The organism is Streptomyces sp. NPDC052042 (genome assembly GCF_044548345.1).
GTDB lineage: Bacteria > Actinomycetota > Actinomycetes > Streptomycetales > Streptomycetaceae > Streptomyces.
In genome coordinates this window covers 939,638-997,308 of the sequence record NZ_JBIUBU010000001.1, presented here as the reverse complement: position 1 = coordinate 997,308, position 57,671 = coordinate 939,638, and the positions used below count along the sequence as shown (strand labels likewise).

38 protein-coding genes, 1 tRNA gene and 2 pseudogenes (2 of these 41 running past the window's edge) are annotated in these 57,671 nt (G+C 71.6%); 21 read left to right on the top strand and 20 right to left on the bottom strand.

Translation table 11 applies throughout. From position 1 onward, the window contains the following. From ACIHCL_RS04200 to ACIHCL_RS04185, 4 genes are all read right to left on the bottom strand, one after another. Positions 1-126 carry the 5' end (the start) of an adenylate/guanylate cyclase domain-containing protein gene (locus tag ACIHCL_RS04200; RefSeq protein WP_399856713.1) on the bottom strand. The gene continues 3,444 nt to the left of window position 1, outside the view, so the window shows 126 of its 3,570 coding nt (coding positions 1-126); it begins with the start codon at positions 124-126; the stop codon falls past the left edge of the window. Positions 127-504: 378 nt separating this feature from the next. After that, complete coding sequence (locus ACIHCL_RS04195; protein WP_399856712.1) at positions 505-705, bottom strand: aroma-sacti cluster domain-containing protein; 201 nt, start codon at positions 703-705, stop codon at positions 505-507. Continuing rightward, positions 702-1,595 carry an iron-containing redox enzyme family protein gene (locus ACIHCL_RS04190; protein ID WP_399856710.1) on the bottom strand — a complete coding sequence of 298 codons (894 nt, stop codon included), beginning with the start codon at positions 1,593-1,595 and terminating at the stop codon, positions 702-704. The genes ACIHCL_RS04195 and ACIHCL_RS04190 overlap by 4 nt, the downstream gene beginning before the upstream one ends. Then, entirely contained in the window at positions 1,592-2,791 is a 1,200-nt protein-coding gene (locus ACIHCL_RS04185; protein ID WP_399856708.1) for a radical SAM protein, read from the bottom strand. The genes ACIHCL_RS04190 and ACIHCL_RS04185 overlap by 4 nt, the downstream gene beginning before the upstream one ends. Positions 2,792-3,284: 493 nt before the next feature. On the opposite strand from ACIHCL_RS04185, the gene ACIHCL_RS04180 reads away from it, so the two are divergent. From ACIHCL_RS04180 to lanKC, 3 genes are all read left to right on the top strand, one after another. Continuing rightward, positions 3,285-3,437, top strand: coding sequence for a hypothetical protein (locus ACIHCL_RS04180; protein WP_399856706.1), 153 nt, complete (start codon positions 3,285-3,287; stop codon positions 3,435-3,437). 286 nt (positions 3,438-3,723) lie between these two features. Further along, on the top strand, positions 3,724-5,082 hold the full coding sequence (locus ACIHCL_RS04175) for an MFS transporter (protein WP_399856704.1): 1,359 nt from the start codon (positions 3,724-3,726) through the stop codon (positions 5,080-5,082). A gap of 23 nt (positions 5,083-5,105) precedes the next feature. Further along, positions 5,106-8,003: a class III lanthionine synthetase LanKC gene (lanKC, locus tag ACIHCL_RS04170; RefSeq protein ID WP_399856702.1), complete on the top strand. Its 2,898-nt coding sequence runs from the start codon at positions 5,106-5,108 to the stop codon at positions 8,001-8,003. A 50-nt stretch (positions 8,004-8,053) separates the two neighbouring features. Here the strand turns inward: lanKC and ACIHCL_RS04165 are convergent, their stop codons facing one another. The 5 genes from ACIHCL_RS04165 to ACIHCL_RS04145 form a co-directional block, all read right to left on the bottom strand. Beyond that, positions 8,054-10,222 carry a BTAD domain-containing putative transcriptional regulator gene (locus ACIHCL_RS04165; protein ID WP_399856700.1) on the bottom strand — a complete coding sequence of 723 codons (2,169 nt, stop codon included), beginning with the start codon at positions 10,220-10,222 and terminating at the stop codon, positions 8,054-8,056. A gap of 573 nt (positions 10,223-10,795) precedes the next feature. After that, positions 10,796-13,738, bottom strand: coding sequence for an AAA family ATPase (locus ACIHCL_RS04160; protein WP_399856699.1), 2,943 nt, complete (start codon positions 13,736-13,738; stop codon positions 10,796-10,798). A 75-nt stretch (positions 13,739-13,813) separates the two neighbouring features. Continuing rightward, positions 13,814-14,008 (bottom strand): hypothetical protein, encoded by a 195-nt coding sequence (locus ACIHCL_RS04155; RefSeq protein ID WP_399856697.1) that lies wholly within the window; start codon positions 14,006-14,008, stop codon positions 13,814-13,816. A gap of 364 nt (positions 14,009-14,372) precedes the next feature. Further along, on the bottom strand, positions 14,373-17,432 hold the full coding sequence (locus ACIHCL_RS04150; protein ID WP_399856696.1) for a type 2 lanthipeptide synthetase LanM family protein: 3,060 nt from the start codon (positions 17,430-17,432) through the stop codon (positions 14,373-14,375). 446 nt (positions 17,433-17,878) lie between these two features. Further along, positions 17,879-19,153 carry a LacI family DNA-binding transcriptional regulator gene (locus tag ACIHCL_RS04145; RefSeq protein WP_399856694.1) on the bottom strand — a complete coding sequence of 425 codons (1,275 nt, stop codon included), beginning with the start codon at positions 19,151-19,153 and terminating at the stop codon, positions 17,879-17,881. A 230-nt stretch (positions 19,154-19,383) separates the two neighbouring features. On the opposite strand from ACIHCL_RS04145, the gene ACIHCL_RS04140 reads away from it, so the two are divergent. From ACIHCL_RS04140 to ACIHCL_RS04130, 3 genes are all read left to right on the top strand, one after another. Continuing rightward, positions 19,384-20,535, top strand: coding sequence for a Gfo/Idh/MocA family protein (locus ACIHCL_RS04140; protein ID WP_399856693.1), 1,152 nt, complete (start codon positions 19,384-19,386; stop codon positions 20,533-20,535). Positions 20,536-20,653: 118 nt separating this feature from the next. Next, positions 20,654-21,817, top strand: a complete 1,164-nt coding sequence (locus ACIHCL_RS04135) for a dihydrodipicolinate synthase family protein (protein WP_399856691.1) — start codon at positions 20,654-20,656, stop codon at positions 21,815-21,817. Continuing rightward, positions 21,814-22,641 (top strand): sugar phosphate isomerase/epimerase family protein, encoded by an 828-nt coding sequence (locus tag ACIHCL_RS04130; RefSeq protein ID WP_399856689.1) that lies wholly within the window; start codon positions 21,814-21,816, stop codon positions 22,639-22,641. The genes ACIHCL_RS04135 and ACIHCL_RS04130 overlap by 4 nt, the downstream gene beginning before the upstream one ends. A 733-nt stretch (positions 22,642-23,374) precedes the next feature. Here the strand turns inward: ACIHCL_RS04130 and ACIHCL_RS04125 are convergent. From ACIHCL_RS04125 to ACIHCL_RS04110, 4 genes are all read right to left on the bottom strand, one after another. Continuing rightward, positions 23,375-23,878 carry a hypothetical protein gene (locus tag ACIHCL_RS04125; RefSeq protein ID WP_399856688.1) on the bottom strand — a complete coding sequence of 168 codons (504 nt, stop codon included), beginning with the start codon at positions 23,876-23,878 and terminating at the stop codon, positions 23,375-23,377. 165 nt (positions 23,879-24,043) lie between these two features. Then, positions 24,044-25,867, bottom strand: a complete 1,824-nt coding sequence (locus ACIHCL_RS04120) for an alpha/beta hydrolase (RefSeq protein ID WP_399856686.1) — start codon at positions 25,865-25,867, stop codon at positions 24,044-24,046. Between the two features lie 9 nt (positions 25,868-25,876). Continuing rightward, positions 25,877-26,176: a hypothetical protein gene (locus ACIHCL_RS04115; protein WP_399856684.1), complete on the bottom strand. Its 300-nt coding sequence runs from the start codon at positions 26,174-26,176 to the stop codon at positions 25,877-25,879. 756 nt (positions 26,177-26,932) lie between these two features. After that, positions 26,933-27,472 (bottom strand): SRPBCC family protein, encoded by a 540-nt coding sequence (locus tag ACIHCL_RS04110; RefSeq protein ID WP_399856682.1) that lies wholly within the window; start codon positions 27,470-27,472, stop codon positions 26,933-26,935. A gap of 224 nt (positions 27,473-27,696) precedes the next feature. Here ACIHCL_RS04110 and ACIHCL_RS04105 point away from each other — a divergent pair, with 224 nt between their 5' ends. Both ACIHCL_RS04105 and ACIHCL_RS04100 read left to right on the top strand, forming a co-directional pair. Beyond that, positions 27,697-29,928, top strand: a complete 2,232-nt coding sequence (locus ACIHCL_RS04105; RefSeq protein WP_399856680.1) for an ATP-dependent RecD-like DNA helicase — start codon at positions 27,697-27,699, stop codon at positions 29,926-29,928. A gap of 197 nt (positions 29,929-30,125) precedes the next feature. Then, complete coding sequence (locus ACIHCL_RS04100) at positions 30,126-31,415, top strand: citrate synthase (protein ID WP_399856678.1); 1,290 nt, start codon at positions 30,126-30,128, stop codon at positions 31,413-31,415. A gap of 548 nt (positions 31,416-31,963) precedes the next feature. Here ACIHCL_RS04100 and ACIHCL_RS04095 read toward each other — a convergent pair. The 3 genes from ACIHCL_RS04095 to ACIHCL_RS04085 form a co-directional block, all read right to left on the bottom strand. Then, complete coding sequence (locus tag ACIHCL_RS04095) at positions 31,964-34,483, bottom strand: heavy metal translocating P-type ATPase (protein ID WP_399856676.1); 2,520 nt, start codon at positions 34,481-34,483, stop codon at positions 31,964-31,966. A gap of 223 nt (positions 34,484-34,706) precedes the next feature. After that, the gene (locus ACIHCL_RS04090; protein ID WP_399857138.1) at positions 34,707-35,009 is read right to left on the bottom strand and encodes a heavy-metal-associated domain-containing protein; all 303 of its coding nucleotides are present in this window, start codon (positions 35,007-35,009) and stop codon (positions 34,707-34,709) included. A gap of 363 nt (positions 35,010-35,372) precedes the next feature. Continuing rightward, a complete protein-coding gene (locus ACIHCL_RS04085) occupies positions 35,373-36,305 on the bottom strand; it encodes a sugar phosphate isomerase/epimerase family protein (RefSeq protein WP_399856674.1) in 933 nt (310 codons plus the stop codon). Between the two features lie 138 nt (positions 36,306-36,443). Between ACIHCL_RS04085 and iolC the strand changes: the two genes are divergently transcribed. The 4 genes and pseudogenes from iolC (at position 36,444) to ACIHCL_RS04065 (ending at position 42,329) form a co-directional block, all read left to right on the top strand. Then, a complete protein-coding gene (gene iolC, locus ACIHCL_RS04080; protein ID WP_399856672.1) occupies positions 36,444-37,478 on the top strand; it encodes a 5-dehydro-2-deoxygluconokinase in 1,035 nt (344 codons plus the stop codon). 106 nt (positions 37,479-37,584) lie between these two features. Further along, positions 37,585-38,595, top strand: a pseudogene (gene iolB, locus ACIHCL_RS04075) (5-deoxy-glucuronate isomerase); the annotation flags it as partial. Between the two features lie 248 nt (positions 38,596-38,843). Further along, positions 38,844-40,724 carry a 3D-(3,5/4)-trihydroxycyclohexane-1,2-dione acylhydrolase (decyclizing) gene (iolD, locus tag ACIHCL_RS04070; protein WP_399856670.1) on the top strand — a complete coding sequence of 627 codons (1,881 nt, stop codon included), beginning with the start codon at positions 38,844-38,846 and terminating at the stop codon, positions 40,722-40,724. Positions 40,725-40,829: 105 nt separating this feature from the next. Then, positions 40,830-42,329, top strand: a complete 1,500-nt coding sequence (locus ACIHCL_RS04065; protein WP_399856668.1) for a CoA-acylating methylmalonate-semialdehyde dehydrogenase — start codon at positions 40,830-40,832, stop codon at positions 42,327-42,329. Between the two features lie 214 nt (positions 42,330-42,543). Here ACIHCL_RS04065 and ACIHCL_RS04060 read toward each other — a convergent pair whose 3' ends face one another. Further along, the gene (locus tag ACIHCL_RS04060; protein WP_399856666.1) at positions 42,544-42,981 is read right to left on the bottom strand and encodes a hypothetical protein; all 438 of its coding nucleotides are present in this window, start codon (positions 42,979-42,981) and stop codon (positions 42,544-42,546) included. 440 nt (positions 42,982-43,421) lie between these two features. Between ACIHCL_RS04060 and ACIHCL_RS04055 the strand changes: the two genes are divergently transcribed. Both ACIHCL_RS04055 and ACIHCL_RS04050 read left to right on the top strand, forming a co-directional pair. Then, positions 43,422-43,919, top strand: coding sequence for a transglycosylase SLT domain-containing protein (locus tag ACIHCL_RS04055; RefSeq protein ID WP_399856664.1), 498 nt, complete (start codon positions 43,422-43,424; stop codon positions 43,917-43,919). Positions 43,920-44,038: 119 nt separating this feature from the next. Next, positions 44,039-44,251: a hypothetical protein gene (locus ACIHCL_RS04050; protein ID WP_399856662.1), complete on the top strand. Its 213-nt coding sequence runs from the start codon at positions 44,039-44,041 to the stop codon at positions 44,249-44,251. A 142-nt stretch (positions 44,252-44,393) separates the two neighbouring features. Here the strand turns inward: ACIHCL_RS04050 and ACIHCL_RS04045 are convergent, their stop codons facing one another. Beyond that, positions 44,394-44,921, bottom strand: coding sequence for a hypothetical protein (locus ACIHCL_RS04045; RefSeq protein WP_399856661.1), 528 nt, complete (start codon positions 44,919-44,921; stop codon positions 44,394-44,396). A 191-nt stretch (positions 44,922-45,112) separates the two neighbouring features. Between ACIHCL_RS04045 and ACIHCL_RS04040 the strand changes: the two genes are divergently transcribed. The 3 genes from ACIHCL_RS04040 (at position 45,113) to ACIHCL_RS04030 (ending at position 50,597) form a co-directional block, all read left to right on the top strand. After that, positions 45,113-47,872: an alpha/beta fold hydrolase gene (locus ACIHCL_RS04040; RefSeq protein ID WP_399856660.1), complete on the top strand. Its 2,760-nt coding sequence runs from the start codon at positions 45,113-45,115 to the stop codon at positions 47,870-47,872. Continuing rightward, positions 47,869-48,780, top strand: a complete 912-nt coding sequence (locus ACIHCL_RS04035) for an ABC transporter permease (RefSeq protein ID WP_399856658.1) — start codon at positions 47,869-47,871, stop codon at positions 48,778-48,780. The genes ACIHCL_RS04040 and ACIHCL_RS04035 overlap by 4 nt, the downstream gene beginning before the upstream one ends. Before the next feature lie 308 nt (positions 48,781-49,088). Continuing rightward, entirely contained in the window at positions 49,089-50,597 is a 1,509-nt protein-coding gene (locus ACIHCL_RS04030) for an FG-GAP repeat protein (RefSeq protein WP_399856657.1), read from the top strand. 56 nt (positions 50,598-50,653) lie between these two features. Here the strand turns inward: ACIHCL_RS04030 and ACIHCL_RS04025 are convergent, their stop codons facing one another. Then, complete coding sequence (locus ACIHCL_RS04025; RefSeq protein WP_399856656.1) at positions 50,654-51,013, bottom strand: zinc ribbon domain-containing protein YjdM; 360 nt, start codon at positions 51,011-51,013, stop codon at positions 50,654-50,656. A 345-nt stretch (positions 51,014-51,358) separates the two neighbouring features. Continuing rightward, a tRNA-Arg gene (locus ACIHCL_RS04020) sits at positions 51,359-51,431 on the bottom strand. A gap of 326 nt (positions 51,432-51,757) precedes the next feature. On the opposite strand from ACIHCL_RS04020, the gene ACIHCL_RS04015 reads away from it, so the two are divergent. The 4 genes and pseudogenes from ACIHCL_RS04015 to ACIHCL_RS04000 all read left to right on the top strand — a co-directional run. Then, positions 51,758-53,431, top strand: a complete 1,674-nt coding sequence (locus ACIHCL_RS04015; protein WP_399857137.1) for a dynamin family protein — start codon at positions 51,758-51,760, stop codon at positions 53,429-53,431. 398 nt (positions 53,432-53,829) lie between these two features. Next, entirely contained in the window at positions 53,830-55,920 is a 2,091-nt protein-coding gene (locus ACIHCL_RS04010; RefSeq protein WP_399856654.1) for a YfjP family GTPase, read from the top strand. Between the two features lie 141 nt (positions 55,921-56,061). Beyond that, a pseudogene (locus ACIHCL_RS04005) lies at positions 56,062-56,442 on the top strand (single-stranded DNA-binding protein); the annotation flags it as partial. Positions 56,443-57,213: 771 nt separating this feature from the next. Continuing rightward, positions 57,214-57,671, top strand: the 5' end (the start) of a protein-coding gene (locus tag ACIHCL_RS04000; RefSeq protein WP_399856652.1) for a Cys-Gln thioester bond-forming surface protein. It continues 910 nt past the right edge of the window; 458 of the gene's 1,368 nt are visible here — the first part of the coding sequence; its start codon is at positions 57,214-57,216; the stop codon falls past the right edge of the window.

Below are 57,671 nucleotides of genomic sequence, written 5' to 3'. Positions count from 1 at the left end.
CGCGGTGACCAGCTTGCGCTCGTCCTCCGGAGGCGCGGTCGCGGGGGGCGCCGCGCACGGGGTGCCGCAGGCCGGGCAGAACCGTGCGTCGGCGGGCAGTTCGTGCCGGCACGAAGTGCAGTTCATCGGCGCTACCTCTCTGCTCGTCCCTGCTCGTTTCCGCTTCTGTCCGCTCGGGTTCTCTTGCTTTCCGTCGCGCTTGGTTGCCCTGCTGAGCTCCGCTGAGCTCTGCTGTGTTCGCTTGTGTTCGCTTGTGTCGGCCCGATGAGGTGGCGCTCTCGGTTCTGCTCGTCGCACCCACCGGAACCGGTGGCCGGGCTCCGACGGCCGGCGCCGAGGGTGGCACCAGCCGCCGGGGGCGGCGCCCGTGCCGGGAGCCGGCGGCTGCGCCGCGAGAAGCGCTGGAATGGAGCGCCGCACGACAGGGCGGAGCGCCGGGCACCCGGACGAGGCTCTGGTGACGTCCCGTACCGGTGCCGGTCACGGCACTAGCCGTGACCGGCACTAGAACAGAGCGCCGCCCGCGATCTCGCCGTGCGCCTGGACCTCGGGTCCGACGGCGTCCAACCGGGACTTGATGTCGAGCAGCACGGTCAGTTCCTCCGGTGCGAGATCGTTCAGTACCTGGCGTTGTTCATCGGTGAGCAGATCGACCGCGAACCCGGCGCCGTACAGCGCGGCGAGCCGGTCCGGTGGTTCGGTCATGACGGGCCTCCCATCGAGACGGACCGTTCGGCTCCCCGCGCCGGACGATCCGGTACGGTGCGCCCGAGCCGGACGAACAACTGGGTGAGCGCGTCGGTGGTGTGCAGGGCGCTGACGGCGATGGCCGTCTCCTGCCCTCGTGACAGCGGCAGCCGGTCGAGCAGTGCGTGCAGCTCGGCGGAGTGGCCGTCGTCGAGGTGCGCGTGTTCGTGCACGGTACGGAAGGCCGGTGCGGGAAGTCCGGTCAGCCGGGCCAGCCGGGGTGCGAGACCGGCGGCCGGGGCGTGGCCCTCCAGGACGGCGATGTACCCGAGCAGCGCAATCGGGTGGTGGTGCTCGATCCAGTAGTACTGGGCGCCCGCCAGCGAGGCGACGAGAGGGTCGGGCATCCGGTCCACCGCGTCCCGGGGGTCGGCGCCCGCCGCTGCGAGATCCTCCAGCAGCCAGGCGTCGTGCTCGGCCTCTTCCCGGATGTGGCCGTCGAGATAGGGGACGAGGGAGGCGCTCAGCGGATCGCCGTACCGCCCCAGCAGCGCGGCCCGTTCGGCCGCACGCTCCATCAGCGGCACGGAGGCGCGGATCACCGCGTGCATCGTGCACAGGTAGGCCCGGTAGCGGGGCAGCAGTCCCTCGGTCCGCCAGAGCCCGGCCAGGGCCGTCCGCAACGCCGGTTCGGTGAAGGACAGTTTGACGCGCAGCCGTTCGGAGACCGGCAGCCGCTCAGCGGCCGGTGGCTGCCCGTACGTCGGTGGCCGCCCGGACTCCGCCAGCTGCTCGGCCCTCGGCGGTTGCTCGGGGTGCGGCGGTCGCTCGGGGGTCGGCTGCCCGCGTCCGCCGCGTGCCCTCGGCACACGCGCGGCGGACGGAGCGGCGCGTTCGGTGGCGCTCATGTCCGGGGTCCTTCCGCCACCGGGTACGGGGCTCGCTCGCCGCCGTCCGTGGTCGCCACGAGTCCGGCGTACGCGGCGCAGCCGTGGCGCCGTACCAGCGCCACCGGGCCCTGGTCGTACTGCCGCCGGGCCGCGGTCAGGTCGAGCAGCGCGCCCGCCGCACCCGAGGCCAGCGCACCGGCCGCCGCGACCACCTCCGGCCGGTCGCCCAGCGCCCGGCAGTCTCCGCAGTAGGAACCGGCCGGGGCTTCGGGCGACCACCGCCGCCGCAGATGGGCCGGGCCCACCGCGCGGACCAGCCGCAGCAGTGGAGAGTCGAGGGTCCGCGCCCGTACGGCGGCCCAGTCGTCCTCCGCCACATGACCGAGCCGCAGATGGGGCGGGGCGGGGCGGCGGTCCACGGTGTCCTGGTTGCAGCAGGCCAGGACCGTCCCGTCGAAGGCGACCACCGGCCAGGCGGCCATCGCGCACGGCAGCGCGCCTCCGCCGTCCGGCACGGATCGGGCGGGACGGACGTCAGCGGAGACGGGGAAGGCTGGAGAGTCGGGAGACGCGGGGGACGTGGGAGACGTGGGAGTGGTGCCTAGGGCGCGGGCGGGACGGGCCCAGGCCGCCGCTCGACCGAACGGGCGCACCTCGTTGACCAGGGACGGCACCGTGCCGCCGAACGTCCGGTCGATGTCCGCCGTCACCTCCGCGAGGTAGGCGTCGTCCTCCCCGGTCCCGGTGAGATGGAAACTGACCGCGACGCCCAGTTCGCGGATCTCGCGCACCGCCCGGAACACCGCGGCCCGGGGTACCTCCCGTTCGTGCGGCAGGTCGAGGCTGGCGGAGAAGTGGTCGAGCGTCCGGACCGCCCGCCGTATCGGGACCGGGAGCCCGCCCGAGCGGGCGAAGAACATCCCGCTGAGCAGAGCGGTCCGGGTGCCGACGGCGCGCGCCGAACGGGCGAGTGAGGCCACCAGGCCCGGCCGGAGCAGTGGTTCCCCGCCGGTCAGCATCATCACCTCGGGACGGTCGGCCGCGGTGAACGATGAGACGAACCGTTCCAGCGCCGTTCCTTCCGGTTCCTCCCGGACCTCCGGTGCGGAGCCGGTGGAACAGTGGGTGCAGCGCAGCGGGCAGCGTCGAGTGAGGGTGACCAGCACTCCACCGGCCGGGACCGGCCGCAGTCCGATGAGTTCGGCGAGTTCCATCCGGCCGTCTCCTTCGGGCGTAGGCGTAGGCGTAGGGCTTGGGCGTGGGACGTAGGCGTGACGTGGGCGCAGGGGCGTCGCGGGAGGTGCGGGGAGGTGCGGGTGCTGCGAGGCAGTGCGGGGAGTACGGGGAGTGCGTGAGTACGGGGACGCGGCACGCGGACGCCGTGCGCGTATTCAGCGTCCGGCCGGACGGTTCGGTACCGGTTCGAGGCCGGCCCGAAACCGGTTGGGAACCGGTATGCCCGCAGGCAGGACGGTATATGACGACGCGTCACCCAACCCGGGATTCCGTCTTCGTGCCTGCTCCGGCCTTCACCAACCCCCGGTGAACAGCCGCGATACCGCCCCCATACCGGCGCCGAGCCGTTTGCCAGGCCCGGCTTCCTAACTTTCTGGTCAGCGGCAGGCACCCGCCGGCCGCACCGGAAGGACCGGGTCACACCCGGACCGGCCGGAGTTGACCGCGATAGATGAGTGGACGGAGACCACCATGTCCGAGAACACCAAGCCCGTCGCCGACGAGACCCCCGAGGTCGAGGCTCACAGCTCCGTGCTGGACCTCCAGGAGACCGCCGTCAACCACGAGCGCGAGCTCGACGGCAACTGCATCAGCGTGCTGAGCGTCGTCGAGTCGCAGAAGTAAGCGCGGCAGCAAGAGCTGACGGCCGGACCGCGGCGCCAACGGGCGGGGAACGTTCCCCCCGGTGGCGCCCCGGTCGGCAGATATGGGGCGGCTCCGGATCACGGAGACCGCCCCGCCTCGTTTTCCCGTCACCGCCTCGCTTCCGCCGTCGAGTTCCCTCCGGCCGGAACCACCGGGGCGTTTCGCACCACGCCGATCGCATCGGCGCCCGCCGCCCGCTTCTTCCCCCGACCCGGCCGACGACCCGTCGGTCGCCCCTGTCCCCGAACACCGACCGGGAGCCGCCATGGCCGCCTCGCTCCGAACCAACCGGGACTTCCGACTGCTGTGGATGAGCGGCCTGTTCGCCGTCCTTGGCACCCAGATGACCGCGCTGGCCCTGCCGCTCCTCGTGCTGCGCGAGACCGGATCGGCCGTACAGGCCGGTGCGATCGGCACGGTGTCCGTGGCCGCGGTCCTGATCACCATGCTCCCCGGCGGGGTGATGGCCGACCGGATGGAGCGCCGCAGGCTGATGCGCCTGTGCGACCTGGGCAGCTTCTGCGTGGTCAGCGCCCTGGTCGTGGCTGTGTGGACCGGACACGTCCCCATGATCCTGGTGCTGCTGGTCGCGGGGGCGGGGGCGGTCGTCGGCAGCCTCTACGGGCCCGCCGCCTTCGGCCTGATGCGGAGTGTCGTACCCGCCGAGGACATGGGGACCGCGACCGCCCGGCTCCAGGCCCGTACCGCCACCGCGCGACTGGTGGGACCGCTCGTCGGGGGCGCCCTGTTCGGGGTGCACCCCGTCCTGCCGTTTCTCGCCGAAGCCGTCGGACTGCTGCTGTCCACGCTCTGCGTGGCCCTGGTGCGCACCCGCTCCCAGCCCAGGAAGAAGGCCGGATCCGCCTTCAGCCGGGCCGAGTTGACCGCAGGGCTCTCCTTCCTGTGGCGGCTTCCCTATCTGCGGACCGTGCTCCTCGTCTTCGGCCTCGGCATGAACTTCTCCTTCGGCGCCCTGACGTTCACCGCGCTGACCGTCTTCTCGGACGGCGGACGGTCCGGGCTCGGCGGCGGCACCGTCGTCACCCTCACCTCGGTCGGCGCCCTCTGCGGGGCGCTCCTCGCCCCCCGGCTGCGCCCCGAACGCCATACCTGGGCGCTGATCGTCGCCACCTGCTGGTTCTGCGTGGCGACCGCCCTCGCGCTGGCATGGATACGGATTCCCCTGCTCGCCGGGCTGCTCTGCGCCGCCTGCATGTGCCTGTCCACGGTCGCCAGTATCGGCTTCCTCTCCACCTTGTTGGTCGTCACTCCCGACGACCGGGTGGGCAGGGTGCAGAGCGCCGCCAGCTTCCTCTCCTCACTGGTCCAGCCCTTCGGGCCGCTGGCCGGCGGTGCGCTCCTCACCGCCCTCGGAACCCGGGGGGCCTTCGGGACGGTCGCCGCCGTGCTCGCCGTGTCCGCCTCCGTCGTCACGCTCGCCCCGTCCGCCCGGTCCGCACAGCCCGATTCGGCGCAGCCCGCACCGCTCGCACCGGCCGAGGAAGAGCCCCCTGGCGCACCGTCCGGAGCCGCCCCCACTGCGGCCGACACCGTCGGAACCGACCCCATCGGAACCGAAGCCGCCGAAGCCGACGCCGCCGGAGCCGGCCGCCCCCGCCCCTGACCACCAGCCCGAGGAGGTGCGCCGTGCCCGGCGTCCAGGAGACCCAGCTGTACTGCCTCGCCGACCGCCGCTACTACGAGACCCCGGCCCGGCTGCCCGACGAGGACAGCCGCTACCCGCTCGACCGCGCCGAACCGCCCGAGGGCTGGCGGCGCGCTCCCAGCGGTCTGTGGACGGCCCTGGTCCCCGAGGGCGCCGAACTGCCCGAACAGGGCTGGAAGATCCATGTCTCCACGGTCCCCGAGGAGGCCGGGCGCACCCTCGCCGACACCGCCCGGATCTGCCGGGAGCAGGGCGTACCGTTCAAGTTCCTGCGCAGTGGGAAAGCCCTGCGGCTGATGTCGGACAAGTACATGAACCGGTCCGGCGCCGGGAAGTTCCTCACTCTCTATCCCGATGGTGAAGCCGCGTTCCTCCAGCTTCTCGACGCCCTGGTCGAGGCGCTGGACGGGCGCAGCGGACCGTACATCCTCAGCGATCTGCGGATCGGGAACTCCCCCGTCCACGTCCGCTACGGCGCGTTCACCGAACGCTGGTGCCGGGACGCCGACGGGAACCGGGTGCCGGCGCTGCGCCACCCGTCCGGCGAGCTCGTCCCCGACGCCCGGGGCGTGGTCTTCCGGATGCCCGAGTGGGTGACCGTCCCAGAAGTCCTGCGCCCCCACCTCGCCGCCCGCGCCGCCGCCCGTGACGACGGCTTCCCGTACCAGGTCACCAAGGCGCTCCAGTTCTCCAACGCGGGCGGTATCTACCTGGCCGAGCACCGTGCCACCGGGCAGCAGGTGGTGCTGCGCGAGGCCCGGCCGCACTGCGGTCTCGACGCTGCTGGGGACGACGCCGTCACCCGGCTGCACCGCGAGTACCGGGCTCTGGACCGGCTCGCCGGACTCGACTGCGTGCCGAAGGTGCACGGCGTTCGCACGGTCTGGGAGCACCACTTCCTGATCGAGGAGCACATCGAGGGCACCACCCTCTTCGACGAGATCGTCGCCCGCTACGCGCTGGTGCGCGGCGAACGCACCCCCGCCGAACTCGACGCCTACGCGCGCTGGGCGCAGTCCGTCGCGGACGGTATCGGCCGCGCACTCGACGGGATCCACTCCCGGGGTCTGCGGTTCGGGGACGTGCACCCCGGCAATGTCATTCTGCGCCCCGACGGCAGCGTGGTCCTGGTCGATTTCGAGTACGCAACCGAACTCGACGACCGGGAGACGCCGTTGGCGGGTGCCCCCGGCCTCCAGGCCCCGCACGGCACGGGGGGAGCCGAGGCGGACGGCTACGCGCTCTGGGCGATCTGGCTGCACATGCTGATGCCGCTGATGGAGATGGCCGACCACGACCGGGGCAAGGCGCTCACCATCGAGCGCTGGGCCCGTGCCCGGTACGGGCTGGGCCCCGACGCCGGCCCGCCTCGCCCGGCCGCCCTTGGCCACGGTTTCCCCGCGGACAGCGGCGAGCCGGTGGTGGACGCGCTGCTGCGGCGCGGTCCGGCGCCCGACTGGCCCGGCATCCGCGCGGGGCTGCTCGCGGGTATCCGCGCCGTGACCACCCCGGACCGCACCGACCGGCTCCACCCCGGAGACCTGTCGGGCTTCGCCAGCGGTGGCGCCTGCGTCGCGCACGGTGCCGCCGGGGTGCTGTACGCGCTGCACCGGGTTGGTGACCCGGTACCGGCCGAGCACGTCGACTGGCTGGCGCGGGCGGCCCGGCGGCGCGACCCGGACGCCCCCGGAGGGCTGTACGACGGGCTGCCCGGCATCGCCCTGGTGCTGGCCCGGCTCGGCCGGCCCGAGGAAGGCCGTGAACTCCTGGACCGGGCCCTGCGGGCCCCGGCCCCCGCCTGCGCCGACCTGCGCACCGGTACGGCGGGCACGGCCCTGGCGGCTCTGCGGTTCGCCGCGTCGGCCTCCGGCCGATCGACGGGCTCCGGTGTTTCGACCGGCCGTGAGGGGGCGGCCGGGCGTGAGGGGTCGGCCGGGCGTGAGGGGTCGGCCGGGCGTGAGGGGTCGGCCGGGCGTGAGGGCTCCACAGGGCGCGACGGTTCGATCGGGTACGAGGGTTCGATGGACCTCGACGGTTCGACGGGCCCGGGCGGTTCGGCTCGTACGGCCGGCTCGGACGGCTCGGACGGCTCGAACGGCTCGAACGGCTCGGGCCGCTTCGAGGCGCCCGACGGCGAGCTCCTCGACCGGGCCATGCGGACCGCCTGGGAACTCGACACGCTGGTGCGCGGCGAAGCCGTCGCAGGCCCGCCCGCCCCGCATTCGGCCGGGCTGCTGCGCGGGCTCTCCGGAGCCGCGCTGCTCCAGCTCGAACTGTATGAGCTCACCGGCGAGGAATGGCTGCTGCGCGCCGCTCGCGCGGCTCTCGCCCGGGAGGCCGGGCACTGCGTGATCATGCCCGGCGGCAGCGTGCAGGTGAAGGACGGGCGGCGCCATCTGCTCTACCTGGACCAGGGCAGCGGGGGCGTGGCCCTTGTCGCCCAGCGCTATCTGGCACACCGCGAGGACCCGGAGCTCGCCGCGCTGCTCCCCGGCGTCGAGCAGGGGTGCGTGCTGGAGTTCGTACGCGAACCGGGTCTGCTCACCGGCCGCAGCGGACTGGTGGCCACCGCTCACCAGCTCTCCGTCCATCGGCCGCCCGCTCGACAACCATCGCCCGTGCACCGTCCGGGGGCGGACGAGCCGTGCCACGGAGCCGTCGGCGTCGAGGCGTGGCGACCCGAACTGCTGGACTCCGTAAGGAACTTCTCCTGGCATCTGATCGCCGAGCAGGACCGGCTGCTGGTGCCGGGGGCGGGGCTGCGCCGCTTCTCCGCCGATTTCGCGACCGGGGCGGCGGGGGTGCTGCTCGCCCTGCACACGGTGTTCGCCGCACCTGACGAACGGCCCGAGCTGCTGGATGTGCTGACACTGGGGTGACGGAACGGAGGACGCGGGCCGCCCCGATGTACCCGGGGCGGCCCGCGCGTTCATCCCACCGGAAGCGCCGTAGCGGAGACCGGGGCCGCCGGATCGGCGAGTGCGGCGATTTCCACCACCCCTGCCGGTACCGGGACCTCGATCGGCACGGGGACCTCGTCCGACAGGGGGGTCTTGGCCGACAAGGGGACCTCGGCCGACCGAGGGAATTCGGCCGACAGGGGGAGTTCGCCGGGCATCGGGGTGCCGGCCGACCGCTCGCGGGCATACAGCGCGGTCAGGCGCGGCAGCTCGTACAGCACCGCGTGTGCGGTGACCTCGCCGCTGGGACAGGTCACCACGCCGGCGTCGATCAGCGACTCCACCGTCCGCAGCGCCCGGCGCTCGTCGCAGCCGAACGCCGCCGTCGCTTCCGGCAGCGTGAACGGTCCCTCGCGGACCGTTCGGGCCAGCCGGGCCAGCGCCGGGCGGCCCCCGGGTGACAGGTCCTGCCAGCCGGAGGCCAGCCGGGCCCGCACGGACACGTCACCGGCCACCAGTTCATCCAGGGCCCCGTCCGGGTCGGCCAGCCGCTCCGCGTACTCCGCGAGCGGCAGATGGCGCATCACCGCCAGCCGCATCCCGCTCACCCGCACCGCCAGCGGCAGGTATCCGCAGGACTCGGCTATCCGCAGCGCCGCGGTCCGGTCCAGGCCCACCCGCCCCGGCCCGATCAGCCGGCCGAGCAGTTCCAGTGCCTCGGCCGGGGCCAACGGGGGCAGCGCGATCCGGTGCACCGGGGCCAGCCCGGCCAGTTGGCCCCGCGCGGTCAGCACGAACGAGCCGCGTCCGGTGTCCGGCAGCAGTTCACGAACCGCCCTCTCGTCCGGTACGTCGTCGAGCACGACCAGCGAGCGGTGCCCGGCCGCCCAGTGCCGCCACTGCTCCGAGTCCGGCACCGGATCCGCCGAGCGGGCGGCACCGGTCCGCCGCAACAGCTCCCCGGCCAGCTCCGAGGACGGGCGTACCGCTCCCAGTTCGTCGCGGACCCGGACGTGGATCAGGCCGTCCGGAAACCGTTCCACCAGCAGACGCGCCGCCTGGACCGCGAGGGCTGTTTTCCCCGTTCCGGCGGCTCCGGTGACCACGACCACCCGGCCGTCCTCGCCGCTCAGGGCGTCCAGCAGGTCACGCAGTTGGTCGCCCCGTCCGGTGAAGTCGGAGGGGACGGCGGGCAGTACGGTCCGCGGTGCCGGTGCCGGTGCCGGTGCCGGTGCCGGTGCCGGTGTGGGTGTCGAAGTCGGAGCTTGTGCCTCCGTCCGTGTCTGCGTCTGCGTCTGCGTCGGTGTCCGTGCCGGTATCGGTCCGCGAGTCGCGGCCGGGCCCGACGCCGAGGTCCGGCGGGCCGGTCCGGCCGATGCTCCACGGCGTTCCTCGCCGTCTCGACCGGTGAGTACCGCACGATGCCGGGCGGCGATGGCCGCACCCGGCTCCAGCCCCAACTCCCTTGCCAGCAACTGGCGGTAGTCGTCGTACACGGCAAGGGCCTCGGCCCGGCGCCCCGTCCGGTGCAGCGCGTCCATCCACGCGGTACGGATCCGCTCACGCAGCGGATGCCGCTCGGCGAGGTCCCGGAGCCCATCCACCACCGCGGAAGCCCGTCCCAGTTGTATCTCCGTCTCGGCCCAGTCCTCGTGGACGGTCAGATGCCGGGCCTCCAGGCGCTCCGCTTCGGCGGCGACCTCGGGGGAATCACGCAGCCCGTGCAGCGGCGGTCCCTGCCACAGATCCAGTGCCTGGCGCAGCAGACCGGCGGCGGCCCGTGGGTCACCGTCGTCGGCCGCCCGCCGCCCCGCCGCCGCCAGCGACCGGAAGCGCAGGGTGTCCAGTTCGCCCTCGCCGACCCGCAACAGATAGCCGCCGCAGGAGTGCACCAGCCGCTCCCGCTCGCCGCCGTCCGGCCCGCCGGAACATCGCGCGCCCAGTAGCGAGCGGGCCGAACTCACGTACACCTGAAGGTTTTTGCGCGCCGTGCGGGGCGGTGCGTCCGGCCACACCGCGTCCGTGAGGACATCCACCGGCACCGGGGTGTTGGGCCGGCTGAGCAGCATGGCCAGGACGAGCCGCTGTTTGCGGGGGCCGAGCGGCAGCGGTCGTCCGTCCACGCTCGCGGAGAGCGGGCCGAGGAGCGAGAGGCTGAGCGTGCCGGGCGGCGATGTGCGGGTGGGGGGTGGGGTCATGGACGGGCCTCCGAAGTACCGGGGGGTCAAACGGCGGTCTGCCGGGTCGCACCCTTGGATGGTCCGCCCGGTGTGGCCTCCCCCACATCGGTGGCGTTCCCGCATGTTCCGAACCGGAGCCCGACCAAACCCGCCCCGTGCCCCCATGTTGAGTCCCCAAAGCCCGTACGCACCTCCCACCCGGCCCCCATACGGGTGTCCCGCTCCTCACGCCTGCCAGCGCGCGCCATGGCCGTCCCACGCAGATAAGGGCGCACCCCGGCTCGTGTCCCCAGGTGCTCCACTTGCTGTGCGCTGCACGATGCCCGATGCGCGGCGTACCCGCGTGTCGCCGTACACCCGACGGCGCTCGTGCCACCAGGTACCCGACGGCGCTCACACCACCACCTGCGCACGCGACCACGCAGCGAACGATGCGCGCCACCACGCACCCACGACGCCACGTACCCACGACGCGCGCCGCCACGCAGCGGAACGGACGACGCGTGCGCCGCCACGCGCCCGACGGCGTTCATGCGCCCGACGGCGTTCATGCGCCCGACGGCGTTCATGCGCCGTTCCCGCCGCCGCGCATCAGTCGTGCTCCGCCGCGCACTCGGCGGAGAAGTCGCAGAGCGCCGCCCGGTCCGAGCGGCCGGTCTTGTTCAGCAGGCTCGCCATGTGCTTCTCCACCGTGCGCGGCGATATCGACAGGCGCCGGGCGATCTGCTGGTTTCCCGGCCGTTCCGCCAGCAGCACGAAGACCTCGTACTCGCGCGGCGTCACCCCGCTCGTCCGCAGCGGCGCCGGTATGCGGTCCCAGCCGCCCCGGTGCTGTCCGACACTGGCCCCCGCACGCCGCAGTCCGGCCCGGCAGGCGGCGGCGACCGGCTGGATCCCCGCCCCGTAGAAGTACTCCTCCGCCGCCCGCAGCCAGCCCACCGGCTCGCCCCACTTCTCGGCGAGTGCCGCACCGGCGACCAGCCGAAGCCCCAGATGGCGGGCGAGCGGGAACACGGCGGCGTCCGCGACGGCCGACCGGACCATTCCCGCGGCCCGTTCCGAATCGCCCTCCCTGCCCCACAGGACGGCGTCGGTCAGCCGCAGGAAGAGCCGGTTCCAGGCCAGATCGGCGCCGGGGCTCTCCAGGACGGCGGCGAGCTCCGCGCGCCCGTCCAGCCGCTCGATGGTCCGAAGCAGAGGACGCAGACCGTAGCGACCGCTCAGATAGAAGAAACTGGGGTGCTCGCTCTCCCAGGCCAGCGAGGTGTCCAGATCGGCCAGTGCCCGGCCGGGGTCCTCCTCCAGCAGTGCGGCGAAGGCTCGGCACAGCCCCAGTTGTAGAGGGACGAGCAGTGACTCCTCGCCGCCCGCACGGCGGAACCGGACCAGGGCCCGGTCCAGGTCCCGTCTTCGGCCCCGGTGCGCCGCGAGCGTCGCCGAAGCCAGCAACAGATAGCGATGCGCCCCCAGGTTGCGGGTCCGGGCGCTGGCCGCCACCGAGCGTTCGATGATCTCCTGTGCCCCGTCCCACTCGCCGCGCAGCACCGCGTTCATGGCGAGCAGCCCGTCCACCGTTTGCGTCGGCACCAGCGCACCCAGCGACTCCGCCGCGGTACGGGCCGTCTCCAGCCGGGCCGGGTCACCGGTCCGCATGAACGTGTTGGCCCCGAGCCGAACCAGCGCCTCCACCCGCCACACCGGCAGTGCGTGCTGTTCGGCCACCGACAGCATCCGCTCCAGACAGGAATCGGCCTCGTCGAAGCCGCGCTCGCGGGACAACAACGCCAGCAACTGCCATGCCTGGCAGGCGACCACGGGAAGGTCCCGCTCCTCCGCGACGGCGGCGGCCCGCCGCGCCATGTCCCGGACGGCCTGCCGAGCCGCCTCCCCGCCCGCTCCGTCCCGCTCGGGTCCGGCCTGACGGGGCAGCAGCGCCAGATGGCCCTCGACCACGTCGAGCGCCGCCTCCTTCTCGGGACGGGGCGCCGCGCCCAGCACACCGCGCGCGGCCCGGATCTGGCCGGCCGCCTCCTCCGCGTGCTCGGTTATCACGGCCGCCCACGCGATCCGGACATGCGTCTCGCCGCGCTGTTCGGCGGCCTCGGAACGGGCGGGCACCGGAGGCAGCTCCGCGGCCAGCGCCAGGGCCGTGTCGAGGCCGCCCGCCTCGGCGTGGGCGACCGCCAGCGACTCCGTGATGGCGCGCACATCGGCCGCGTGGGCCAGCGAGCGGGCCCGCTCCAGCAGGATGACGGCGGACCCCGATGCGCCCGCGGCGAGCATCCGCCGCCCGACGGCGGCGAACTGCCGGGCCGCGCCATGCCTGTCACCGCCGGCCATTTTTAAGGTGGCCATCAACTGGAGCTGCTCATCGCTGAGTTCATGTTCCACCGCTTCCAGCGCATGTGCCGCGCGCCGGGCCATCGCGGCCCGTTCGGCCGGGGCCAGCGAGGCCACCAGTGCCTCGGAGGTCAGCGCGTGCCGGAAGGTGTAGCGGTCGGGGTCGGCCCCGTCCGGGGCGATGATGCTCACCTCGACGGCGGAACGCAGATGGCTGAAGAGCGTGCGGTCGTCCAGCCCGGTGATGGTCTGGAGCACGGTGACGGAGAACTGGCTGCCCAAGGTGGCCGCGCACAGCAGCAGATCGCGAACCGGGGCGTCGAACCGGTCCAGCCGCCGCGACCAGCTGCGCACCACCCCGGTCGGCACCGCCCCGTCCGGACCTCCGTACGCCTGCCACCGGTCCCCCGCGTGCCGCAGCTGCCCGGAGTCGAGCAGATCGGCCAGCAGCACCTCGACCAGGTACGGATTGCCGCCGGCCCGTCCGGCCAGCCGCTCGTGCGTGGTCTGCGGCACCCCTTCCGGGGTGGTCTCCAGGCACGAGGCGGCCATCTCCCGCACCTCGGCCTCGTCGAGCGGCTTCAGCTCGTGGACGGTGGCGACCTGCCGCTGCTCCGCGGAACGCACCAGATCGAGGGCGACGCCGGGCTCCGGCCGCAGCGTGCCCAGCAGCAGCACCGGCAGCGCCGCAACGTTGTCGATGACGTACTCCACCACCGCGACCGTCTCGGTGTCGGAGTCGTGCAGATCTTCCAGCAGGATCACGCAACCGTGCTGCTTGCCGAGCACCGACAGCAGCCGCAGCAGCGCCTCGGCCAGTTCGACCACCGTTTCCGGATAGCCGGGCGCCGAGCCCTGGCGCCACTCGGGTACCAGCCGGGCCAGTGCCGGACGGTACGGGTCGAGCTCCGGATCGGTGGGCGGCCCGGCCGCCCGGAACCGCGAGGACAACGCCTCGATCAGCGGCCGGAACGGCACGACGAGCCCGGTCGACGTGGCCCTGCCGCGCAGCACCGGCATGTCCCGCGCGTACGCCCGGTAGGCGCACTCACCTACCAGCCGGGATTTGCCGATCCCCGCGTCCCCGACGAAAAAAACCGCACGCCCCGAACGGCACGACGCGTCGTCCAGGGCGTTGCTGAGCAGGGCGGTCTCTGCGACTCTCCCGACAATCACCGACGAAGTGGCACGCATGGACGCAGGCTACTTGAGCCGGAACCGTCCGGGGAGTACGTAAAAAGCTTGATCTGCTGGCAGGTTGATATCCAATCAGAAAGGAGCGGTCATCGTGGTGTACGGCACATCGTGCGTGTAGCCGGTCTCGCCCTCCGCGACTCTGAGCAGCCTGCTGCGCAGCCCGAGGCCACCGTGTGCGCCGAGCGTGATCCGTCCGGCGGGGTGTTCGGTGGCGGCGTCGTCGAGGAGTTCGGTGGTGTGGGCGGCCGAGATGTCGTTGATCTGCATGGTTCCTGCCTCTTCTCGTAAGTGGTTCCGAGGTGATTCCCGAGCGGTCCCGGGCAGTGCCCGGAGTGGGTGTCTCCGGAACTGTGCCCCGGAGCGGTGTCCCGGAACTGTGTCCCGGAGCGGTGTCCTGGAACCGTGCTCCGGTGCGGTGTGCCGGAGTGGTTCCGAATCGGTTTCCGTCAGGTGCGTGGAGCGTCGGTCCGCGGGCCGGGGGGAGCCGGGCCCGCGGACCTGTCGGGGGACAGGTGCCCGCTGCCTACCGACGTAGGGATGCGCGGGCCGTGCGCGTGGTCGAGTACGGCGGCGGGTGCGGTGACCGGGTGCGCCGCGACGGGTGTGCCGCGTGCCCATCCGGTGCCGGCACTCACCCGGGGGAGGCCGGCGCCGGGGCTCCGGCGAGCAGCAGCAGCGACGGAACCCGGTCGGGGAAGCCGGCCCTCAACAGCCCGTGCCCGATCCCCGCGAGGCCGGTCAGCAGCCCCGGATGCGGCACCTGGCCGGGCGTTCCGCTGCGCGGCCCGGCCCGGTCGGCCGCCGCCAGCAGAGCCCCCGCCCGTTCCACCCAGCGGCCGCGGACGCTCGCCGTCGTTCCCAGACGCAGGAGTTCGAGCACCCCCGACTCGCCGTGGCACAGGCTGTCGTCGAGCGGGGGGTCCGACCGTGCGATGTCCGCCACTGCCTCGCCCGCCCAGGCCGCCAGTCGCTGGTCGGCCCGAGCCGCGGGGCTGTCCAGCACGGCCAGGGCGACGCCCGTCCGTCCCCGGCACCAGGAGGCGCCGGAGTCCACGCTGCCGGTCGCGGACCGCAGCGCCGCCAGCCCCGAGGCGCGGTACGGTTCACCGCCGCCCGCCTCCGCGAACCGCAGCAGCGCCCAGCCGACCCCGGCGGCCCCGTCGGCGAACCCGGCGCTGTCCGGCAACGGCGCCTCGCGCAGCAGCCCGGCGCAGTGTTCGGCGCCGCGCCACACATCGGCCCGGCCGGTGGTTTGATAGCCGGCGAGCAGGCTGACCAGCCCGCCGGCCGTACCGCCGCGCACCCCGTACTCGTTCTCCGAGACGGCCGCGGCGCGCGTCAACCGCAGTGCGGGGACGACCAGTTCACGCAGACGCGGATCGTCCAGCGTCTCCGCGACCTGTCCCAGGGCGTAGGCGATGCCGCCGAGCCCGGCGAACGCGCCCGAGCCCACCGGGCCGAGGTCGTCCGGGCGGCTGTGCAGCGCGTCCAGCAACCCGGCGAGGGGCGCCAGCGCGTCCCGGGCCGCCGCGGCGTATCGGTCCGCGCCGGTGAGCGCGGCGAGTTGGGCGAGGAAATGTGCCGCACCGGTGTAGCCGCCCGCCAGGTCGGCGGCCATCGGCCCCAGCCGCCAGTAGCGTTCGCCGAGCAGTTCCAGCCCTATCCAGTTCAACCGGGTGGGCCCGGAGTACGCCTGGGACACCAGCTCGTCGCCGACCGAGCGGGCCGCCGCGAGCAGATGCTCCGGTTCGGGGGCGGTCGCCGCCGTAGGGACCCTGCGCGGCCCGGAGCCGGAGCCGTGGGCGGGCTCGTGCGAGGTGGTCACCATCGCGGCCCGGATGATCCGCTCCTGGTCCTGCCGGTCCACCGTGTCCATGGCCGCCAGCTTCGCCCGGACCCGGGACAGCCCCGTCCGGGGGAGGGGGTCGGGCAGCGGGCGGCCCGTTCCGCTCCACAGGCCGGTGTCCTCCGGCCGGGCGGTGAACAGCGGCACGTCCCCCGACCACAACTGGGCGAGTTCCTCGTCCAGCAGACCCGGAAGCGCGGCGGGGGAGAGGACGTCGGTGCCCAACAGGGCCAGCACCTCGTGTCGTTCGCTCGCCTCCTTCATCAGGTCCGGATGCGTGGACTCGTCGAGGAGCGTGGTGTAGACCCAGGTCGGCCGGGCCACCACCCGCACCTCGTCGTGTGCGAACTCATCCAACGGACCGCCCGGGTAGAGGAGTTCGTTCCGGGCCCGGCTGATCGCGGTGTATCCGGCGCGGAAACCGGCGCACAGCGCCCGGGTGAAGGCGAACGGGTCGGCCGGACTTCCGGTCGTCCGGGGCCGGTTGGCCGAGTCGCCGAAGCGGCCGGGCCGGCGTACCAGCCGCATCCGGTCCGTCCCCGCGTCGGCCCAGTCGGCGGTGGCGACGGGGGAGGCGGCGGCCTGCCCGCCGCCGATGCCGGACATGTCGAGGGCCGTCTCGTCCCCGACGAGCAGTTGCGGCAGCAGCCCCACCCGATGCACCGAGTCGTGCAGGGCGCGGGCCGCCGGATCGTCCGACTCCGCGGCGGGCAGCGGCGGATGGAACAGCGTCTCGACGTCGACGAGCACCGGGTGCTCCCCGTCGGCGATCAGGTTCTCGTAGTGCAGATCGGTCCCGTCCAGCACGTGCAGCAGGGCCAGCAGTGCGCCCTGGCGCCGGTAGAAGGACTCGACCTGGCGGGCGGAGCGGCAGGGCCGTTCCGCGGCGAACTCCACCCAGCCGTAGTCCCCCTGGTCCAGCACGGTGAGCGAACGGAGCGCCGGGGTGCCGGGCAGGGCGTTGAACCAGCGGATGAGTTCGTTGAAGTGGCGGTGGGCGGCGAGCGGCCGGGGTTTGTAGACGAGCCGGGAGCCGTCCTCGAACCGGAGCAGCATCACGGTCCGCCCGCCCCGGTGGCCGTCCCCGGCACCCGGTTCGACCCCCACCAGCCGTCCGTGCGGCCCGCCGTCCGTCCGCCCGTCCGCCCCGCGGGTTCCCGTGTCCGCCGCCCTGCCGGGGAGCGCCGGCCGGTCGGCGGCGAACCGGGTCAGCATCTCGGCGAGCGCCGAGGCGGCGTCGAGCGCGGCCCGCGCCAGGATCCGGGCGAGTACGGGGTACGCGGTGAACAGCTTGGCCAGCCCGGTCCGGGAACCGGACTGCCGCACGAAGTCGGCGAACCGGTCCTCGGGGCTCTGCCCGGCCAGCCGTCCGTCCTTCCGCGCCAGGTGCAGTTCCAGCACCAGGGTGCGCGCGGCGAGCCGGGCGAGCCGCCTGGCCAGATGCCTTTCGAAGTCCCGCCGTACTAAGGAGAGGTCGGCATAGGGGTACGGCTTCTGGGGAAGTGCCGTTCGCAGGCGTTCGGAGGCGCGGGCCGTGAGCGGGGCGAGGACGCGCTCGAAGCCGCGCAGCCCGGGAAAGCCGTTGCCGTCACCGGCCTGCGCCTTCTCCGGAGCGGCGGACACCGCGTCCCGGACGAACACCGCCCAGTCCGGCGCGTGGTCGGGAAGCGGTTCACCGCTGGTGAGCGCGGGGCGCCACCACGCTCCGTCCAGCAGGGCGGCCTCGTGCGCTCCCGGCCGGGCCGCGGCGGAGGGACCGGTCGTCGTGTCGGCCGCCGCCGCCGACGGACGTGTCGCGGAGGAGACGCACAGCCGTGCGCCGCCCATCGGTTCGTCACTCGTCATCGCACCTCCTCGGTCCGGCGCCGGCACCACCGGTCCGCCACGTCCATACTCCCGACGCGAAGCCCGGCGGACATGGGTGCAGCGCCCCCATCTTTCTGCCCCGGCGCGTATCCGGGGGGTGCGGATCTACGGGTGCGTACCGCCTCCGGGCTCACCCGCTCGGGCTCACCGAGCCCGGTGACCTGTGGTCCGTCGCTCCTGGTCACCCCGTGGTCCACCGCGTCCGGTGGCCCTGTGGTCCACCCCTTCCCGGTCCCCGCCGACCCACCGTTCCCGGCCCGCCGACCCACCGACCCACCGTTCCGGTCGGCTTTGCGGCTCACCCTGTGCGGTTCAGCGTCGGCGATTCACCGTCGGCGATCGCGGTTCACGGTCCGGCGTCCGTGGCTCACCGCTTCCGGTTCACCACTCACCGCCCGGCGTGTGAGCGTTCCACCGCTTCCGGCTCACCGTCCGCGGTTCGCCGTTCTCATGCGCGGCGGTGCCGTCGACCCCCGGACCATCAACTCGGCCCCGATCGTCGCGATGCCGCCCGGCGGCGGTGTCTCCTTGCCCATGGCCAGCCGGCCCGCCCGCGCGCCCGCCTCGAACAGCGGCAGCCGTACGGTCGTGAGCGCCGGAACGGCGTCCACCGAGAACGGCAGATCGTCGAAGCCCGCCACCGAGACGTCCTCGGGGATGCGCAGCCCGCGTTCCCGGATCGCCGCGCAGGCTCCCAGCGCCACCGTGTCGTTGGCGGCGACGACGGCCGTCACCTCCGGTTCACGGCGCAGGAGTTCAAGCGTGGCCTCGTACCCGGAACGGCGGTCGTAGAGGCCGTGGACGGTGAGTCGGTCCTCGTCGTACGCGCCCTCGGCCGAGCCTTTGCTCCCCGCGTCCCCGGTGTCACGGCCGGTCCCGTAACCGATGAGTCCGGCCGCCCGCATCGCGTCCCGATGACCCTCCAGCCGGTGCCGGGTGGTCGTGCGCTCCGCCGGGCCCGCGACATAGCCGATCCGGGTGTGTCCGAGTGCGAGCAGGTGTTCGGTGAGTCGGCGGCCCCCGCCCCGGTTGTCGAAGGCCAGCGCGGCCACGACCGCCTCGCCGCCCGTCAGCGGGGGCCGCCCGCACAACACCACCCGGGTGCCCGCGTCCGCGAGCTTCGTGAGCTTGGCGGAGATCGCCGCCTGATGGGCGGGATCCTCCACCGCGCCCCCGGTCAGGATCACGGCCGCGGCGCGCTGACGCTGGAGGAGCGTGAGGTAGGTCAGCTCGCGCTCGGGGGAACCGCCGGTATTGCAGACAACGGCGAGCTTTTCGCCCCCCGCCCGTCCGGAAGTACCTGTCCGTCCGGAAGCGCCCGTCCGTCCGGAAGCGCCCGCCCGGCCCGAACCGGTCATCTGCCCGGAACCGGCCCCGGAACCGGCCCCGGAACCGGCCCCGGACCCGGCCTGCCCGGAACCGCTTCCCGCCCCCGACTCGCCGATCTCGGACTGCGCCGCCCCCGCCATGATCCCGAAGAACGGGTCGGCGATGTCGTTGACCAGGATGCCGACGAGGTCCGAGGTGGCCGCCGCCAGCGAGCTCGCGGGGCCGTTGAGCACGTAGTCCAGTTCGTCCACCGCGCGCAGCACCCGCGCCCGGGTGGCCTCGGCCACCGGATAGTTGCCGTTCAGCACGCGGGAGACGGTGGCCGCGGACACCCGGGCGCGGGCCGCCACGTCCGCCAGGGTGGCTGTCATCACTTTCCTCCGAGGAACGACACGGGTGAGAGACAAGAGGTGAGAGACAAGAGGTGAGGGGTGGGAGAAGCCGTCAGCGTGCCCCCTCTTGTCCGGGTCGCTGTCGGCAGGCTAGCGTCATGCTCGATAGAAAGCGCTTGCTACGCCGCCATGTCGTCGACGATGTGGTTGCCGACGTCGATTGCCGATGTCGACGCCGGTGCTCGCCCCAGCTGTATGGAGGAACATTCGTGACACGCAGGACAGTGCGCATCGCCATGAACGGTGTGACGGGACGCATGGGGTACCGGCAGCACCTGGTCCGCTCGATCCTCGCGATCCGCGAGCAGGGCGGCCTCGACCTCGGCGGCGGCGAGGTGCTGTGGCCCGAGCCCGTCCTGGTCGGCCGCCGCGCCCACGCGCTGGAGGAGCTCGCCCAGCGGCACGGCCTGACCGAGTGGTCGACCGACCTCGACGCGGTCCTCGCGGACGACACCGTCGACATCTACTTCGACGCCCAGGTCACCTCGGCCCGCGTCGACGCGCTCAAGAAGGCGATCGCGGCCGGCAAGCACATCTACACGGAGAAGCCCACCGCCACGGACGTCGAGGGCGCCCTGGAGCTGGCCCGTCTGGCCCGCGACGCCGGCATCAAGCACGGCGTCGTCCAGGACAAGATCTTCCTGCCGGGTCTGATGAAGCTGAAGCGCCTGATCGACGGCGGCTTCTTCGGCGAGATCCTGTCCGTGCGCGGCGAATTCGGCTACTGGGTCTTCGAGGGCGACTGGCAGGAGGCCCAGCGCCCGTCGTGGAACTACCGCGCCGAGGACGGCGGCGGCATCGTCGTCGACATGTTCCCGCACTGGGAGTACGTGCTCCACGAGCTGTTCGGCCCGGTGACCACCGTCCAGGCGCACGTCCAGACGCACATCCCGAAGCGCTGGGACGAGCAGGGCGAGCCGTACACCGCCACCGCCGACGACGCCGCGTACGGCATCTTCCAGCTGGCGAGCGGCGCCGTCGCGCAGATCAACTCCTCCTGGGCGGTCCGCGTCAACCGCGACGAGCTCGTCGAGTTCCAGGTCGACGGCACGCACGGCTCCGCCGTCGCGGGCCTGCGCAACTGCCGCGTCCAGCACCGCTCGACCACGCCCAAGCCGGTCTGGAACCCGGACCTCCCGGTCACCGAGTCGTTCCGCGACCAGTGGCAGGAGGTTCCCGACAACGCGGTATTCGACAACGGCTTCAAGGCCCAGTGGGAGCTGTTCCTGCGCCACATCGTGCTCGACGAGCCGTACTCCTGGGACCTGCTGGCCGGTGCCCGCGGCGTCCAGCTCGCCGAGCTGGGCCTGAAGTCCGCCGCCGAGGGCCGCCGCCTCGACGTCCCCGGACTGACCCTGTGACCACCGCCCGCACGCACGGCGCGACCACCTTCCTCACGCACGGCGCGACCACCTTCCTCACGCACGGCGCGACCACCTTCTCAGGTACGGCGCCCGCGGCGCATCGGAGCTGATCCCCATGACCATCCACCTCCCGCAGGGTCCGTACGAGCCCCGCACCACCCCGCTCGGCCTCGCCCCCTGCGGCGCCTCGCTCACCTCCCGCACGGTGTTCTCGGCGGCCCATGTGGTCGCCGACCCGTACGCCGACATCAGCCCCGACGACCCCGCCGCCATCGACTGGGACGCCACCCTGGCCTTCCGCCGCCACCTCTGGTCGCACGGCCTGGGCGTCGCCGAGGTCATGGACACCGCCCAGCGCGGCATGGGCCTGGACTGGGCGGGCGCGGCCGAACTGATCCGCCGCTCCGGCGCCGAGGCGAAGGCGGTCGGCGGCCGTATCGCCTGCGGCGTCGGCACCGACCAGCTCCCCGCCGGCCCGGTGACCCTCGCCGAGGTGCGCGCCGCGTACGAGGAGCAGCTCGCCGTCGTCGAGGAGAGCGGCGCCCAGGCCATCCTGATGGCCTCCCGCGCCCTCGCCGCCGCCGCGACGGGCCCCGAGGACTACCTGGAGACGTACGGGCACCTGCTGCGCCAGGCGTCCGAGCCCGTCATCCTGCACTGGCTGGGCCCGATGTTCGACCCGGCGCTGGACGGCTACTGGGGCTCCTCGGACCTCGACGCCGCCACCGACACCTTCCTGAAGGTCATCGCCGAGCACCCGGACAAGGTCGACGGCATCAAGATCTCGCTGCTGGACGCCGACCGTGAGATCGACGTCCGCCGCCGCCTGCCCGGCGGGGTCCGCTGCTACACCGGTGACGACTTCAACTACCCCCAGTTGATCGCGGGTGACGAGCAGGGCTTCAGCCACGCCCTGCTCGGCATCTTCGACCCGCTGGGCCCGCTGGCCGCCCACGCGGTACGGGTCCTCGACACCGGCGACGTCCCCGGCTTCCGTGAACTCCTCGACCCCACCGTCGAGTTGTCCCGGCACCTGTTCCAGGCCCCTACCCGCTTCTACAAGACGGGTGTGGTGTTCCTCGCCTGGCTGGCCGGCCACCAGGACCACTTCACCATGGTCGGCGGCCTCCAGTCCGCGCGTTCGCTGCCGCACCTGGCGAAGGCGTACGAACTCGCCGACCGGCTCGGTCTGTTCCCCGACCCGGAACTCGCGGAGGCCCGGATGCGTGCCCTGCTCGCGGTCAACGGCGGCGACAGCGTCAAGGGGGGCACCCGATGAGCGACGGCCGCCTCTCCATCAACCAGGAGACCATCAAGCAGTGGTCGCTGCCCGAACTGGCCGAGGGCTGCGCCGCGTCGGGCATCGACAAGGTGGGCCTGTGGCGCGGTCCCGTCCAGGAGTACGGCGTGGAGCGCACGGCCGCGCTGCTCGCCGAGCACGGGCTGACCGTCACCAGCCTCTGCCGGGGCGGCTTCTTCACCGCCGTCGACCCGGCGGAACGGTCCCGCGCGCTGGACGACAACCGTGCGGCTATCGACGAGGCGGCGGCCTTGTCCACCGACACCCTGGTCCTCGTCTCCGGTGGCCTGCCCGCCGGGGAAAAGGACCTCCACGGCGCCCGGGAACGCGTCGCGGACGCCTTGGCCGAGCTGACCCCGTACGCGGCGGAACGCGGGGTGCGTCTCGCGATCGAACCCCTGCACCCGATGTTCGCCTCGGACCGCTGCGTCGTCTCCACCCTCTCCCAGGCCCTGGACATCGCGGAACGCTTCCCCGCCGACCAGGTCGGAGTGGTCGTCGACACGTACCACATCTGGTGGGACGACCAGGCGCCCGCGCAGATCGCCCGGGCGGGTGCGACCGGCCGCATCCACTCGTTCCAACTGGCCGACTGGATCACCCCGCTCCCGGCCGGTGTCCTGCTCGGCCGCGGCCAACTCGGCGACGGATCCGTGGACTTCCGCGCGTTCCGCTCGCTCGTCGAGGCCACCGGCTTCGACGGCCCGATCGAGGTGGAGATCTTCAACGAGGCCCTCTGGGCCCGCGACGGCGCCGAAGCCCTCGCGGAGGTCGCCGCCCGGTACGCCCAACACGCCTGCTGAGACACGCTTCTGATGCTCCGTTTGCCCATCTGGTAAAGAGATGGTCAAGCGCTGCAACCGTTCGGCGTCCCGCCGGGTCGTATCTTGCGTCGGGTGCTTCCGGGGGAGGGGATCTGGGGGGATCGGGAAGCCCTGACGGAGGGGGAACACGAGGGGGGTCCGGTCATCACGACCGGACCCCGTTTCGTTGTGCCGCGTGTCTTTCCGCGCCGGACCGAGCCCCGGGCCGGCCGGCCTTCCCGGATAGTGCCCGGGCCCGTTTCCTGGACCGCGCTTCGGGGCGATTCCCCGCGGTGTGCTCCGGGGGGCCGATCTCCCGGGCTGTGCCGCTGGGGCGATTTCCCCGTGCGCCCTCCCGCTAGTGCCCGTTCAGCGCTCCGGCTCGGGGGCGGTACCGGGCCGCAGGAAACGGTGCAGGAGCAGGCGCAGGGTGGGCAACTGTTCGGCCGGGTGGAAGGACGGGTCGGTGGCGGTGCTGGACCGGGTGAGGCTTCAACACGTGACACGTCGTCGCACGCCACTCGCGTCCGACAGTGGCGACCATCAACTCGGCCAACCAACCGGCGAATCGAACTCGAAGCGGAAGTCGACGTCCGGGGCGTCGTCGGCGTCCGAACAGTCGCCGAGCGTGACTGCGCGGAGGTGCGGGGCAGTGTCCGCACTTCCCGAACGCGGATTCGGCCCGTATCCGAGTGATGCGGGTCGGAGGAATTGGTGGTCTGGTCGAGTGGTGTCAGAAGTGGTCGATCTTCTGTCCATCGGGGATTTGGAAGCAGCCGGACACAACCTCGATACCCAGGCTCGGGTTTTTATCCCTTGAGTACTGGACGATCCAGACACTGACCTTCTTCGAGTTGTTGTCAGCGATCAGATTGAGCGCCTTGTTAGGGCTGTTGTCGTGGTAGAGGTCTTTGGTCACCCAGCCATCAGTCTTGAGCCTCTTCTTGAGATTTTCCATGGCGATGTCGATATCGCTGGCCTTTTTGGGGGCGAAGTTCCAGGGGTGATAAACCTGGAAGTACTTGTCCTTGTCCCTTCCCTCGCACTCACCGACGCCTGGGCCCGGCTCGGAGGCCTTGCCGGGCACGGCGGCGAAGTCGTAAATCTGACTGGAGATCTCCTTCACGGCGGAGACTGCTTCATCGGTGGAAGCAGTTCCTGCGTAAGGGATTCCGGAAGCTGTTTCGTCGGAATTTACGGGCTCGCCGCTGGGGGATCCGGGGCCGCTGTCAGTCATGCCACATCCGCTGAGGAGAAGTCCGGCCAGAGAGAGAGCCAGAAGGGAGCCAGTCCGACGATGCCGACGTGAATTGGGCAGTGGTGCGCAGCGCATGAAAGTCCTAGGTGTCTTTCGGCGGGTCCGTGATGGCTCGGTGCGCAAGAGCGCAGAGGGTGGAGTCGACTACTGAGGTGTGGTGACGTAACCGTACTTTCCGACTACGACCAGCGCCTGGTTCTTCAGTGCGGTGCTGCCTCTTTTCCAGTAATCGCTGTGGCCTTCCGCTCCTTCAGTTGCTGTGGGTCCGCTGCCCTCGGAGGAAGTGTTCATCTGGTTGGCGCCGAAGAGCTCATCGCTCGGGATGAGGGCTACTCCGCCGCCTAGCTTCCACTGGCTTCCGCCGTGGCCCCAGCGGCCGATGTCCGGGACGATGTCTCCTTCCGCTTCCTCGTTCCACACGTGCCCCTTCGGGACGTCCATCTCCTCGGCCGAACCCACTTTGACCCCCGGGCTTCCGGCGAAGATCACGTCATCGGCGTTGAGAACTCCCTTTTCCGCGGCGGCCCCGATGAGGGTGGTGCCGTACGAGTGCCCGATGGCTGTGCGGTGGGGTTCTTCCGGACCGCTGTGGGAGACATCGAGGCTGTCCATGAACTGCCGGTACGCGGGCGCTCCGTCGTAGGCCCAGTGCTCGAAGGGCGCGTCCTTGACAATGCTCGGCGGGGCATCGTAGCCGAGCCATGTGATGGTCGAGACGGAGGTGTTGGGGTCCGTTTGGTTCGTCTGGCGCCACAGCTCCGTCATCCGGTTGATGTCGCCGCCGATGCCGTTCAGGTCGGCTGTCGTTCCGGGTACGTACACCGCTTGGTGCTCAGCCGTGTCGGGGTTGCCGTTGGCGATGATGGCGCGGCCGCTCCCCTCTGGGCTGAAGCCGAGCAGGTACGCCTCGGGCAGTCCTTCCTTTCCGGTGTCCGCGAAGCGGTTCTGGATGGCCTCCATGCCGTTGAGGGCGGCGGTCAGGCGCCGGTATTCGTCGCCGTGCGCCTCGTTCCACTCCATCCACTCGTCCGTGTGGACCTTCGATGGGTACCCGCCCGCGTTGATCCATGTCCACTCATTGGCGGGCGGTTCGGGGATCGGAGCCAGGTTGATCTCGTATTCGGCTTGTTTCTCGACGAGCACGATCCGGTTGGCCTCGTCCCTGACCTCGGCGGGCAGTCCGTCCAGTCTGCCGACGAAATCGGGACGGGTGGACAGGTAGGCTGCCTGCTCCTCGGGGCTGAGGCTCTTCCACCAGTCGGCGTTCTGTTGGGGATCGGCATCCTTCGGAGGGGCGCCGATGGACGCCAGATAGCTCTCGGCCGCCGCGCGTACGCCGCGCATGTCCGACTGGGCGTCCCGCAAGTCCTGACGGGACACGGTGAGATCGTCATCCGCCTTCAGCGCACGGATCTTCGGCCCCCACTCGGCATCCGCCTCTGTCGCCTCCTCAAGGGCGGCGGCGATGCGGTTCGCGATGGCGAGGGCTTCGGCGTGGTGGGGGTTGGGGTCGAAGCCGGCGGACTGGCGGCCCAGGGCCTGGGCCGTCGGGTCGGTGGAGCCCCCTACGCTGCCGCCTTCGGGCGCCGAATCGGCACCGCTCTTCGACTGTCCGGCGGGGTAGGTGACGCTGCCGTCGGCGTTCACCGTGAACTTCAGCGCCTGCGCGTCGTCGAGTGCGGACAGGAGCTTTTTGCGAGCGGCTTCCAATGCGTGGGCGAAGCCGTTGAGCGCCGTGCTGACCAGGCCGCACTCGATCCGGGTGTAGTGGAAGTTGGCTGAAAGGTTGCCCAACTCCTTGATCGCCGCGTCCAGTGCCTGACCCTGGAGGGACTTGCGCATGCCTGCGGCGACGACGTTGTCGATGTGGTCCTTGGCCGCACTGGCCATGTCACTGGTCGCTCGGTAACCGTCGGCTGCCTGCTCGAATTCGGACGGCTTCAGGGCCTTGAGAGTGGTGAGATTCATGTCGATCCGTCACCGCCTGGTTTCCCGGCCGCTGACTGCGGGCGCATCGGCATATCCGGTGTCGATGGTTCTAAACAGCCCTTGCTGCCCGTCCGCCAGCCGGGTCAACGCCTTTCCGACGTCCTTCCGTAACCCGCCAACTCCCGCACCCGCCTTGTTCCATGCCTGCTGGGAGGAGTTCATGCCACCAGTGACGCTGTCGGAAGACGACTTGGATCCGTCGCGGGGCGAAAGCTGGTCGATCTGCGTCCGTGCGGTGTGCTGCCGCGCCGTGATCCGTCTCAGCTGATCCCACGCGTCCCCTGCCATGTGTGGTCTCCTCCCCGTGCCCCGGGCGCTGCCCAAGAGTGCGTGGTCCTATCTCCATTTGCACTCAAGGAAGTTGCCGCGGTGGATGTTACGGGGCCGGGTGCGTTGCATGAGGTCCATGTGATTGTTCGACGGGGCTTGACCATCTCTATTCGGACAGGGCAAGACTGTGCCGGACGTGCGCACGGGTAACCGACTTCGACGTGAAACGACCGACGGCGATCGGAAGGTCCTCGGCCCTGTGGGTCGGCTGCGTCCGGGTACCGTGGAGCATTTCTGCCAGTGTGCGGATGCACCGATGGCTCAGATCAGTACGTGTACGTACAGACGTCCGCGCGGCTCCGTTGCCCGGGATCTCCCGGGTCGGTTGCGGTGTGGAGCGAGCCGCGGAGGCTCCGTTCCCTGCCGAGAGGCGCGCGAGGAGCGCGATCGGAACCTCTCGTCGGTTCCGGGAACACACCTGGGAGCGACGCCTGTTCCGGGGCGTGACGTGCGCTCCCGGTCCGCACCATGTTCCCGAGCACGCACCGTGTTCACGGGAGTGGGCCGGACCGTACGAGGGGAGAAGTGGGATCGCCGCAGTGGTGCACTGACCAGACGGACCGGGCGACCAGGGGCCGGCCCGCGGCAGGCACCCAGCCGAGAGCCCGGCCCGTCAGGGCTTCGTGGTGGAGCGGCGGTCCGGAGTCGCTGCGGCCTCAGCGTCGGGCGGCGTCGGCCTCGGCCGCTCCGGACGCCGCACCGGTCGCTGCGTCCTCAGCCGCTTCGACCGTCCTCCTCGGCAAACGCCTTGATGCCGTGGAGGGTGGTCTCCATCCCGGCGCGCACCTCCTTCAGCCGGGAGGCCACGATCTCCTCTGCCTGGTCCGGCTGGCGTTCGATGATCGTGGCGAGCCCGCTGCGGCCCGGCCCGAGGCGGACTGTCTGCCGCAGCCGGGTGCCCGTGTCCTCGGCCTCGATCTCGTAGTGCCAGGACGACATGCAGTGTTCCGGGTCCAGCGTCGCCTCGCCGTACCGGCCGTCGGCGTCCAGGACGGCCCAGGCGAACGCCCGGTGTTCGTCCGCCTCGATCACCTGGGAGACCGTCCGCCACTCGCCGAGCATCGGGTGGTGGTTGACGCCCTCGAAGCGCGCACCGACCACGGGCCCGTCCGCTCCGTCGAGCCAGGCGACGCTCCGCAACTCCGGGCTGAACCTGGCCGGCAGGCGGATGTCCGTCACCAGCTCCCAGACCCGCGGCACGGCCGCCTCGACATGGACGGCCACGTCCACACCCAGTCCGTCGGGGTATTTCAAGGCGTTCTCCTCTTGTCTTGTCAGAGCCACTTGTCTTGTCGCAGCCATTGATCATTCCGATACTGACCGGCTTCTACAACAGGCCCCAGCCCGGCTTTCTTCCCGCCGGCCCGGACGTCACCCGAGGGCTCCCACCTGCCCCGCACCGCTGCCCAAGGGGCGCCCGAGGCCTGCCCGCCGAGGCCAGCCCCCGTGTTGTCAGCGCCGCCCGATACCGTCGGAACATGTCCAACATGGCGGTCCTCGAAGGTGTGCTGGAGCGCATCACCTACGCCAACGAGGAGAACGGGTACACCGTCGCCCGCGTCGACACCGGCCGGGGCGCGGGCGACTTGCTGACCGTGGTCGGGTCGCTGCTCGGCGCCCAGGTCGGGGAGTCGCTCCGCATGGAGGGGCGCTGGGGGTCGCACTCCCAGTACGGCAAGCAGTTCGTCGTCGAGAACTACACGACCGTGCTGCCCGCCACCATCCAGGGCATTCGCCGTTACCTCGGCTCCGGCCTGATCAAGGGCATCGGCCCGGTCATGGCGGACCGGATCACCACGCATTTCGGCCTCGACACCCTCGACGTCATCGAGAGCGAGCCGAAACGCCTGATCGAGGTGCCCGGTCTCGGGCCGAAGCGGACGAAGATGATCGCCACGGCCTGGGAGGAGCAGAAGGCGATCAAGGAGGTGATGGTCTTCCTCCAGGGGGTCGGGGTCTCCACCTCGATCGCCGTGCGCATCTACAAGAAGTACGAGGACGCCTCGATCTCCGTCGTGAAGAACCAGCCCTACCGGCTGGCCGCCGACGTCTGGGGCATCGGCTTCCTGACCGCCGACAAGATCGCCCAGGCCGTCGGCATCCCGCACGACAGCCCGGAACGGGTCAAGGCCGGCTTGCAGTACGCGCTGTCGCAGTCCACCGACCAGGGACACTGTTTCCTCCCCGAGGAACGGCTGATCGCGGACGGGGTGAAGCTGCTCCAGGTCGACACCGGGCTGGTCATCGAGTGCCTCGCCGAACTGGCCGAGGACCCTGAGGGCGTCGTGCGGGAGAAGGTGCCGTCGCCCGAGGGCGGTGAGATGATCACGGCCGTCTACCTCGTGCCGTTCCACCGAGCCGAGGTCGCGCTCGCCGCGCAGGTGCGGCGGCTGCTGCGGACGTCGGAGGAACGGTTGCCGGCCTTCCAGGACGTCGACTGGGACAAGGCCCTGACCTGGCTCGCGGGCCGTACGGGGGCGACGCTGGCCCCGGAACAGGAGGCCGCGGTACGGCTCGCGCTCAGCAGCAGGGTCGCCGTGCTGACCGGTGGGCCGGGCTGCGGGAAGTCGTTCACCGTCCGGTCCATCGTGGAGCTGGCCCGGGTCAAGCGGGCCAAGGTGGTGCTGGCCGCCCCCACCGGACGGGCGGCCAAGCGGCTTTCCGAGCTGACCGGGGCCGAGGCGTCCACCGTGCACCGGCTGCTGGAGCTGAAGCCCGGTGGTGACGCCGCGTACGACCGGGAGCGTCCGCTGGACGCGGATCTCGTCGTCGTCGACGAGGCGTCGATGCTCGACCTGCTGCTCGCCAACAAGCTGCTGAAGGCGGTGGCACCCGGTGCCCACCTGCTGCTGGTCGGGGACGTCGACCAGCTTCCGTCGGTCGGCGCGGGGGAGGTGCTGCGCGATCTCCTCGCCGACGGCAGCCCGGTCCCGGCGGTCCGGCTGACCACGATCTTCCGCCAGGCCCAGCAGTCCGGCGTCGTCACCAACGCGCACCGGATCAACTCCGGCGTGACGCCCCTCACCCAGGGCCTGAAGGACTTCTTCCTCTTCGTGGAGGACGAGACCGAGGACGCGGGCAAGCTCGCGGTGGACGTGGCCGCTCGCCGCATTCCGGCCAAGTTCGGCCTGGACGCGCGGCGCGACGTGCAGGTCCTCGCCCCGATGCACCGCGGTCCGGCCGGTGCGGGCGTGCTCAACGGGCTGCTTCAGCAGGCCGTCACCCCGGGCCGGCCCGACCTGCCCGAGAAGCGCTTCGGCGGCCGGGTCTTCCGGGTCGGCGACAAGGTCACCCAGATCCGCAACAACTACGACAAGGGCGAGAACGGCGTCTTCAACGGCACGGTCGGCGTCGTCACCGCACTCGACCAGGACGAGCAGAAGCTGACGGTCCTCACCGACGAGGACGAGAAGATCGACTACGACTTCGACGAACTGGACGAGCTGGCCCACGCCTACGCCATGACGATCCACCGCTCGCAGGGCAGCGAGTACCCCGCCGTGGTCATCCCCGTCACGAAGAGCGCCTGGATGATGCTCCAGCGAAACCTCCTCTACACCGCCGTGACCAGGGCGAAGAAGCTCGTCGTCCTGGTCGGCTCACGCCAGGCGATCGGTCAGGCGGTCCGCACGGTTTCCGCCGGTCGACGCTGTACGGCGCTGGATTTCCGGCTCGCGGGGGGCCCGGACGCAGAGTCATCGAAAAAATGATCGATCAAACCGGTGGGAAACATCACGCAGCCCTTCCGGAACCGGAACCAAGGGGGCAGGATGAGTATCCTCGCGGCACTCAGTGCCGCGAGTAGGTCCAATGGACGACCTCGAGTGCACTCTCCTGAGCCAAATGGGGGAGGGTGGAGACAGTCAGGGAACCTCGAAGAAGAGGCACTACGTCGGTGAGGGATGACGTGAGCGACAACTCTGTAGTACTGCGGTACGGCGACGGCGAGTACACCTACCCGCTGATCGAGAGCACCGTCGGGGACAAGGGCTTCGACATCGGGAAGCTCCGCGCCAACACCGGTCTGGTGACGCTGGACAGCGGATACGGCAACACCGCCGCCTATAAATCCGCCATCACCTACCTCGACGGTGAGCAGGGGATTCTGCGCTACCGCGGCTACCCCATCGAGCAGCTGGCCGAGCGCTCAAGCTTCCTCGAGGTCGCGTACACCCTCATCAACGGTGACCTGCCGAAGGTCGGGGAGCTCGACGCCTTCAGGAACGAGATCACCCAGCACACGCTGCTGCACGAGGACGTCAAGCGCTTCTTCGACGGCTTCCCGCGCGACGCCCACCCGATGGCCATACTGTCCTCGGTGGTCAGCGCGCTGTCCACGTTCTACCAGGACAGCCACAACCCGTTCGACGAGGAGCAGCGCCACCTCTCGACGATCCGCCTGCTGGCCAAGCTGCCGACGATCGCCGCGTACGCGTACAAGAAGTCGATCGGCCACCCCTTCGTCTACCCGCGCAACGACCTCGGGTACGTCGAGAACTTCCTGCGCATGACCTTCTCGGTCCCCGCCCAGGAGTACGAGCCCGACCCGGTCGTCGTCTCCGCGCTCGACAAGCTGTTCATCCTGCACGCGGACCACGAGCAGAACTGCTCGACCTCCACCGTGCGTCTGGTCGGCTCCTCGCAGGCGAACATGTTCGCCTCGATCTCCGCCGGCATCTCGGCGCTCTGGGGCCCCCTGCACGGTGGCGCCAACCAGTCGGTGCTGGAGATGCTCGAAGGCATCCAGGCCAACGGCGGCGACGTCGACTCCTTCATCACCAAGGTGAAGAACAAGGAGGACGGCGTCCGGCTGATGGGCTTCGGCCACCGCGTCTACAAGTCGTTCGACCCGCGTGCCAAGATCATCAAGGCCGCCGCGCACGACGTGTTGTCCGCGCTGGGCAAGTCCGACGAGCTGCTCGACATCGCGCTGAAGCTGGAGGAGCACGCGCTCTCCGACGAGTACTTCGTCTCGCGCAACCTCTACCCGAACGTGGACTTCTACACGGGTCTGATCTACCGGGCCATGGGCTTCCCGACCGAGATGTTCACCGTGCTCTTCGCGCTCGGCCGTCTTCCCGGCTGGATCGCCCAGTGGCACGAGATGATCAAGGAACCGGGTTCCCGCATCGGCCGTCCGCGCCAGATCTACACCGGTGAGGTCCTGCGTGACTTCGTCCCGGTCGAGAGCCGCTGAGCCTCGTAGCACCTGCACCTGCACCTGGTGCCTTCCGGCCTTTCGGTCGGTAGGACTTCGCCCCGTGTACCGCGCTGTCGCACAGAGCGCGGTACACGGGGCGATTCGCGTTCCAGGGGTGACGGGGCACGGGGAATCAGAGGGCGAAGGGGGAAGGGAGGCTGAAGGGGGAAGGGGTGCGGACAGGGAGAAGCGCCCCGCCGCCGATCCCCCCACGGGTCGACAACGAGGCGCTTCCCATATCCCGGAGCGGATTCCCCCCACGGGATCCGGCCGGGTGTCTGCGGGAGCCGAAGCTCCTGGGCAATCTTTCGCCCACTGCGGACTGCGTTCTTCACTTGTACTACCGGTGCGATCTGCCGGGGTACGTACGGGAGGGCCGCTCAAAGCTCCCCGGTGCACGTGCCCCGGCCAACGCTTGCCCGAAGCGTCCCCCAAGACGCTTCACCGGACGTCCCCCAAGACATCCTTGGCATCGCACTCTTAGACTCGCGAACCCTTCAGATGGTTACCCTCAAATCGATGTGATCTAAGTCTCTTTGTGGAAGTTACGTGAAGGCACGCAGGCGCAGGCTGTTCGTCACGACGAAGACCGATGAGAGCGCCATCGCCGCTCCGGCAATCATAGGGTTGAGCAGCCCAAATGCCGCAAGGGGCAAGGCGGCGACGTTATAACCGAATGCCCAGAGGAGGTTGCCCTTGATGGTGGTCAGGGTGCGTCGGGAGAGCCTGATCGCATCGGCGGCCACCTTGAGATCTCCACGAACGAGCGTGAGATCGCTCGCCTCGATCGCGGCGTCCGTGCCGGTCCCCATGGCCAGGCCCAGATCGGCCTGGGCGAGCGCCGCCGCGTCATTGACCCCGTCGCCGACCATGGCGACCGAGTGCCCCTGGGACTGGAGTTCCTTGACGACGTCGACCTTGTCCTCGGGCATGACCTCCGCGTACACCTTCTCGATCCCGACCTCGGCCGCGACCGCCTCGGCCACCGCCCGGTTGTCACCCGTCAGCAGAACGGGGCGGAGGCCGAGTGCGCGCAGGGCGGTGACGGCCTCCGCGCTCGACTCCTTGAGGGCGTCGGCGACGGTGAGGGCCCCGTGCGCCCGCCCGTCCCAGGCGACCATGATCGCGGTACGGCCCTGGGCCGCCGCGTCCGCCGCGGCGTCGGCGAGGCGGGCGGGAATCGCGATACCCGCCTCCGCGAGGAGTTGTTCGCGGCCGACGAGGACGGCGTGGCCGTCGACGATGCCCTGGACGCCGAGGCCGGGGACGTTGGTGAAGTCCTCGGGGTTGGGGAGGGGGTTGCCGGTGCGTTCGGCGGCTCCGGCGGCGACGGCCTGGGCGATGGGGTGTTCGGAGGAGTGTTCCAGGGCGCCGGAGAGGCGCAGGACGTCGGTCTCGTCGGTGCCGTCGGCGGTGTGGATGTCGAGGAGGGTCATGCGGCCGGTGGTGACGGTGCCGGTCTTGTCGAGGACGATGGTGTCGACGCGGCGGGTGGTCTCCAGGACTTCCGGGCCCTTGATCAGGATGCCGAGCTGGGCGCCGCGTCCGGTGCCGACCATGAGGGCGGTCGGGGTGGCCAGGCCCAGGGCGCACGGGCAGGCGATGATCAGCACGGCGACGGCGGCCGTGAACGCGGCCGTCACGTCGTTCGTGACGAACAGCCACACGATCAGTGTGGCCAGGGCGAGCGCGATGACGACCGGGACGAAGACCGCCGAGATCCGGTCCGCGAGGCGCTGTGCGGCGGCCTTGCCGTTCTGCGCGTCCTCGACGAGCTTCGCCATCCGGGCCAATTGCGTGTCGGCGCCGATCCGGGTCGCCTCGACGACGAGCCGGCCGGAGGTGTTCACGGCGGCTCCGGTGACGGAGTCGCCGACGCCCACATCGACGGGGACGGACTCCCCGGTGAGCATCGAGGCGTCCACGGCCGACGCGCCCTCGACGACCGTGCCGTCGGTGGCGATCTTCTCTCCGGGGCGGACGACGAAGCGGTCACCGACGACGAGGCGGGCGACGGGAAGGCGTACCTCCCTCCCGCCGCGCAGGACGGAGACGTCCTTCGCGCCCAGATGCATCAGCGCGCGCAGAGCGGAACCGGCCTTCCGCTTGGACTTCGCCTCAAGGTAGCGGCCGAGCAGGATGAACGTGATGACGCCTGCGGCGACCTCCAGGTAGAGGGCGGAGGAGGCCCGCTCGCGCGAGACGGCGAAGTCGAAGCCGTGCCGCATGCCGGGTATGCCCGCGTCACCGAGGAACAGCGCCCACAGGGACCAGCCGAAGGCGGCGAGGGTGCCCACCGAGATCAGGGTGTCCATCGTGGCCACACCGTGCCGCAGGTTGGCCCAGGTGGCGCGGTGGAACGGCAGCCCGCCCCAGACGACGACGGGCGCGGCAAGGGTGAGGGAGAGCCACTGCCAGCTGTCGAACTGGAGGGCGGGGACCATCGAGAGCAGGACGACGGGGGTGGCGAGGACGGCGGACACGATCAGGCGCTGCCGCAGCGCGGCGAGCTCCGCGGAGGCACCCCGCTCTGCGGTGTCCCGGTGGCCGGTGTCCTGACCTGCGGTGTCCTGGTCAGCGCTCTCGGGGGGTCGGTAGGTGGCCTCGGTGTACGGTTCGGTGGAACCAGTGGGCTGCTCCGCGGCCTCGGCATACGACTCGGCGGTGGCGGTGGGCCGCTCCGCCGTCTCGGTCGACGGCGAGGCGGAGTCCTGCGCGAGGGCAGAACTCTGCGCGACGGCGGAACCCTGCGTGAAGGAGGAGGCGGGAGCGGGGGCCGCGGCGGGGGAGGGAGCACGGGGCGGTTCGCGGCGGGATACGGATAGGGGCCGTGCCGTGTAGCCGGTCCTCTCGACCGTGGCGATCAGATCGGCGATCTCGATCCCAGGGCCGTACGCCACCCGGGCCTTCTCGGTCGCGTAGTTGACCGTGGCGGTGACGCCGTCCATCCGGTTGAGCTTCTTCTCGACGCGAGCCGCGCAGGAGGCGCAGGTCATCCCACCGATCGCGAGTTCGGCCCGGAAGTCCTCCGCCGCCGGTGCCCCGGTCTCCGTCGCGCTGTGCATGTCCGAACTCCTGAAACACCGACCGGGCCGTACCCCACCAGTATCCGCTGGCAGGTCCGGCCCGGCGACAACACGGGCAATCCGGGGGTAACACGGACGATGCGGTTGTTCTTCGGTGTCTCAGCGCTTCGGCGCCTCTGTGGTGCGTCCGGGGCGTGTCGGGCATACCGGATGTATTGGGCGGCGTGTGTCCGGCGTGCCCGGATGTGCCGACCGGGGCGTGTCAGGCCGCGCCGGTGAGCTCGTAGCCCGCCTCGTCGACCGCGGCGCGCACGTCCTCCTCGGAGAGCGGGGCGTCGGAGATGACGGTCACCTGCCCGGTGGAGGCCACGGCCTTCACCGAGGAGACGCCCTTGATGGCGGAGATCTCCTGGGAGACGGCTCCCTCGCAGTGCCCGCAGGTCATGCCGGACACCTGGTAGACGGTGGTCACCGCGCCCGCGGCGGAGCTGGTGCTGTCGTGGCAGGAGCCGCTGGGTGAGCAGCAGGAGCCGGTGGCCTGGGGCGGCTGGGTCTCGGCGGTCATGGTGGTGTTCTCCTCTTCGGCTTCGACTGCGGCGGATTCTTCGGCTGTGGCCGGTTCGGCCGCCGCGGATTCGACTACGGCGATCCCGTCTGCGGCGAACACGGGCGGCGCGGTAACCGGAACCCGCCGTTCGTTGGGCTCCGACATCTCTCACTCTATACCCCTAGGGGGTATGAATGCGAGCGCTCCCTCCGACAGTCTCCGCTGTTCTCCGCCCCGCGCCCCGTATGGCCGCCCGCGCCGGAGTCCCGCATACGCCGTCCGTACGAACGGCATGTGGGTGCCGTCCATGACGAGCGGCGTGTGCGTGCCGTCCACGCCACGGACCGTGCGCCGCCCGTACGGGCGGCCCCGTTCGGCGTGTCAGCCCGTCCGGCGCGCGGCGCCGCAGGAGCGGAGGTAGTCCCGGGTGCGTCGGGCGATGGGGAGCGGCTTGTCGGGCGGGCACGGGTACATGTCCTGCTCGACGATGGCGAAGAGGTCGACGTCCAGTGCGCGGGCCGCGGCGAGCACGGGTTCCAGTGCGGGCACCCCGCCAGGAGGTTCGCACATCACGCCCCGCGCCACGGCGGGCCCGAACGGCACCTCGTCGGCCACCACTCGGGCCAGGATCTCCGGATCGACCTGCTTGAGGTGCAGATGGCCGATCCGATCGCCATAGGTCTCGATCAGCTCGACGCTGTCGCCCCCGCAGTACGCGTAGTGGCCGGTGTCGAGGCAGAGCGAGACCAGGTCGGGGTCGGTCGCGTCGAGGAAGCGGCTGACGTTCTCCGTGCCGTCGATGTGCGTGTCGGCGTGCGGGTGGACGACGACGCGCAGCCCGTACCGCTCCCGCACCTCCCGGGCCAGTCGCTCCGTCTGGGCGGTGAGGTCGCGCCACTGCGCCGCGGTCAGCTCGCGGTCCTCCAGGACCTCGCCCGTACGGTCGTCGCGCCAGAACGCCGGGATGACCACCAGGTGCCCGGCGCCCATCGCCCGCGTGAGTGCCGCGATGTCCGCGACATGCGCCCAGGTCCGGTCCCATACGTCCGGTCCGTGATGCAATCCGGTGAAGACCGTCCCGGCCGACACCCTGAGCCCGCGGCGGCCGGTCTCGTCGGCGAGCCTGGCCGGATCGGTCGGGAGATAGCCGTACGGGCCGAGCTCGATCCACTCGTAACCCGCCTCGGAGACCTCGTCGAGGAAGCGCTGCCAGGGCACTTGCCGTGGATCGTCGGGGAACCACACCCCCCACGAGTCGGGTGCCGAACCGATGCGGATGCGCGACGGAGCCGGTGCTCGGGTGGGAGAGGTCATGCGGTCCAGGCTTCCGGCCCCCGGAACCCCTGTCAATCATTCGTCCTTATGTCCGGACATAGCGTTGACAGGGCCCGCGGGGACGGCTAGATCTTGGAGCAGCCGTCAGCGTCGCCGGTCGAAGGGGTGTTCATGCCCATGCCTGAGCCGTTGCCCGAGCCGTACGACGTGATCACCATGGGTCGGATCGGTGTGGACCTCTACCCGCTCCAGACCGGTGTGCCGCTCGCGCGCGTCGAGACATTCGGGAAGTTCCTCGGCGGCTCGCCCGCCAACGTCGCCGTCGCGGCGGCCCGGCTCGGCCGGCGGGCCGCAGTGGTGACGCGCACCGGGCGGGATGCCTTCGGGGACTATCTCCGCCATCAGCTGCGGGAGTTCGGGGTGGACGACCGGTGGACGACGCCCGTCGACGCGTACCCGACGCCGGTCGCCTTCTGCGAGGTCTTCCCGCCCGACGACTTTCCGCTCTACTTCTACCGCTGCCCCAAGGCGCCCGACCTGGAGATCCGGATTCCCGAACTGGACCTCGACGCGATCCGGTCCGCCCGGGTCTTCTGGGTGACGGGCACCGGCCTGTGCGCCGAGCCGAGCCGCGCCTCGACCCTCGCGGCACTGCGCGCCCGCGACCGGTCCGGCATCACCGTGTTCGACCTCGACTGGCGCCCGATGTTCTGGGACACCGCGGCACCGGACGCGGACGCCGCGCCGAACGCCCCGGGCCGTGTGGCGGATGCCGCCGCCCGCTACCGAGAGGCCCTCGCCCTCGCCACCGTCGCCGTCGGCAACGCCGACGAATGCGAGATCGCGACCGGCGAACGCGAACCGCACGCCGCCGCCCGCGCCCTGATCGCCGCAGGTGTCGAACTCGCCGTCGTCAAACGGGGTCCGGCGGGCGTACTCGCCGTCCACCGCGACGGAGCGGTGACCGACGTGCCGCCGCTGCCCGTCGAGGTCGTCAACGGCCTCGGCGCGGGCGACGCGTTCGGCGGGGCGCTCTGCCACGGGCTGCTCGCCGGCTGGGACACCGCGCGCGTCATGCGGTACGCGAACGCCGCGGGGGCCATCGTCGCTTCCCGGCTCTCCTGCTCCTCCGCCATGCCGTTCCCGCACGAGGTCGACGTGGCCCTGGCCGAAGGGGCCGTCACCTCCCACCGCACCGGAGCCACCCCATGACGCCCCCGCCGACCCTGACCGCACCGGCCCCGGCAGATCCGATGCCGCGGACACGGACCCGGACGCGGAAACGCACCGGGCTTCGGGCGAAGAGTAGGGGAGAGGCATGACAACGGATGACGAACGGCGGCGGTACCACCTCCGCGCCGCGGACACCGGTAACACCGCGAGGCCCGGGAGCACCGCGAACGCGGGTGTCACCGCCGGTGCCGCGAGCACCGGGAACGCGGCGAGTGGCGGGAACGTGGCGAGTCGCGGTAACGCGGTGAGCGGCGGCGCCCCGTACACCCTCGACATCTGCCCGGAGCGAGCCGGCTGGGACCGGTCCGGCCTGCGCGTGCTCGATCTGGAGCCGGGCGGAGTTCACACTCTCGTCGCCGGGGAGAGCGAGTGGATCGTCCTGCCGTTGACCGGTGGCTGTACGGTGCGCATCGCAGGTGAGATCTTTGAACTGCTGGGCCGGGAAAGCGTGTTCAGTGGAGTTTCCGACTTCGCCTACGTACCGCGCGACGCCCATGCACAGATCGCCTCCGGCGCAGGAGGCCGCTTCGCCCTGGCAGGAGCGAAGTGCGAGCGCCGACTCCCCGCTCGCTACGGCCCCGCGCCGGAGGTTCCCGTCGAGCTGCGCGGCTCCGGGAACTGCTCCCGCCAGGTCAACAACTTCGCCGCCGCCGACACGTTCGAGTGCGACCGGCTGATCGCCGTCGAGGTCCTCACCCCCGGCGGCAACTGGTCGTCGTACCCACCGCACAAGCATGACGAATACCGCCCCGGCGCCGAGTCAGTGCTGGAGGAGATCTACTACTTCGAGGTGGAGCACGACGGGATCGGCTACCACCGGGTGTCGCCGTCCCGGCCCGGTGGTACGGACGTCCTCGCCGAGGTCCGCAGCGGCGACGCGGTCCTCATCCCCGACGGCTGGCACGGCCCGTCCATCGCCCCACCCGGCCGCACCCTCTACTACCTCAACGTCATGGCGGGCCCGGGGGAGCGGGAATGGCTGATCACCGATCACCCCGACCACGCCTGGATCCGCGACACCTGGCCGTCGCAACCGGTGGATCCCAGACTCCCGCTTTACGGGGCAGCCACCGCGCCCGAGCCGGAACCTGTGCCCGGCCCGGAACCTGCACCCGAACCGGGGCCCGCGCCCGGCCCGGAACCTGCACCCGAACCGGAACCTGTGCCCGGCCCCGGGCCTGTGCCCGGCCCCGGGCCTGTGCCCGGCCCCGGGCCTGTGCCCGAACCGGAACCTGTGCCCGGCCCCGGGCCTGTGCCCGGCCCCGGGCCTGTGCCCGGCCCCGGGCCTGTGCCCGGACCGGCGCCCAGGACGGCAACCTCGTACGACGGACCGGAGGCACGCCCATGAGCACCCGCCGGCTCACCACCGCCCAGGCCCTGGTGGCCTTCCTGGCCCGCCAGTACACCGAGCGCGACGGCCGGAGGCAGCGGCTGATCAGCGCCACCTGGGGCATCTTCGGCCACGGCAACGTCGCCGGCATCGGCCAGGCGCTCGTCGAGTCCGGCCGGTCCATGCCGTACTTCCAGGGCCGCAACGAACAGGCCATGGTGCACGCCGCCGTCGGTTACGCCCGCCGGTCCGGCCGCCTGTCCACGCATGCCGTCACCACCTCCATCGGCCCCGGTGCCACCAATCTCGTCACCGGAGCCGCCCTCGCGACCGTCAACCACCTCCCCGTCCTCCTCCTGCCCGGGGACACCTTCGCGACCCGGCCCGCCGACCCCGTGCTCCAGCAGCTCGAAGTCCCGTACGCGGGCGACGTCTCCGTCAACGACTGCCTGCGCCCCGTCTCCCGCTACTTCGACCGGATCACCCGCCCGGAGGCCCTGGTCCCGGCCGCCCTCCAGGCCGTGCGGACCCTCGCCGACCCGGCGGAGACCGGCGCGGTCACACTGGCGCTGCCGCAGGACGTGCAGGCCCAGGCGCACGACTGGCCGGAGGAGTTCTTCGCCGAGCGCGTCTGGTACGTACGCCGCCCCGCCCCCGACCCGCACGAACTCGAACGGGCGGTACGGGCGGTGCGCGACGCCCGTCGGCCGCTGATCGTGGCGGGCGGCGGGGTGCGGTACAGCGAGGCCGAAGAGGCCCTCGCCGCCCTCGCCTCCGCCACCCGCATCCCCGTCGCCTCCACCCAGGCGGGCAAGGGCTCCCTGCGCCACGACCACCCCGCCGACATCGGCGGCATCGGCCACACGGGCACCGCGACCGCCGACGTGCTGGCCCGCGACGCCGACCTGGTGATTGGAGTCGGCACCCGCTACTCCGACTTCACGACCGCCTCCGCCACCCTCTTCCAGAACCCGGCGGTCCGCTTCCTCAACATCAACATCACCGGCTTCGACGCGCACAAGCTCGGCGGGCTCACGCTCGTCGCCGATGCCCGCACCGCGCTGAAGGCGCTCGAAGCGGAACTCGCCGCGCACCAGCACCGCGTCGACCCCGCCTACGAGACCGCGTACACCGGGGCCAAGGCGGCGTGGGAACGGCGGGTGACCGCCGCGTTCGCCGCGGACGACCCGCACGCCCGTCCCACGCAGGCCCAGGTGCTCGGGCTCCTCGACTCACTCGTCACCGAGGACGACGTCCTGATCAACGCGGCCGGATCGCTCCCCGGCGACCTGCACAAGCTCTGGAGGGCCCGCTCACCGCACCAGTACCACGTCGAGTACGGCTACTCCTGCATGGGCTACGAGATCCCGGCGGCGGTCGGGGTCCAGCTGGCCGCCCCGGGCCACCCCGTCTGGGCGCTCGTCGGCGACGGCACGTACCTGATGAACCCCACCGAGATCGTCACCGCCGTGCAGCAGGAACTCCCCGTGAAGCTCGTCGTTCTCCAGAACCACGGGTACGCGTCCATCGGCGGCCTCTCCGAGTCGGTCGGCGCCGAGCGTTTCGGTACGGACTACCGCCACCGGACCGCCGACGGTGCCTTCACCGGCCCGCCGCTCCCCGTCGACCTCGCGGCCAACGCTGGCTCGCTCGGCATGCGGGTGCTCCGCGCCAGGACGGTGTGCGACCTGCGTGAAGCCCTCGCCGAGGCGCGCGCCTCGGACCTTCCCACTTGTGTCTACGTCGAGACCGAAACGGCAGACACAGTGTCGGGCCCTCCTCCGGCGCAGGCGTGGTGGGATGTTCCCGTGGCCGAGACGGCCACCCGGCCGTCGGCCGTGAAGGCCCGCGAGACGTACGAACACCATGTTGCCGACCGGCGCCACCACCTCTGAGGCGCCGCCGCCGTTCGGGCGCCCGGTAACGCCCCGTCCCCCGCGTGCCACACGCCCGGCGCCACCGCCACCAAGACACCTGGACGCCACCGAAGGAGCTCCGTCATGAAGACCGTCAACCACTGGATCGGTGGCAAGACCGTCGAGGGTGCCTCGGGCAATTACGGCCCGGTCACCGACCCGGCCACCGGCGAGGCCACCACCCGCGTCGCGCTCGCCTCCGCCGAGGAGGTCGACGCCGCGGTCGCCGCCGCGAAGGACGCCTACGCCTCCTGGGGCACGTCCTCGCTGGCCACCCGTACCGCGATCCTCTTCCGCTACCGCGCGCTGCTCGACGCCCGCCGCGAGGACATCGCCAGGCTGATCACCGCCGAGCACGGCAAGGTGCACTCGGACGCGCTGGGCGAGGTGGCCCGCGGCCTGGAGGTCGTCGAGCTGGCCTGCGGCATCACGACCCAGCTCAAGGGCGAGCTGTCCACCCAGGTGTCCAGCCGGGTCGACGTCGCCGCGATCCGCCAGCCGCTCGGTGTGGTTGCCGGGATCACCCCGTTCAACTTCCCGGCCATGGTGCCGATGTGGATGTTCCCGCTCGCCGTCGCCTGCGGGAACACCTTTGTGCTCAAGCCCAGCGAGAAGGACCCGTCGGCCGCGAACCTGCTGGCCGAACTGGCCGCCGAGGCCGGTCTGCCGGACGGGGTGCTGAACGTCGTGAACGGCGACAAGGTCGCCGTGGATGCCCTGCTGAACCACCCGGACGTGGCTGCGGTCTCCTTCGTGGGGTCCACCCCGATCGCCCGCTACATCCACGCCACCGCCTCCGCCAACGGCAAGCGCGTCCAGGCCCTCGGCGGTGCGAAGAACCACATGCTGGTGCTGCCGGATGCGGACCTCGATGCCGCCGCCGACGCGGCCGTCTCCGCCGCGTACGGCTCCGCCGGTGAGCGCTGCATGGCGATCTCCGCGGTCGTCGCGGTCGGCTCCAGCGGCGACGAACTCGTCGCCAAGATCAAGGAGCGCGCCGAGAAGATCAAGATCGGTCCGGGCGGCGACCCGTCCTCCGAGATGGGACCGCTGATCACCGCCGCCCATCGCGACAAGGTCGCCTCCTACATCACGGGCGCGGCGGCCCAGGGCGCCGAGGTCGTCCTGGACGGCACCGGCCACACCGTCGAGGGCTTCGAGAACGGCCACTGGATCGGCATCTCCCTCCTCGACCACGTGTCCACCGACTCGGACGCGTACAAGGACGAGATCTTCGGCCCGGTGCTGTGCGTGCTGCGCGTGGAGACGTACGAGGAGGGCGTGGCCCTCATGAACGCCTCTCCGTTCGGCAACGGCACCGCGATCTTCACCCGTGACGGCGGGGCCGCCCGCCGCTTCCAGCTGGAGATCCAGGCCGGCATGGTCGGCGTCAACGTGCCGATCCCGGTGCCGGTCGGCTACCACTCCTTCGGCGGCTGGAAGGACTCCCTCTTCGGGGACCACCACATCTACGGCAACGACGGCGTGCACTTCTACACCCGCGGCAAGGTCGTCACCACCCGCTGGCCGGACCCGGCCGACGCCCCGGCAGGTGTGGACCTGGGCTTCCCCCGCAACCACTGATCCGCCCCCCTGTCGGGGCCCTGGTCCGCCGCCCTTTCTCCGGGCCCGGTCCACCGCCCCGCCCACGGCCCGTCCGGACACACCCCTCCGTGTCCGGACGGGCCGTCGCCCCGTTCCTGGCCGGGCGGACCACAGACCCAGGACAGACCGCGTGTGCGTCCCGGGACTCACATGCGCCGCAGCCCGAGGGCTCACATCGCCGCAGCTCCAGGGCTCACATGCGCCGCAGTCCCAGCCACTGGAGCGCCCCCATGCCCGCCACGGTCAGTCCCTGGAACACGATCCAGCCGTTACCGATCCCGGTCGCCGTCAGCGTGTCCACGAGCACGATGACGACACTCGCCACGCCCCAGGCGGCGTTCAGGGCGATGACGACGGCGACCGCGCCCCGGTCGAGCTCCGCCCGGCGGGCGACGGACAGCAGCCACGCCGCGTACACGGTGAGGAACACGCCCACCGCGTACTCCACCGAGCGCGGCACGCCGAGGAACGAGTCCAGGACCGTGGCGAGCGCGAGATAGCCGATGCCGTTGGCCCCGGTGAGGACCACGTCCGCCATGAGGGCCATGCGGAGCAGTTTGTCGGTGCGGGCGACGCCCGCCGTGTCTTTCGCGCCCGGTGCCGGGACCGTACTCGCGTTCGGGTACGCCATCACAGGGTCCTCCCGTCCTTGTCCTTCGTCTTCGCGTCGCGCCTTCGGCGAAGACACGTGCCGCACGAGGAAGGTACGGACACGCGCGGCACCCGCTCAATTACCTCCGAGGTCATGCGTGTGAATGCGCCGCGCATTTCTCTTATGACGGCAAGTGAAAAGAATGCCCCTCGTGTGACGCGGGCCACGTGATGTGTGCCACTCTTATCCCGATTTGGCGCATTTGCCGTGTGGGGTGGGTCATGTGGTGGCGGTCACTATGAGGTCGAATAGTAGATGGCCCGGGCGGTTTCCGTGGGCATCCATGGGCCCTGCGCGGGAATCTCGGATCATTTCCCAGGCCATCTACGAGGCTTTTTAGTAAGAGGCCGCCATTGACGGGGATTTCCTGCTCGCATAACAATTTTTGACATCACTTCCGATCGAAGAGGAATTGCTGAATGCAGATCACCGCGATGCCCAAGAATTTCGCTCGTATGACCCGCACCAAGAAGGCCTCCCTGGGTGTGCTCCTGGCCGGTGCGGCGGTCGCCGCCGGTACCGTCGCCGGAGCCCCGTCCGCCTCCGCCGCCACCCCGGCCCCCGCTCAGGCCCCCGCCGCCTCCACCCAGGCGAGCGGCGGCAACGTGGACGGCTGGATCAAGCAGGCGCTCGAAGTCATGCGCGCGAAGGGCATCCCGGGCTCGTACGAGGGGATCCACCGCAACCTGATGCGCGAGTCCGGCGGCAATCCGAACGCCATCAACAACTGGGACTCCAACGCCGCCAAGGGCATTCCGTCCAAGGGGCTGCTCCAGGTCATCGACCCGACGTTCAACGCGTACCACGTCAACGGGACCGCGAAGAACGTCTACGACCCCGTCGCCAACATCACCGCGGCTGCCAACTACGCCGCCCACCGGTACGGCTCCATCGACAACGTCAACTCCGCGTACTGAGCGGGGTGTTTGGGCCGCGCAGTTGGATGGTGAGCCGTTCCCGTCCGGGACGGCGGCCGAGAGCGAGTCGCGGAACAATCGCGCAATGCCCGTGAGGCAATCACTGCAGGGGAACCGTCATGGTTCCCCTGCAGTTGCGTTTTCGGCGTCGGCGCACCGCGCCCGTCGTCCGTTCCCGTCGGGCCGCCTCGTCGATCATCCGGTTCATCGGGGCGGCGCTCACCCGCCCCGGGGTCGGGAGTGCCGCCACCGTCGTCGCGACCGTGATCGCCGCGCCCAGCCGCACCATCGTCTCCACCGGCACGGCGTACGCGCCCACCGTCTGCGCATAAAGGGGCAAGGCGCTAACATTTAGTTCATGATTCAACATCTTATGGGCGTGGCGGCTCCGATGGACTGGGGCGTCCAGCGGACGTGACGGCTCCGGTGGGTCTGGCGGACCCCGGCCGCCGCGGCCCCGCCACCCCGTCGTGTTCACCACTCCGTCGCGTCCGCCACCTCCCGGGCGATGTCCGTGACCTTCCTGCCGTCCGTCGCCACCCGGATCGTGTCCGACGGGGAACGCTCGTCCAGCAGACGGGCCTTGCGGACGCTGTTCGCCACCTCGCGGTCCAGTTCCGAACCGATCTCCCGGCCCAGCAGCCGGTGATACGTGGTGGTGTCGGAAGCGGTGAGCAGGACGCGGACCATCCGTACACGCGAACCCATCGCGTGCTCGAACATCGCCGCCGACTCCGGCAGCACGCACACCGTGTTGGTGTAGATCAGACGCCGGTACCCGAGTTCCGCGAAGTTCGACCAGACCGCCGTCAGATTGCGCTCGGTGATCGCTGCCCGGTGCGGATCGCCGGGCGGCGCCGGATGGACCTGCCCCATCAGGTCGCCCTCCAGCACCGCGTGCGCCACCTCCGCCGCCCGCAACAGCGCCGACACCTCCCAGGCCACGGTCGACTTCCCCACGCCCGCCCGCCCGCCGATGAGCAGTACCTCCGACTGATTCATGTCCGCAGGGTGCCAGGCCGTGACGGCCACCGCGAGGCGACCGTCCACCCGTGTCGCGTGCTCCCCGCCCTCCTTGCCCCCCTCGGCCCCTCCTTCCCCTTGCAACCGAAGCCGCACGGCTTGCAACCGAAGCCGCACGGCGACGCTCCCTGATCCATTCCCCGTCGCCCCGGGTCGTTAGGGTCGGGAGCATGGAGAGCCCTGACGCGCGCGCGTCCCGATGGCGGCTTCCGCCGTTCCGGGCGGACCGACGAAGAGGCGGACGCGTACACGAGCAAGGAGACGGGCGGGCAGACGGGCGCGGACCCCGACGCGGCCGGTGGGCCGCGGGCCTCGCGGCGCTCGCCGTCCTGGCCGGCGCCGGTACGTGGCACGCCGTGGCGGACGACGGCGGACCCGCCGTGCACCGCCAGGACCGGACGCTCCGGGGCGACGGGGTGCCCCTCGACACCTCGTACTTCACCACCGGCGGCACAGAACGCCGCCCGGCCGTACTGATCGGACACGGCTTCGGTGGCAGCAAGGACGACGTACGGGCCCAGGCCGAGCGGCTGGCCGGAGCCGGGTACGCCGTGCTGACCTGGTCCGCCCGGGGATTCGGGAAGTCGGGCGGGGAGATCTCGCTCAACGCCCCCGACCGCGAGGTCAAGGACGTCTCCCGGCTGATCGACTGGCTCGCGGCCCGGCCCGAGGTACGGCTGGACGCGAAGGGCGACCCGCGCGTCGGCGTCACCGGCGCCTCCTACGGCGGGGCCGTCTCGCTGCTCGCCGCCGGGTACGACCGGCGTGTCGACGCCATCGCGCCCCAGATCACGTACTGGAACCTGGCCGACGCGCTCTTCCCGGACGGGGTCTTCAAGAAGCTCTGGGCCGGGATCTTCGTCACCTCGGGCGGTGGCTGCCAGAAGTTCGAGCAGCGGATCTGTGCGATGTACGAACGGGTCGCCGTCACCGGTGAACCCGACGACGCCGCGCGCGCACTGCTCACCGAGCGGTCCCCGAGCGCCGTCGCCGACCGCATCAAGGTGCCCGCGCTCATCGTGCAGGGCCAGTCCGACTCCCTCTTCCCGCTCGGCCAGGCCGACGCCATGGCGCGGGCCATCAGCGGCAACGGCGCACCGGTCGCCGTCGACTGGATCACGGGCGGGCACGACGGCGGCGACCCGGAGGCCGACCGGGTCCACGGCCGGATCAACGACTGGTTCGACCGCTACCTCAAGGACGACACGAGCACCGACACCGGACCCGCCTTCCGCGTCACCCGGACCGGAGGCGTCGACTCCACCGACGGCGCCGCCCGCACGCGCGGGGCGAGCAGCACCACCTATCCGGGACTCGGAGGCGAAGAGCGGCAGACGATCGGCCTGGAGCGGCGGACGCGGACGTTCCGCAACCCGGCCGGGGCCAGTCCACCCGGCATCTCCGCCGTACCGGGAGTCGGCGGCGGACTCACCCGGCTGTCCTCGCTCGGCGTCGGACTCTCCATGGACGTCCCCGGGCAGTACGCGCGCTTCGACTCCGCCCCCCTGGGCGGGTCCGTGCGCGTCACCGGCGCACCGACCGTCCGGGTGAACGTGAAGGCGGATCACGGCGACGCCGTCCTGTTCGCCAAGGTGTACGACGTGGCGCCGGACGGCAGGCAGCAGGTGCTGCCCGCACAACTCGTCGCACCGGTCCGGATCACCCCGGACCGGCAGGGCCGGGCCGTACGGCTGACGCTCCCCGCCATCGACCACCGGTTCGACGCCGGGCACCGGCTCCGCCTGGTTCTCTCCGCCACCGACCTCGGCTACGCCTCTCCGGCCGAGCCGGCGACGTACACCGTGACCACCGCCGGCCCGCTCACCCTCCCCACCGACCCCGCCCTGAGCACCGCGTCGGCCGGTCTGCCCCGGTGGACCTGGGGAATGCCGGCCGCCGCCGCGGTGATCGCCGCCCTGCTGCTGCTCACCGCCCGCCGCCGTGTGCCTGCTTCCGGCGGCCGGCGTACCACCGCCCCGGCGCCCGACCCCGCACTCGCCGATGTGCCCCTCCGGATCACGGGCCTGTCGAAGAAGTACGCCAAGTCCGCCGACAGATACGCGGTGAAGGAGCTGTCCTTCCAGGTCGAGAAGGGACAGGTGCTCGGGCTCCTCGGACCCAACGGCGCGGGCAAGACCACCACCCTGCGCATGCTGATGGGCCTGATCACGCCCGACGAGGGCGAGATCCGCGTCTTCGGACAGGCGATCCGGCCGGGCGCACCCGTGCTGTCCCGCGTCGGTTCGTTCGTCGAGGGCGCCGGTTTCCTGCCCCACCTGTCCGGGCGCGCCAACCTGGAGCTGTACTGGCGGGCCACCGGCCGCCCCACCGAGGACTCCCGCATCGACGAGGCCCTGGAGATCGCCGGGCTCGGCGACGCGCTCGCCCGCGCCGTGCGCACGTACTCGCAGGGCATGCGGCAGCGGCTGGCCATCGCCCAGGCCATGCTCGGGATGCCGGACCTGCTCATCCTCGACGAACCGGCCAACGGACTCGACCCGCCCCAGATCCGCGAGATGCGGGACGTGATGATCCGGTACGCGGCCGGGGGCCGCACCGTCATCGTCTCCAGCCACCTCCTCGCCGAGGTCGAGCAGTCCTGCACTCACCTCGTGGTCATGGACCGGGGCCGACTCGTCCAGGCGGGCCCGGTCGCCGAGATCACCGGCTCCGGTGACATGCTGCTCGTCACCGCCGCGCGCGAGTTGCCCGACCCCCTCGTGGAGAAGGTCGCCGCGCTGCCGGGGATCGTCTCCGCCACGCGCACGGACGACACGCGGGGGCTGCTGGTACGGCTCGACGGGACGACCACCACGACGTCTGACCTGATCGCCGAACTGGTCCGGCTCGATGTGCCGTTGACCGGCGTCGGGCCGTACCACCGTCTGGAGGACGCGTTCCTCACCCTGATTTCCGGAGGCTCCGCATGAGTGCCACGAAGACCGGGGCGACAGCCGACGTGTCGGCAGCCACCAGGGCTCCCGCGGCGGCGGGTGCGCCCGGCTACCACCCCCGGCGCACCCTGCCACTGCGCGTCGAGGCGGTACGCCAACTGCGCAGGCGCCGCACGCTGTTCATGGGAGGGGCGCTGGCCGCGCTGCCGTTCGTCCTGATCGCCGCGTTCGCGATCGGCGGCACACCGGCCTCGCGGGGCGGTGGCAGCGGGCGGATCACCCTGATGGACACCGCGACCGCCTCCGGCGTGAACTTCGCCGCGACCTGTCTGTTCGTGTCCGCCGGGTTCCTGCTCGTGATCCCGGTGGCCCTGTTCTGCGGCGACACGGTGGCGTCCGAGGCCAGTTGGTCCTCGCTGCGCTACCTGCTGGCGGCGCCCGTGCCCCGGGCCAGACTGCTGTGGAGCAAGCTTGTCGTGGCGCTCGGCTTCAGCCTGGCCGCGATGGCGCTGCTGCCGCTCGTCGCCCTGGCCGCCGGAACCGTCGCGTACGGGTGGGGGCCGCTCCGACTCCCCACCGGGGGCGCGCTGGACGCCTCGACGGCGGTCCCCCGGCTGGCGATCGCCGTCGCCTTCGTCTTCGTGTCCCAACTGGTCACCGCCGGTCTGGCGTTCTGGCTGTCGACGAAGACCGACGCCCCGCTGGGCGCCGTTGGCGGGGCGGTCGGGCTGACGATCGTCGGCAATGTGCTGGACGCGGTCACCGCCCTCGGATCCTGGCGCGAATTCCTGCCCGCGCACTGGCAGTTCGCATGGGCGGACGCGCTCCAGCCGGAACTGGAGTGGGCCGGCATGGTGAAGGGGGCATCGGTCTCGGTGGCGTACGCCCTGATCCTGTTCGCCCTCGCCTTCCGGGGCTTCGGCCGCAAGGACGTGGTGTCCTGAACCGCTGCCCGTACGGGAAGCGGAGACCGGCTGCGCGGCCTGTCGGTACGGAGACCCTCGGCGTGCGCCGTTCACGCGGGACGGGCTGCGCGGGCGGTTCGCACGGAGACCTTCTGTGCGGGCCGTCCGGCTTTCCGCGGACAGGATGACGGTACGGGTGTGGGCATGGTGCCGCGTACGGGTGGAGGTGCTGTGACGGTCGCGACCGGCCGCGCAACCAACGGGTCCGGCAGCCGGTCCGACTGTGCAGAACACCGGTACGCACACGCCTGAAGTGCCGGTCCCCACACCCGGACGAAGGAATCCACATGGCATCCCGCGTTCTCGGAACCGCTGCCGTACTCGCCGCCGTCACCGTGGCGAGCGCCGTCACCGCCCTGCCGGCCATGGCCGCGCCGACCACCGCCCGGACAGCCGGGCCCACGCCCGCGTCCGCCCCCGCCCAGCCCCCGGGGCGCGACGACTTCAACGGGGACGGCTACCCGGACGTGGCGTTCACCGCACCCGGCGCCACCGTCGACGGAAAGGCCGGCGCCGGTTACGTGGGCGTGGTGTACGGCTCCGAGAACGGCCCGCGGACCGCCACCAAGCAGGTCCTCACCCAGAACTCGCCCGGCGTTCCGGACGCGGCCGAGGCCGGTGACGCGTTCGGCGGCTCACTGGTCTCCGCCGACCTGGACCGGGACGGGTACGACGACCTCGTGATCGGCGCGCCGGGGGAGACGGTCGGGACGACCGAACAGGCCGGCTCGCTCACCGTGATCTGGGGCGGCGCGCAGGGCCTGTCCGGCGGCGCCACCCTGCTGACCGGCGACAGGCAGTACGGGGAGATCGGCACCAGGATCGCCGTGGGCGACTTCGACGGCGACGGGGCCGTCGATGTCGTCACCCTCGGAAGAGGAAGCGGCGATCTGCACGTCCTGTCCGGCCCGTTCGGCCGCGACGGCAGCCCGGCGGCCCCCGCCAGGGTGATCCGGGACATGGACGACCTGCGCTGCCTGGACATCGCGGCGGGCGACTTCGACGGCGACGGCCGCGACGATCTGGCCGCCGTGGTCAACGACGGCGACGAGTACGACGCCCGACGCATCCTGATCCGCAAGGGCGGTGCCACCGGCCTGAACGAGGAGTACACCGTCGTCGAGCGTGCGGACGGCTCCCGCCTCCAAGGCGGCGAGACCATCACCGCGGGCCGGGTGAACGGCGACGTGTACGCCGACCTGGTCGTGGGCCGCCCGGTCGACGGCTACGACAGCGACGTGGACCTGCCGCGCGCCAAGGGCGGCATGATCACCTACGTGCCGGGCGGCCCCACCGGCCCGCGGGGCGACCGGGCCCAGGTCTTCAACCAGGACAGCCCCGGCGTGCCGGGCGTCGCCGAACCGTCCGACGGATTCAGTGCCTCCGTCTCCATCGGCGACGTGAACGGAGACGGCTACGGCGACATCGCCGTCGGTGTCCCCGGTGAGGACCTGGGCACGACGAAGAACGCGGGCTCGGTCCTGGTCCTCCCCGGTACCGCGTCCGGCCCCACCGGCAAGGGGACGGTGGGCTTCAACCAGGACACGGCGGACCTCCCCGGCGTGGCCGAGCCCGACGACCGCTTCGGTGCCGCCGTGACCCTGGTCGACACGAACCGCGACGGCCGCACCGAACTGTTCGTCGGAGCCCCCGGCGAGAACTCCGACGCGGGCTCCCTCTGGGTCTTCCCGACCACTGCCTCCGGCCCGACCGCCAAGGGATCGTTCACCTTCGGCCACGGGACGCTGGGCACGACCCCGAAGAACGCCCGGCTCGGATCAGCCTTCACCCGCTGACCGGCCGCCCCCCGGGGGGCCAACCGCCTCCCCGGGGGACCGGCCCCGTACCGGGATCAGGCCTTCTTGACCACGCTGGACTTGAGCTGCATGGCCCCGAAGCCATCGATCCTGCAGTCGATGTCATGGCCGTCGACCCCGTCGACGAGCCGGATGCCGCGCACCTTCGTGCCGGCCTTGATCCCGGACGGGCTGCCCTTGACCTTGAGCGCCTTGACGACGACCACGGAGTCCCCGTCCTGCAGCACATTGCCGACGGAGTCCCTGATCACCCGCTCCCCGGAGGCGCCCTCGTCCGGCGCGTCGTTCTCGGAGGGAACCCACTCGTGGCCGCACTCGGGGCACACCACCAGGGCGTTCATCTCGTAGGTGTACTCGCACGAGCACTTGGGACAGGGCGGCAGATTCTCGATCACGCCGGTACGGTAACTGCCGGATATGCAAATTGCGAAACTTCGCAATTGCCCTCCGGATCCCCCCATGCGTCCGTCCTCGCGAGCGCCCTGGCCATGGGAAACCCCAGGCTCGGCGACGTCTGGCCGGGGATGGGCCGTCGCAGGAGGGAGGGTGGGTCCGGTCGAGACGGGACGGCGGGCGTTTCGGGGGCTTCGGGTCGCTTTCGGGGTGACGGTCGCCGGGAGCCTCTCCTGGTCGGCTTCGGGCGGACCGATCCCTCTGCGGCTCCCGGTCCGCCCGTCCCGGCCGAAGCGGCCCCTGATCGGCATCAAAAAGACCCTCCCGGAGGAGGGTCTCGCGCTGTGCGCCCCCGGCAGGACTCGAACCTGCGGCCAAGTGCTTAGAAGGCACCTGCTCTATCCACTGAGCTACGGGGGCCGGTGGTGGCCTCGGTGGCCTGGAGCCGTGGGCCGGGCTGGTCGGTGACCTGCCGGAACAAGGATAGGGCTCCGATCGCCTCGCTCCGGTTGCTTCACCTGCGTGGCACGATGTGGAGGTTCGGTGAAGCGAACCGATAATCGCAGGTGGACAAGATTCGCGCATCGCTTTTCGCGCCTCACACCCCGGGTGTTGTGCACTCGTTATGCCTGCGCCCCACTCGTCCCCTCTGTCCTGACTTGAATCCTGCGGGGGAACCGGCGCGCAGGGGAGGTTATACGCTTCAAAAAGGCTCCAAAATTGGGCATTCTTCGCATGTGGTGACCTTGGACGTACGGCCTCAGCTCATCGACGCACTCTCCGCCCTGCGCGACCGTGTCGCCGCCGTGCGTCTTCCGCTTCCGCTGCCCGGGGCCGGCCGTGCCCGCCGGACCCGGAGCGAATTGCTCGCCCAGCTCGACGACTATCTGCTTCCCCGGCTCAAGGACCCCGAAGCCCCCCTGCTCGCCGTCATCGGAGGGTCCACCGGAGCCGGGAAGTCGACCCTGGTCAACTCGCTGGTGGGGCGCCCGGTCAGCGAGGCCGGGGTGCTGCGGCCGACCACGCGTACGCCCGTGCTCGTCTGCCACCCGGATGATCACCACTGGTTCGCGGGGGCCCGCGTACTGCCCCAACTCACCAGGGTCTGGCTGCCGCCGCAGGAAGCGCGGGTTCTCGACGGGCGGAGCGGCCCCGGAGACCCCGATGGCCTCGACGGGTTCGACGACGAGGACGCGGAGGAGGACGGGACCACGCTGCGCGTCGAGACCGCCACCGGGCTGCCGCGTGGGCTCGCGCTGCTCGACGCACCCGACATCGACTCGCTCGTCGTACGGAACAGGCTGCTGGCCGCCGAGCTGATCTGCGCCGCGGACGTATGGGTGATGGTCACCACCGCCTCGCGCTACGCGGACGCGGTGCCCTGGCATCTGCTGCGCACGGCCAAGGAGTACGACGCCTCGCTCGTCACCGTTCTCGACCGGGTGCCGCACCAGGTGATCGGCGAGGTCTCGCGCCAGTACGGGGCGCTGCTCACCCGCGCGGGCCTCGGCGAGGTGCCGCGTTTCACCATCCCCGAGCTGCCCGAATCGGCGGGCGGAGGCAGCGGGTTGCTGCCCGCCACCGCCGTGGCCCCGCTCCGTGCCTGGCTCAGCCACCGCGCCCAGGACCCGGCGGCCCGCCAGCAGACGGTCGCGCGCACCGCGGCCGGGGTCATCGCCTCGCTGGACGCGCGGTTGCCCGCGCTGGCCGGGGCCGTCGCGGCGCAGTACGCGGCGGCGGTGCGGCTGACCGCGGTCGTCGAGGACGCGTACCGCGCCGAGGTGGACCGGGTCGAGCGGCGGCTGCGCGGCGGCGGCGTGCTCGCCGGTGACGCTCGTACCCGCTGGCGCGGATACCCGCACTACAGCACTTCCGAAGAACTCCTCGAATCGCTGGTGGAGAGCCTTGCCGCGCTGCTGCGCTGTGCCGTGGCCGCCGCTGACGAACAGATCCTCACGGCCTGGCGGCGCGAACCCGCGGCCGGGGCGTTCGGTCGCGAGGGCCTCGGCCGCGAGGCCGGGGTGTGGGGGCCGGTCGAGGACATCGGGGGCCGGATCTCCGTGGCCGTACGGCGGTGGCGGCGGATGTTGGAGGAACTGGCGGAGGAAGAGGTGCGTCGGCTCGAACGCAACGCCGCACCCGACGCCGAGACGGTGACGTCGCTCCTGGCCGCCGCTCTGCTCGGCGGTCGGCGTACCCGTGCCGCCGGGGAACAGCTCGCCGAGCGGATCGGTGCCCAGGGTGCGCTGCGGCTGCGCGACAGGGGCGGCGCACTGCTCACCGACTGCCTCGGCCGGGTGCTGGATGGAGAACGCGACCGGCGGCTCGCCCCGCTCGACGCCCTGGATGTGGTTCCCGAGCCGCAGGCCGAACTCATTGCCGCGCTGTCCGTACTGCAGAAGGAGAGGTGGCAGCGATGACTGCCGTCATCGACGAGGGGGCGAGCCGGGGCGCTGGTACCGCGTCTCCCGACGACCACGACCGTTTTCCTCACGACCGTTCTCACCGCGACCGCGACCGCTCTCATGCCGGTGACGGCGACCGTTCTCGCCACGACCACCGTGACTCTTCTCATCATGCCCGCGACCAGGATCACCACTGTTCGGAACCTGATCGCGGGCATGGGGAAGGTGACCGGAGTCGGTCGCGCAGCGATCGTGACCGTCCGGAAGGCGACCAGGGGCCGGTACCGGGCCGGGGGGCCGACGGGCGTGCGGACGTCCTGGAGCCGGCCACGGGCTGGAACGACGGGTTGATCGCCCGGCGCGCGGTGGTCAGGACGGTGCCCGCCGAGCCCGGGGCCGGCTTGGACGACGACATGCGCGCGCCCCAGGTCGAGGCGTATGTGCCGTCCGGCGGCCCGCTTCGGCCACGGCTCGACGCGCTGCGTGAACTCGTCGGTCTCTCCAGGGCCCGGATCGACGCGGGTGCCCTCGCCGAAGCGGGACGGGTGCTCGACGAGGCGGCGGCCCGTCGTCGGCTCTCCTCCCATCACTCCGTCGTCGCCGTCGCCGGAGCGACCGGCAGCGGTAAGTCGACCCTCTTCAACGCGATCGCGGGCGCCCAGATCTCCGAGACCGGGCTGCGCAGGCCGACCACCTCCGCCCCCCTCGCCTGTTCCTGGACCGACGGCGCCGCCGGGCTGCTCGACCGGCTGGCCGTCCCCGGCCGGCTCAGGCGCCGCCCGCAGCAGAGTGCCGCGGGCGGAGACGCGGCGCTCCAGGGACTCGTACTCGTCGATCTGCCGGACCACGACTCCGCGGCGACCGGTCACCGCGAGCAGGTCGACCGGGTGCTCGCGCTGGTCGACGCGGTGATCTGGGTCGTCGACCCGGAGAAGTACGCGGACGCGGCCCTGCACGAGCGTTACCTGCGGCCGCTCGCCGGGCACGCCGAGGTCACCTTCGTGGTCCTCAACCAGGTCGACCGGCTCCCCGGCGACGCCGCCGACCAGGTCCTGGACGATCTGCGCCGACTCCTGGACGAGGACGGCATGGCACTGGGCGAACACGGCGAACCGGGGGCCACCGTCATGCCCCTGTCCGCGCTCACCGGCGAGGGCGTGGGCGAACTGCGCGAGATGCTCGGCCGGTTCGTCCAGGAGCGCAGGGCGGCTGCGCTGCGTCTCTCCGCCGATCTGGACGCCGCCGCGGCGAGACTTCGTCCGCTGTACGTCGCCGAGGGGCGGCCCGGTCTCGATGAGCGGGCCCGGGAGGAGTTCGCCGACCGGCTCGCGGAGGCCGTCGGGGCTGCTGCGGCGGGTGAGGCGGCCGAACGGGAGTGGGGCAGGAACGCGGGGCGTGCGTGCGGCACGCCGTGGGCGCGGCTGTGGCGCTGGTACCGGTCCACGCGGCGGCCGGGGGCTCTGGACGGCCCGGTGCGGCCCGTACCCGTGGAGGAGCGGCTCACCGCCCGGCAGGGTGTCGAGCAGGCGGTACGGATCCTGGCGGACGAGGCCGCACGCGGGCTGCCGGCTCCCTGGGCCCAGGCGGTCCGGGAGGCGGCGATGACCGGTGCGGAAGGGCTGCCGGAGGCCCTGGACGAACTGGCGAGGAGCCTCGCAGGAGGGGCCGAACCGGATGGTTCCGGTGGCGCAGCGGGTTCGAGCGGTGTGGCCGGTGTGGCCGGTGCGGACGACGTGGTCGCTGCCGTCGCCCCGGTCGACGGGGCCCGCTCCGGAGCCGGCGGTGTCGGCGGCGCTGCGGTCGGCTCAGCGGGTGCGGCAGAAGGCGGGGGCGGGGCCGGTGATCGTGAGGCGGGCGGGCCGGGTGGTGCGAGCGGTGCGGCCGGTGCTGGTGGTGGAGACGATGGTGCGAGCGGTGGACGGCGCACGGGCGGTGGACGGCGTACGGGCGGTGGACGGCGTACGGGCGGTGGACGGCGTACGGGCGGTGGACGGCGTACGGGCAGTGGCGGGGATGGCGGGGCGGTCGCGGTGACCGGGGTGGAGGCGGCCGCGGTGACGGGGGTGTCCGCGGCATCCAGGGTGCCCGGGGCAGCCCCGGCGTCCGGGGCGGTGTGCGGCGGTCGTGCGGGGGCGAGGCCGCCGCGGCCCAGGTGGTGGCCCGCCGCCGTGCTGGCGCAGGTGTCGATGACGTTCTTGCAGGTCTTCGGTGGTCTCTGGGCGATCGGCCGGATGGTCGGTGTGTTTGATTCCGGATTCCTCACCCCGGTCCTGGTGATGCTGGCGGGCGTCGTCGGGGGGCCGCTGGTGGAGTGGGCGTGCGCGGCCGCCACGCGGGGGCCCGCGCGACGTTACGGGCAGGAGGCCGAGCGGCGGTTGCGCGAGGCGGCGGCGGCCTGTGGGCGGGCGAGGGTGCTCGACCCGGTGGCGGCGGAACTCGTGCGGTACCGCGAGGTACGGGAGCGGTACGTGGCGGTGACGGAGTTTTCCACAACCGTTCGGTAATCCACAGGCGCCAGCGGGATTCCCGTCTCTCCTTCAGCCTGGGTACTGCGACCGCGTGGACGCGGTCGCCGGGTCCGGCGGTCCGCGGCCGATGGCTGCGGACCGCCGGACGGGACCGGGGGCCGAAGGGGAGGCGGAGTCATGAACGACACCTTGGTGACGCTGGTGGGCAACGCGGCGACGGCGGTGGAGTACCGGGAGACCGCCACGGGCGGAATGGCGCGGTTCCGGTTCGCGGTGACACCGCGTCGCTGGGATCGCGAGAGGCAACTCTGGGCGGACGGGCACACCAGCTTCTACACCGTGTGGGCTTGGCGGTCCTTGGCGTCGAACCTGTCCGGTTCCGTCGCCGTGGGGGAGCCGCTGGTCGTGCACGGCAGGTTGAAGGTGCGCGAAGAGGAACGGGGAGGCCGGCACCGGACGTTCGTGGATGTCGAGGCGGTCGCGGTGGGGCACGATCTGACGCGGGGGACGGCCGCGTTCCGGCGGGTGGTCAGGGGTGGACCGGGGATCGACTCACGTGCGGGAGGCTTCGGCCCGGACGGTGCGGGTGTTCCGGGCGGTATGCCGACGCGCTCGGACGAACCGGACTGGTCGGTGGCGACGGTCCGGGCGGAAGCGGCACACGGCACGGAAACGGCTCCCGGGTTGGAAACAGTGCCTGGGTTGGAAACAGTGCCCGGGGCGGGAGAGCTGTCCGGGCCGGGAGAACCGAACGGTTCGGAAAGGGCCGTGGGAACGGTGGAGTCAGCCGGTTCGAAAGGGCTGATGGAGCCAGATAAATCGACCGAAAGGTCTGAAGGGGGCGAACGGGTCGAACGGGCTGAACGGGCTCCGCGTACTGGGCGCGGAGGTGATGCCGGACGTGCCGCACGGCGGCGGAGCAAGGAAATGACTACACGTCAAAAAGTAAGTGAAGAGCTGGTGTTGGTGCCCTGAACGGCCTGTTCGGTTGTGGGTTGGTCGGCTTGGCTGTGGGGTGCGCGAGGGCGGGCGGAGCGCCTGGAATCGTAACCGGCGATAACGATTCCGAGTCGGAATGGTTATATGACGATCTGACTGGGGACTGTTCATCGCTTCGTCCTTAGGATTCCCCCGTACTCACGGGGCACTTGAGTCGACTGGCGGGACGATCCCCACACGCGCAGCAGGCGCGGAAGGTTCCGCCCGGAGGGGAATTCTGTGTTTTCTGCTGATTCAGCGACCGTTTCGTCTTCCTTGAAGACGCCTGATTCCGCACGGCGACGGGGCGTGGCCCGACTGGCGGCGTCGGTGGTGGCATCCGGTCTGGTCATGGCAGGCGCCTTCGTCGGCGCCGGCAGCGCGGTCGCCGACGAGGCGCCGCATCATCAAGGCGGCGCATCCGCGGTCCTGGACGGGCTGAAGACCTACGACCGCGCCGTGCTCCACGCGGACGGCAGGAACCAGCAGCTTCCCGCCGGGGTCTTCGAGCTGACCGTCGACGGCGGCGGCAAGCTCAAGACGTACTGCATCGACATCCACAACCCCACCCAGGACCAGGCGAAGTACCTGGAGACGCCTTGGGACCAGAGCTCGCTCGGCGGCAACAAGAACGCCGGCAAGATCCGCTGGATCCTGGAGCACTCCTACCCGCAGGTCGACGACCTCGCGGCGCTCGCCAAGGCGGCCGGCACCGGGCCGCTCACCGAGAAGACCGCCGCGGCGGGCACCCAGGTCGCCATCTGGCGCTACTCGGACAACGTCGACGTCGAGGCGACCGACAGCGCGGC

Bases quoted from the DNA above. Each gene is read 5' to 3' on its own strand.
- ACIHCL_RS04195 (WP_399856712.1), bottom strand. From the start codon at position 705: ATGACCGAACCACCGGACCGGCTCGCCGCGCTGTACGGCGCCGGGTTC.
- ACIHCL_RS04190 (WP_399856710.1), bottom strand. From the start codon at position 1,595: ATGAGCGCCACCGAACGCGCCGCTCCGTCCGCCGCGCGTGTGCCGAGG.
- ACIHCL_RS04185 (WP_399856708.1), bottom strand. From the start codon at position 2,791: ATGGAACTCGCCGAACTCATCGGACTGCGGCCGGTCCCGGCCGGTGGA.
- ACIHCL_RS04180 (WP_399856706.1), top strand. From the start codon at position 3,285: ATGTCCGAGAACACCAAGCCCGTCGCCGACGAGACCCCCGAGGTCGAG.
- ACIHCL_RS04175 (WP_399856704.1), top strand. From the start codon at position 3,724: ATGGCCGCCTCGCTCCGAACCAACCGGGACTTCCGACTGCTGTGGATG.
- ACIHCL_RS04165 (WP_399856700.1), bottom strand. From the start codon at position 10,222: ATGACCCCACCCCCCACCCGCACATCGCCGCCCGGCACGCTCAGCCTC.
- ACIHCL_RS04160 (WP_399856699.1), bottom strand. From the start codon at position 13,738: ATGCGTGCCACTTCGTCGGTGATTGTCGGGAGAGTCGCAGAGACCGCC.
- ACIHCL_RS04155 (WP_399856697.1), bottom strand. From the start codon at position 14,008: ATGCAGATCAACGACATCTCGGCCGCCCACACCACCGAACTCCTCGAC.
- ACIHCL_RS04150 (WP_399856696.1), bottom strand. From the start codon at position 17,432: ATGACGAGTGACGAACCGATGGGCGGCGCACGGCTGTGCGTCTCCTCC.
- ACIHCL_RS04145 (WP_399856694.1), bottom strand. From the start codon at position 19,153: ATGACAGCCACCCTGGCGGACGTGGCGGCCCGCGCCCGGGTGTCCGCG.
- ACIHCL_RS04135 (WP_399856691.1), top strand. From the start codon at position 20,654: ATGACCATCCACCTCCCGCAGGGTCCGTACGAGCCCCGCACCACCCCG.
- ACIHCL_RS04130 (WP_399856689.1), top strand. From the start codon at position 21,814: ATGAGCGACGGCCGCCTCTCCATCAACCAGGAGACCATCAAGCAGTGG.
- ACIHCL_RS04125 (WP_399856688.1), bottom strand. From the start codon at position 23,878: ATGACTGACAGCGGCCCCGGATCCCCCAGCGGCGAGCCCGTAAATTCC.
- ACIHCL_RS04120 (WP_399856686.1), bottom strand. From the start codon at position 25,867: ATGAATCTCACCACTCTCAAGGCCCTGAAGCCGTCCGAATTCGAGCAG.
- ACIHCL_RS04115 (WP_399856684.1), bottom strand. From the start codon at position 26,176: ATGGCAGGGGACGCGTGGGATCAGCTGAGACGGATCACGGCGCGGCAG.
- ACIHCL_RS04105 (WP_399856680.1), top strand. From the start codon at position 27,697: ATGTCCAACATGGCGGTCCTCGAAGGTGTGCTGGAGCGCATCACCTAC.
- ACIHCL_RS04095 (WP_399856676.1), bottom strand. From the start codon at position 34,483: ATGCACAGCGCGACGGAGACCGGGGCACCGGCGGCGGAGGACTTCCGG.
- ACIHCL_RS04090 (WP_399857138.1), bottom strand. From the start codon at position 35,009: ATGACCGCCGAGACCCAGCCGCCCCAGGCCACCGGCTCCTGCTGCTCA.
- ACIHCL_RS04085 (WP_399856674.1), bottom strand. From the start codon at position 36,305: ATGACCTCTCCCACCCGAGCACCGGCTCCGTCGCGCATCCGCATCGGT.
- iolC (WP_399856672.1), top strand. From the start codon at position 36,444: ATGCCTGAGCCGTTGCCCGAGCCGTACGACGTGATCACCATGGGTCGG.
- iolD (WP_399856670.1), top strand. From the start codon at position 38,844: ATGAGCACCCGCCGGCTCACCACCGCCCAGGCCCTGGTGGCCTTCCTG.
- ACIHCL_RS04065 (WP_399856668.1), top strand. From the start codon at position 40,830: ATGAAGACCGTCAACCACTGGATCGGTGGCAAGACCGTCGAGGGTGCC.
- ACIHCL_RS04060 (WP_399856666.1), bottom strand. From the start codon at position 42,981: ATGGCGTACCCGAACGCGAGTACGGTCCCGGCACCGGGCGCGAAAGAC.
- ACIHCL_RS04055 (WP_399856664.1), top strand. From the start codon at position 43,422: ATGCAGATCACCGCGATGCCCAAGAATTTCGCTCGTATGACCCGCACC.
- ACIHCL_RS04050 (WP_399856662.1), top strand. From the start codon at position 44,039: ATGGTTCCCCTGCAGTTGCGTTTTCGGCGTCGGCGCACCGCGCCCGTC.
- ACIHCL_RS04045 (WP_399856661.1), bottom strand. From the start codon at position 44,921: ATGAATCAGTCGGAGGTACTGCTCATCGGCGGGCGGGCGGGCGTGGGG.
- ACIHCL_RS04040 (WP_399856660.1), top strand. From the start codon at position 45,113: ATGGAGAGCCCTGACGCGCGCGCGTCCCGATGGCGGCTTCCGCCGTTC.
- ACIHCL_RS04035 (WP_399856658.1), top strand. From the start codon at position 47,869: ATGAGTGCCACGAAGACCGGGGCGACAGCCGACGTGTCGGCAGCCACC.
- ACIHCL_RS04030 (WP_399856657.1), top strand. From the start codon at position 49,089: ATGGCATCCCGCGTTCTCGGAACCGCTGCCGTACTCGCCGCCGTCACC.
- ACIHCL_RS04010 (WP_399856654.1), top strand. From the start codon at position 53,830: ATGCGCGCGCCCCAGGTCGAGGCGTATGTGCCGTCCGGCGGCCCGCTT.